The sequence below is a fragment of the Salmonella sp. A7 genome (assembly GCF_020181675.1).
Taxonomy (GTDB): Bacteria; Pseudomonadota; Gammaproteobacteria; order Enterobacterales; family Enterobacteriaceae; genus Salmonella; species Salmonella enterica.
This window is the reverse complement of the sequence record NZ_CP084001.1, coordinates 4418938-4475627: the sequence shown is the minus strand read 5'-3', so window position 1 is coordinate 4475627 and position 56690 is coordinate 4418938. Positions and strand designations below refer to the sequence as shown.

Here is a 56690-nt window from a genome sequence, read left to right as displayed (position 1 = left end):
GCAAACTTCCGTACCGCCCTGAATGCCTAGCGTGACGCCGTTGTAAACCCAGTCCGGCAGCTCCGGCTGGCGGCCTAACAGCGCAGTCAGTTTTTCCAGCAGGGCGATGTAGGTGTCGGCACACTCAAAACGTAGCGTAGTTTTATCTTCCCACAGCGCCAGTTCGTGATACTCCGGCGCGCTGAAGTCGAAATTCATATAACAGCTATTTTCAACGTGGCAGTAGTATTTTTGCGTGCTGACAAAGGTTGGTTGCGGGAAGAAGGTCCAGTAATAGTCGCCGCCGGCATTCTCTTTACAGTCTGCCTGCCAGGTGACATAGCTGGTTTTATTACGGCCAACGCCCTGTTCGCTGGTCCACAGCGGGAACGGCTTGCCGCGCAAATCGAAATAAGAGAACTGTTCGCCGCAGCCGTAGATATGGTCGTCTGGATTAGCTGCGAGGCGTAACCAGATACGGTTATGGTTCAGGTCGTCGTTTTGCAGATCCAACGTCAGGCGTCCCGCCTCATCGGCGGAGATGCGAAGGGTGGCGCTAATTGTTGCGCCACGGCTGAATTGTACCAGCCAGCCGTCGGGTAGCTCGCTGACCGTGGCCTCCGTTAATGCAATCTTCTCGTTAAGTTTGTCTTTGATGCTGAAGTTGCCGCGAAACATATCAATGTCGGCAACGCCCGCGCCAATCCACAGACAGGGGTTTTCGGCGCTGTGGCGTAAAATCAGGCGCTGCTGCCAGCTAAGCGCAAAACCATCCTGTGATGTTGTCAGTTCAAAATCGGTTGACCGTTGTGGTAGAGAATTCATTGTAATCTCCGTGAATGTAGGGTAATTCGGTAATCCATTTGGGCTAGTCGCAGCCGATGGAAAAATGCAGTTGATGGATCGCTTTTGGGGCAAGATGAATCAGTGCGATCCCGGAATTAAATGCATCGGGCGGGCAGCTCATAGGCTCTACCGCGAGACCTTTTCGGCTGAGTTTTTCGCCGGTATAGATCTGTAGCCAGGGTTGGTTGCTGCGTAAAAATGTAGACATGTTCTGCGTTGGGCTGGTAAGTCTGACCTCCCACTCAGCCGGGGTAGTCGCGGTCTTAACCGCATGATCAAGGCGCGTTTCGCCGAGCAGGCATGATGCGGAAAAATCCCTGCCTGCGGGCAATTCTTCGCTTGCAGGCAGTGTTAATACACAGCTATCGATGCTTTGTAGATTACAAGTCAAATAAGGATGTGCGCCCGCGCCATAAGGGGCTGATTCATCGCCAATGTTTTGCGTACGAATCAATACGCGCAGCCCACTGGCGGCATCTAACCGATAAATTACTTCCGATATCAACGCAAAGGGATAGCCGTAAGAGGGCGGCAGAAAAATCGTTAGCGACGCTTCCGTCGCCGACTGATAATTAATCTGCCAGTCTCGCCAGGCTAACAGACCGTGAATGGCGGTCTGCGAAACCGGGTCGTTAACGGCAAGCTGGAAAACCTTGCCGTTATAGGAGTAGCAGCCATTTGTCACGCGATTGGGCCAGGGAATCAATACTTTCCCCAGATGCGCCATGGGTATTTCTTCCGGTTTATGCGGGATGACCACATGGCGTCCATGATGGGTCAGTTCCGCCAGACCTGCGCCAACCGTGACGATTTTCGCCTGGTAATGGCCCGCATTAAGCTGAATAGTTTTTCCACCGCTGTGCATGGCTGCCATCCTCATGACCTATTTCGCGTTGATATCCAGGAGACCCGCCGCGACCGCTGGAGCCAGGCCTGGCGCCAGTGGCAGACGAGGAATGACCAGGCAGTGCAGCAGATGGTAAATATCTTGCTTGCCGTCCCACACTTTGGTGGTCACTTTGTTATCGGCGTCCAGCTCTTGCCACCAGGAACCATTTTCATAGTCCATCAGGTACTTAATGCAGTAGTCCCACCATTTCTGATACCACTCTTCATACTGGCTATCGCCCGTCAGGGTGTAGAGGGCGTAGGCCGTACCCATCGCTTCCACAATCGGCCAGCGCACGCGTTCACGTACGATAGGTTTACCGTCCCAGTCGACTGAGTAGACAAAGCCGTCTGCGCCATCTGGCGCCCAGGCGTCGCGGATAGTGGCATGGAACAGACCTTTCGCGTCTTCCAGCAGCCAGGCGGGTGGCGTTTCGAAGCGGGCCTCCAGCGCAGCATGGAGATGGAGCATCAGACGGCCCCACTCAATCCAGTGACCTGGCGTACCGCCGTAGGCGCGGAAACGGTGGGCAGGATTATCTTTGTTGTAGTCGCGGATAGGGTTCCACTGTGAATCGAAGTGTTCATTGACGCGGTAATCACCGTTGCGCGCCACATCATGAATAATTACCGACGCGATACGCAGCGCGCGATCCAGCCATTTTTTGTCATGGGTAACGTCATAAACAATCAGGAACGCTTCGACGGCGTGCATATTGGCGTTGCCGCCACGGTAGTCTTCGGTTTTGCTAAAGGCTTCGTCCCAGGACTCCAGGCACATCTGCTCTTCTTCACTCCAGAAGTATTTCTCAATCACTTCTATGGTGTAATCCAGCAATTCTCTGGCTTCAGGATGCCCGGTAGTGACGGCGCTGGCCGCGCCCAGCAGGGCGAAGAAGTGTTGATAACCCTGCTTAGAGGCATCCACCACGCCCTGATCGTTAACGCAGGCATACCAGCCGCCGTATTTTTTATCGCGCAGCGCGCCGTTCATGGCTTTGATACCGTGATCGACCAGATCATAAGCGCCCGGTCGGCCCATCGACGCCGCCACGGAATAAACGTGCAACATACGCGCCGTGATCCAAAGATGGGTGCCCATCTCTTCTTTGATTTGCCCTTTATTTCCCAGCCAGCCGAAGCCTGTCGGCACCACGGCGTTTTTACCGAAATTAAAGATGCGGTCGGTTTCCTGCTCCAGCCAGCGGTTGTGGCTCAACGTGTTAAACCATTTCATTCTTTCATCCTCGTATTAACGACGTTTTGCCATCATTTCATCGACGATCTCGCCCAGACGTTGCAATTTAGGCGCGGAAACATCACGTAGCATCAGCTCGGTATCCGGTAAACCAATCACTGATGACCAGACCGCGCGTCCCGCCAGGAACCCGGATGCGCCAGCTTCCATGGCGACCCTGACCGCGCGAGGGAACAGTTTTTCGTCCACACCGGAAGAGAGGATGACCCACGGCATATTGATATGCCCATTCAGGCGTTGTGAGGCGGTAAGAAGATCGGAACGCGCGCCTTTGCCGTAGAGCGGCATTTCAACTTTGTAAAGATCGGCGCCGCTGTCGCCCAGCTCTTTGGCCGCATCGATAATCGCCTGCTCGCGATCGAACTTGTCGCCGCAGCGCGGCGGGCGTACAACCGGTTCGATAATGCTCAGCAAACCATTGGAGTGACATAATTCATTGAATTCTTTGACCATATCCAGACGCTGCTGCGCGTCTTCGTCGCTGCGCCACAGCACCAACAGTTTTAAGGCTTTCGCGCCATCCCGTTTTACCGCCTGCGCATTAATTTTTTTATCAATGACAACGTTATCAACGGGAATACCGTTGCCCGGGATGAAATCATCCGCCGCGACGATCATGGCGCAGCTTTTAGCGACCGCGTTTTGTTCTACGGCCTGGCGATAACAGAACTGCTGATCCAGCAGAACGGCAGAGGCATACGGGGAAAGAATTTTCGCCGCATTCACTTTGAAATCCGTCAGCACGCTATCGGCAACGGGTGTTTTCGCACCAGCAGCAGCAAACATTAAACGCATCGCCTCGCGCTGATCGACAGCCAGCATGGCAAACCCGCCGGACGCTCGCGTAATGTCTTTGATGGTGTAGTTGTTCATTCAATTTTCCTTTATACAGTCGTTACTTTTTTACGTTGGCGGTCAGCCCGGCGCTGATGCGCACCTGTTCCAGGATGGCGCTCCAGTCTTCCCGACCGCGGCCTGCGGCCCGCGCCAGGTTATAAACTTCCCGGGAGGCGGCACCGAGCGGCATCGGTACGTGCAGTTGATTGGCGACATCCAACGCGATGCCAAGATCTTTGTGCGCCAGATCGATCATGAAGGCGGGAGACAGATCCCCTTTCATCACTTTATTCGGCCAGGTGGTGGTGAAATGCCCTTTGCCTGCGGCAGTGCCGCTCATCACTTTTAAAGCCACGTCGAAGGAAAGCCCCAGCGCTTCACACAGCACGGCGGCTTCGGCGGAGAGCGCATTTAGCGCAATACTCATGTAGTTGTTGATCAGTTTTACGCGAATACCCATTCCCGGGCCGCCGGTGTTGACCAGCTCATTACCCATCGCCATCAGAACAGGGGTAGCGCGCTCTACTTGCTCCGCCGTACCGCCTGCCAGCAGCAACAATGTGCCGGTAATCGCGTTGTCGGATGTCCGGCCTACCGGCACATCCATCATGCTGAACCCTTTGCTCTGCATGTCGGCAATCAGCTTATCGGTTTGCAACGGATGAATAGTGGACATATCAATGACCAGCGCTTCACGGGAAAGGGTTTCACAAACGCCTTGCTCGCCAAACAAAACGGAACGAACCAGATCGCCGTTCGGGAGCATGGTGATAACAAATTCAGCGCCGATGGTTGCCTGAGCCGGGCTGCTTGCAGGTTGCGCGCCTTTGTCTACCAGACGCTGTACGGCGTCGGGATTAACATCGAAGACGCTGAGTTGATGGCCCTGCTTTAGCAGATTGCTCGCCATAGGAGAGCCCATCTGTCCCAACCCGATAAATGCTATAACTGCCATATCGTTCTCCTGAACACGGTGGTGTCATTTTTTGTCATTAATGAGCCTTTTTCTGTCTGTTTGTGATCGTATTTGTAATTTATAGTCAAAAAATTGACAGCCGTCACTTTTTAAACATTTCGTGAAATTAAAATGAGCACATCGAAAATGCTTGAGGAATGACCATGGTTCGTATTGCTTGTGTAGGTATTACCGTGATGGATCGCATCTATTACGTGGAAGGATTACCGACAGAAGGGGGTAAATATGTGGCGAAGCGCTATACGGAAGTGGGCGGCGGGCCTGCGGCGACCGCTGCCGTGGCTGCGGCGAAATTGGGCGCGCAGGTGGACTTTATTGGCCGTGTGGGCGATGACGACACCGGAAACAGCCTGCTGGCGGAACTGGAATCCCTGGGGGTAAATACCCGCTATACCCGCCGCTACACGCAGGCCATGTCGTCGCAGTCAGCGATTATGGTGGATGCCAAAGGAGAGCGGATTATCGTTAATTATCCCAGCCCGGATTTATTGCCTGACGCCGGCTGGCTTAACGACATCGATTTTTCGCAGTGGGATGTGGTGTTGGCGGATGTGCGCTGGCATGACGGCGCAAAACAGGCGTTTACGCTGGCGCGTCAGGCTGGCGTCATGACTGTTCTTGATGGCGATATTACGCCGCAGGATATTAGTGAGCTGGTGGCGTTAAGCGACCACGCCGCCTTCTCCGAGCCAGGGCTGGCACGCCTGACGGGGATGAGCGAAGCCATTGATGCGCTAAAAAAAGCACAAATGCTCACAAATGGACATGTCTATGTCACGCGAGGCAGTGAAGGCTGCAACTGGTTGGAAAAAGCGGCGGTACGCCACCAACCGGGTTTTACCGTGGAGGTGGTGGATACTACCGGCGCGGGCGATGTTTTTCATGGCGCACTGGCATTTGGCCTGGCAAGCGGATACGCCATCGAAGAGGCTGTCAGATTCGCCAGCGGCGTTGCCGCGCTGAAGTGTACGCGCCCAAGTGGCCGGGCGGGTATCCCTGATTGTGAGCAAACCCGATCTTTCTTGTCACTTTTTGTATAATATGAGCAGTAGGAAGCTTTTAGAGGAATGCTCATGAGTCTTACCGAACTGACCGGTAATCCGCGACACGATCGGCTGTTAATGCTTATTGATGAGCGCGGCTATATGAATATCGATGAGTTAGCCAGTTTGTTGGAGGTCTCTACCCAGACGGTTCGCCGCGATATTCGTAAATTAAGCGAGCAGGGGCTGATTACGCGTCATCACGGCGGCGCCGGCAGAGCGTCCAGTGTGGTCAATACCGCCTTTGAGCAGCGAGAGGTCTCCTGGACGCAAGAGAAAAAAGCCATTGCGGAAGCCGTGGCTGACTATATTCCGGATGGCTCCACGATATTTATCACGATTGGAACGACGGTTGAGCAGGTGGCGCGCGCGCTGCTCAACCATAATCATCTGCGCATTATCACCAATAGCCTGCGCGTCGCGCACATTCTTTATAATAACCCTCGTTTTGAAGTGATGGTGCCTGGCGGCACGCTGCGTCCGCATAATAGCGGCATTATCGGGCCATCCGCGGCGGCGTTTGTGGCGGGGTTCCGGGCGGACTATCTCGTCACCAGCGTAGGCGCGATAGAGAGCGATGGCGCGTTACTGGAGTTTGATGTCAACGAAGCCAGCGTAGTGAAAACCATGATGGCCCACTCGCGACATATTCTACTGGCCGCCGATCATACGAAATACCATGCTTCTGCGGCGGTTGAGATCGGCAATGTGTCACAGATTACCGCTCTGTTTACGGACGAGTATCCCGGTCCGGCATTACAGAATTTACTTCAATCCCAGCAAATCGAAGTGGTTCAGGTGAGTCCTTCGCTGGACGACGCCGTTTCAGCGTGACAAGCGCCCTTGCGCCGGATGGTCGCGTCAGCGCTTTATCCGGCCAATAAAACGGCGCTGTGATGCAGGCGATATTGAACATCGTCTACGTTTCTATTGTCTTTTTGTTAATTGATTTATAAAGGGATACATAGTCAAACTTCTCCTTTCCCGCTACAGTTATTCATCCCCGGTTAGCAAGGAGAATGACATGCTCTACATCTTTGATTTAGGTAATGTGATTGTCGACATCGACTTTAACCGCGTATTAGGTGTGTGGAGCGATCTGAGTCGAGTACCGCTGGCTTCGCTGAAGCAAAAATTTACGATGGGCGAGACTTTTCACCAACATGAACGCGGTGAGATAACGGACGAAGCGTTTGCTGAAGCTTTCTGTCATGAAATGGCGTTATCGCTCAGTTATGAACAATTTGCGCACGGCTGGCAGGCGGTATTTGTCGGATTACGGCCCGAAGTGATTGCTATCATGCATAAACTGCGCGAGCAGGGGCATCGCGTGGTGGTGCTATCCAATACTAACCGACTGCATACCCACTTCTGGCCGGAGGAATACCCGGAGGTGCGCGCTGCCGCCGACCATATCTATTTATCGCAGGATTTGGGAATGCGTAAGCCGGAAGCGCGTATTTATCAGCACGTCCTGCAGAAAGAAGGTTTTTCCGCTGCCGATGCGGTCTTTTTCGACGACAATGCCGATAATATAGAAGGGGCCAACCAGTTGGGGATCACCAGCATTCTGGTGAAGGATAAAGCCACCATCCCTGACTACTTCGCGAAGCTGTTATGCTAAAAACCGTTCACCAAAAAGCTGGACGCCATACGCGCCCTGTTCGGGCCTGGCTCAAGCTATTATGGCAGCGTATCGATGAGGATAATATGACGACTCTGGCGGGAAATCTCGCCTATGTCTCATTACTCTCCTTAGTACCGCTTATTGCCGTCGTTTTTGCCCTTTTCGCTGCTTTTCCGATGTTTTCTGATGTCAGCATTCAGTTACGCCATTTTATTTTTGCTAACTTTATGCCAGCCACCGGAGACGTGATTCAGCGCTATATTGAGCAGTTTGTCGCTAACTCCAACAAAATGACGGCGGTGGGCGCCTGTGGACTGATTGTGACGGCATTGCTGTTGATGTACGCCATTGATAGCGCCTTAAACACTATCTGGCGCAGCAAACGCACACGGCCAAAAGTGTACTCTTTTGCGGTGTACTGGATGATCCTCACGCTCGGCCCGCTTCTCGCTGGCGCCAGCCTGGCGATCAGCTCCTACCTGCTTTCTTTACGCTGGGCCAGCGATCTGAATACGGTCATCGACAATGTATTGCGCATCCTTCCGCTGCTGCTCTCGTGGATCTCATTCTGGTTACTTTACAGTATTGTCCCAACAACTCGCGTACCGAACCGTGACGCCCTTGTCGGCGCGTTTGTCGCAGCGTTGCTGTTCGAGGCCGGAAAGAAAGGTTTCGCGCTTTATATCACCATGTTCCCGTCATATCAGCTCATTTATGGCGTACTGGCAGTGATCCCTATCCTGTTTGTCTGGGTATACTGGACCTGGTGTATAGTCTTGCTTGGCGCAGAAATAACTGTCACTCTCGGGGAATACCGAAAACTCAAACAAGCCGCAGAACAAGAAGAAGCTGACCAACCATGATTGCATTAATTCAACGCGTAACCCGTGCCAGCGTCACCGTGGAGGACGAGGTGACGGGTAAAATCGGCCCAGGACTTTTGGTGTTATTGGGTGTCGAAAAAGAAGATGACGAACAAAAAGCGAATCGTCTGTGCGAGCGCGTGCTGGGATACCGTATCTTCAGCGATGCTGACGGCAAGATGAATCTGAATGTACAACAGGCTGGCGGCAGCGTGCTGGTGGTGTCGCAGTTTACGCTGGCGGCAGATACCGAACGCGGTATGCGGCCAAGCTTTTCCGGCGGGGCTGCGCCGGATCGCGCGCAGGCGCTTTATGAATATTTTGTCGAACGCTGCCGCCAGCAGGCGATAAACACGCAAACCGGACGCTTCGCTGCCGATATGCAGGTTGAGCTGGTTAATGACGGTCCCGTGACATTCTGGCTCCAGGTATGAGTCAGCTTCCGGCGTGGCCGCGGATAACAAGAGAGAGTACGGCTATGTATCACCTTCGAGTTCCGCAAACAGAAGAAGAATTAGAACGTTACTACCAGTTTCGCTGGGAGATGCTGCGTAAACCGCTGCACCAGCCGAAAGGGTCGGAACGGGATGGCTGGGATGCGTTGGCGCACCATCAAATGGTGGTGGACGAAGAAGGAAATTTAGTTGCAGTGGGCCGCCTGTATATCAATGCAGATAACGAGGCGTCTATCCGTTTTATGGCTGTACATCCCTCGGTACAGGATAAAGGGCTGGGGACATTAATGGCGATGACTCTGGAGTCTGTCGCCCGCCAGGAAGGCGTTAAGCGCGTCACCTGCAGCGCGCGCGAAGATGCGGTTGAGTTCTTTGCCAAACTCGGATTTGTCAATCAGGGGGAGATTACTACGCCCACAACCACGCCAATCCGCCATTTTCTGATGATTAAACCGGTAGCATCGCTGGATGATATCCTGCATCGCGGTGACTGGTGCGGGCAGCTTCAGCAGGCCTGGTATGAGCACATTCCATTGAGCGAAAAGATGGGGGTGCGCATTCAGCAGTACACCGGGCAAAAATTTATTACCACGATGCCGGAAACCGGTAATCAAAATCCGCATCACACGGTGTTTGCCGGCAGCCTGTTCTCCCTGGCGACGTTGACCGGATGGGGACTTATCTGGCTGATGCTCCGTGAACGTCACCTGGGCGGGACGATTATTCTTGCTGACGCTCATATTCGCTACAGTAAACCCATTAGCGGAAAGCCAAACGCCGTGGCTGATTTGGGGTCGCTAAGCGGTGATTTGGACAGGCTGGCGCGGGGTAAAAAAGCGCGTGTCCAGCTGCAGGTTGAACTGTTGGGCGGCGAGACCGCTGGGGCAATTTTCGAAGGCATTTATATCGTACTACCTGCGAAACCGTTCGGCCCGTATGAAGAGGGCGGCAACGAGGAGGAGTAGCTGGACATATCCAACTACTCGATGAAGGCATCCGCTGGTAGTTTAAAGCGTTGTGTAAGCGCTTTAATATGATTAACCGTTAGTGCTCTGCGGCCATTTAAGATGTTGCTGACGTTCGATTTAGAACCAAGTTCGTTGGCAAGATCTGCTGCTTTGAGACCGTATTGATCCATGAGCGTTCGCAATACTGAAACGCCAGGGGGCGTTTTCTCCAGGTGTTGGTTGAGTGCTTTGAATTCCGGCGCATGTTTTTCGTATTCACTGATTCGGGCACAGAGCAATTCAAATAGTGGGTTTTCAAGATCGTCGTGGTCGACCAGAAACTCCACTAGCGCTAGTGCCCTGCGATACTCATTGTCATTTCGGTCTTCCCCCATCAGTGGGACGCTTTTTACCGCATCGCTGAAGGTATCAACGATCTTTTTTGCGCTGGTTGCATCCATCTGACGATGAGTTCTCATTCTTTATTACCCCGATAATATGCGGTCAGTTTGTCATATTCGGCATGGGAAACGATATGTTTCACAAATATCTTATGTAACCTGAAATCTATGTAGGAAATGAGTCTCAGGCTGTTACCAGAAACATCAATCACCCACCATTTATCTCTGTACTTAAAATTATCCAGTGAAGGAATATACCGCTTCATCTCTTCAGGCTGAGTGAATGTTTTTTTCTCCAGAACATTCAGCAACTCAGTGAGGGCAAGCTCATGGTTTGGATACATGAGCATCGCTTCATTGAACGGTTTTCGGCTGATAACATGCACAATGTAGTTCCATTACAAAGTTTTCAACCTGAAAATAATTTAGCGCAACGTTATCCAGTTTTCAAGTTGAAAACAAAATTGAATTTTAGGTCATTTTGCCTGTTGATGGACTTACAACACGCCAGGCCACATCTCGCATGGCGCTTCGTGCCGCCTGGCTCACGCCTCCGAGCTGGAAAAATCCGTGGATAACGCCGAGATAACGCTGGCAAGTACACGCCACGCCCTGGTCGTTCAGGCGGTGATATAGCGCTTCGCCTTCATCACGCAGTGGGTCGAACTCTGCGGTGAGGATATGCACCGGCGGTAAACCGGCAAAATCTTCACGCCATATCGGACTGGCTTCCGGGTGGCGGAGGTCGGTACCCTGGAGATACATTTCGAAACCCGATAACAGTGTGTCGCGGGTGATGATGTAGTCTTGCCCGTTGCTGGCATAGCTGGGGAAACTGGCAGTAGCGTCAAGCATCGGGTAGATCAACAGCAGCTTCGCCGGAGACCAGTGGGCGGTGGATTTCAGGCGTAGCGCGCTGACCAATGCCAGGTGCCCGCCTGCGCTGTCGCCAGCAAGCGTGATACGTTCACGATCGATGCCTAACTGCTCCGCGTATTGATGGACGATATTGGCCCCGCGTTCAGCGTCGTCATGAGCCGCAGGGAAGGTGTGCTCTGGCGCAAGGCGATACTGAATGGCAATCACCTTACAGCCGCTTTTCCAGGCCAGTTGCCGTAGCTGGGGGTCATGAGTCAGAAAGCCGCCGCTAACAAAACAGCCGCCGTGATAGTAGAGGATACAGGGTAGAGAACCGGATGCGTTTGGCGGCGAAACGACGCGAAATGTCATCCCTTCCAGCACGATATCTTCCGAACTCACCCGAATTTCTTTCTCACCCGCCAGCGTCGTGCTGGCAATATAGCCCGCTCTTCGGTCATCAATATTCTGCTCTCGTGAAGAGGGGCGACCCGCGGCGATAAACCCGGCGACCAGTTCGGCAATTCCTTTTTCCAGTGGCATATAACGCTCTCTTGACTGTATGTATATACAGTTTATAACCTGGTTCGTTGGGGATGGAAAGTGGTGAAACGAGGGGATAATGATTCTGGATAGAGGTTCGCAAAAAATGGAATGCGGTTGGCGCTGGGTTTTTAATTTTTGTACTGTGAAATGATGATGCTATACGCCATTGACGTATAGATTATTTTCACTACTATAAGCCAATGGCGTATGGAATATGCAATTCATAGAAACGGAACTCTTTACTGAAGATGTTAAAAAACTGCTCGATGATGATGAATACCATAAGCTTCAGGTTTTTATGGCTCAGCATCCAGATTGTGGTGATGTCATTCAGGAAACGGGCGGCCTGAGAAAAATGCGCTGGGGAGCGCGAGGCAAAGGAAAGCGCAGTGGCGTACGAATTATCTATTTTCATCGTAGTCAACGGTATGAGGTTCGCTTGCTTCTGATTTATCAAAAAGGCATTAAAGATGATCTCACGCCGCAGGAAAAAGCGGTGCTTCGTATGCTGAATGAGAGGTGGTAGATGGATAAAGTGTTATTTGAGCGATTAACTCAAAGTATGTCTCAAATGAATGAAATCATTGAAGGGACCCGTGAGCCTTCTCGTACCTTTCATATTGATGCAATGAAGATTAAAGAAATACGGCAGGCATCTGGGTTGTCGCAATCTAAGTTTGCAGAACTGATTTCGGTCAACGTGGATACGCTGCGCAACTGGGAGCAAGGAAGACGTTCACCGACAGGGCCAGCCAAAGCGTTACTTCGCGCCATTGCCAACGACCCGAGAAACGTTATACAAGCATTGCGTTATTGAGCAATGATCCGGCTAACGTAGATTGCTAGCCGGTATACCAGAGAACTTATTCCCCTTCGCCAGGGAACAGGAACGGGTTGATGGAACTGCGGGCGAAGCCCTCCTGTTCCATGCGCGCGTCCAGCACCAGCGAGGCGAGGTCGTCGGCCACTGCTTCTACTTTCGGGTCTTTTTCCTGATAGAGAATCTTCAGGTAAGTCCCGCAATCGCCGCAGCTTTCGGCTTTCACCGCAGCCTGCTCATTTTCCAGCGACCAGTAGTGTAAGTCGCGGCTCTGTTCGCAGTTACTGCATTTTACGCGCACGACGTGCCATTCGGTTTCGCACAGGTTACAGTGCAGATAACGCAGCCCCTGCGTGGTGCCGATCTGCACCATGCTGGAGACCGGCATCGAACCGCACACCGGGCAATACTGGCGCGCTTCACCGTATTCCGCGCGGGCTTTGCCTGGAATCAAGCTGGCCATTTGCGCCCAGTAAAGGGAGAGCGCGGCCCAGATAAACGGGGCTTTATCGCTGCTGACGGAGGCAAAATCCGAGGCAAACAGCGCGCTGGCCATCTGCTCCAGCTCCTGCTCTGAGGCTTTCTCCAGGTTCTCAATCACCGCCAGCGCGGGGCCGCTCATCTCGGGTTTTAGCTCGGCAATTAACGAATGCAGCAGTTTTTGCCAGTGCTTATCACGCGGCAGCACGTGGATATCCAGCGGCGGCTTGCCCTGGTCGTTCGCTTCTTTAATACGTGCGGTCAGATCCATCTCCAGCGGATGGTCGTACAGCACCACTTCCTGTGCGTGCGCGATAAGCGCGGCAAAGCGCAGGTAATCGCCCAGCGGGTTATTTTCAGCCAGCTCGCGCAGACGTTCGGCGCGGCGGTTGTAGACGTTTTTGAGTCGGGGGAACAATAACGGCGGAATCATATCCGCCGTACGTTTCTCGCTCGACCCCAGCTCATCTTGCGGGATTATGCGAATACTCATTCAGTTTCTTTTTCCGTTGTCTTGCGGACTTCTCGGTACCAGCGCGGGTGATGTTTCTTCGCCCACGACCGGGTTACCCAGCCTTCCACCATCGCGGTAATGGTGCCTTTCACCCAAAGGGCGGCGTAGATATGCACCATGATAACCACAATTAACGCTACTGCGGCAAAAGAATGCAACATTAACGCGAATCGGATCACCGGGATTGAGAAAGCAGGCGCAAAGTACGGACGCCAGATAATTACCCCGCTCACCAGCAGCAGCACCAGGAAGATAATCGCCGCCCAGAATACGCATTTCTGACCGAAGTTATAACGCCCGGTGTCACCCACTTCCTCGTTGACGACGATCTTACGAATATTCTTCGCCCAAAAGATATCATCCCGATTGATTAGATTGTGGTGCCAATAACGGAAAAACATGATGATGAACGAGGCAAACATAACCACGCCCACAAACGGGTGCAGAATTCGCGCCAGTTGTGGGGTGCCCAGGATATGCATCAACCAGTTGAAGGATGGGAATAAAAAGCCCAGCCCGCTCACCGCCGCCAGCACGAAGCAGAAGGCGACGATCCAGTGGTTGATGCGTTCCGGCGCCGTATAGCGCACGATGGTGTCACGTCGTTTCATTTGCGCACCTCGTCTTTCTCTTCATGCAGGTTGTCATCTTCCTCTTCCGCGCGGTTCGGACCGACGCCGACATAGTGGAAGACGCTGGCGGCAAAGGTCGCGGCAAAACCGAACGCGGCGAGCGGTTTCCAGACGCCTTTCCAGAACTTAACGGTTTCGCTGATTTCCGGGTTTTCCGGCAGGCCGTGATACAGATTCGGCTTGTCGGCATGATGCAGCACGTACATGACATGCGTACCGCCTACGCCCGCCGGATCGTACAGACCCGCGTTGTCATAACCACGGGTTTTGAGTTCCGCCACCCGCTCGCCCGCCAGCGTTTTCATATCCTCTTTCGAGCCAAAATGAATGGCGCCGGTTGGACAGGTCTTCACGCAGGCCGGTTCTTGCCCCACGGTCACGCGGTCGACGCACAGCGTACATTTATAGACGCGGTTGTCTTCCGGGTTAAGGCGCGGCACGTTGAACGGGCAGCCAGCGATACAGTAGCCGCAGCCGATACACTGCTCGGACTGGAAGTCGACAATACCGTTAGCATACTGAATGATCGCCCCTTCCGCCGGACAGGCCTTCAGGCAGCCGGGATCGGCGCAGTGCATACAGCCATCCTTACGGATCAGCCACTCCAGTTTGTCGTTCTGTTCCACTTCCGAGAAGCGCATCACCGTCCAGGATTTCGCGGTTAAGTCCGCCGGGTTGTCATACACCCCGACGTTATTGCCCACTTCATCACGGATGTCGTTCCACTCGGAGCACGCCACCTGACACGCTTTACAGCCGATACAGGTGGTGACGTCGATGAGTTTCGCCACCTCTTCCTGGTGGTCCCGCGCCTGGGGCGCGGGGGTGAAACCGTTAGTGGCGGAACGACGAATGATGTCTTGCGATTGATAAGCCATAGGTCGTCTCCGTTACACCTTTTCCACGTTCACAAGGAAGGATTTAAACTCCGGCGTTTGCGTGTTCGCATCGCCGACGAAAGGCGTTAACGTATTGGCGATAAAACCTTTTTTCGCCACGCCTTCATAGCCCCAGTGAATAGGAATACCGATGGTATCGATATCCTTGCCGTCCGCTTTCAGCGTGCGAATACGCTTGGTCACCACCGCTTTGGCTTTGATATAGCCGCGGTTTGAGGAGACCTTCACGGTATCGCCATGCGCGATGCCGAGCTTATTCGCCAGCTTCTCGCCAATTTCCACAAACTGTTCCGGCTGGGCGATAGCGTTAAGCAACGCGTGCTTGGTCCAGTAGTGGAAGTGCTCGGTCAGACGGTAAGTGGTTCCGACATACGGGAACTTATCCGCTTTACCCAGCGCGTCGGCATCGTCTTTAAAGATACGGGCGGCAGGGTTAGAGATAACGTTCGGGTGCAGCGGGTTAGTGCCCAGCGGCGTTTCAAACGGTTCGTAGTGTTCCGGGAACGGCCCTTCCGCCATCTTATCGATGGCAAACAGGCGACCCATCCCTTCCGGCTGCATGATAAACGGTCCGACGTCGCTGCCGGGCGCGGCGGCGCTGTAGTCCGGAATATCCCATCCGGCCCATTTTCCTCCTTCCCATTTCAGTAGCTGACGTTTCGGGTCCCAGGGGTTACCCTGCGGATCGGCGGAGGCGCGGTTATACAGAATACGGCGGTTAAGCGGCCATGCCCATGCCCAGCCCAGCGTGTTGCCGAGACCAGACGGGTCGGCGTTATCACGACGCGCCATCATGTTGCCTTCCGGCGTCCAGCTACCGGCGAAAATCCAGCAGCCGCTGGACGTCGTACCGTCATCGCGCAGTTGCGCGAACGAACTGAGCTGTTGACCTTTTTTCACCACCACCGCGCCGGTTGCCGGGTCGATAAGATCGGCCAGCGCTTTACCATTACTTTCCATCGCCACTTCTTCAGAGGCGGGTTCGTATGGTTTGGTGTAGTTCCAGGTCATATTCAGCACCTGTTCCGGGTTGGCGCCGCCCTGTTCAGAGTACATCTTACGCAGGCGTAAAAAGATACCGGCGAGGATTTCGCCGTCGGTCATGGCAATTCCCGGGGCGTCCGCGCCCTTCCAGTGCCACTGTAACCAGCGACCGGAGTTAACGATGGAACCATTTTCCTCGGCAAAACAGGTGGAAGGCAGACGGAACACTTCGGTCTGGATTTTCGCGGGATCAACGTCGTTCGACTCACCGTGGTTTTGCCAGAAGGTGGACGTTTCGGTGTTGAGCGGATCGATAGTCACCAGGTACTTCAGTTTGGAAAGCGACGCGACCACTTTGTTTTTGTTCGGGAATGAGGCCACCGGGTTAAAGCCCTGGCAGATATAGCCGTTGACCTTACCCTGTTTCATCATCTCGAAGTACTGCAACACGTCGTAGCCTTTATCCCACTTCGGTAGCCAGTCGAAGCCCCAGCTATTTTCCGCTGTCGCTTTATCACCAAAGAAGGCCTTCATCATTGAGACGAAGAATTTCGGATAGTTGCCCCAGTAGTTGACCTGATCCTTCAACAATGGCTTCGGCGTATTGGCAGCCAGATAGGTTTGCAGGTCGGTCTGTTTTTCGCTCGGCAGCGTCAGGTAGCCCGGCAGACTTTGCGACAGCAGTCCTAAGTCGGTCAGTCCCTGAATATTGGAGTGACCGCGCAGGGCGTTAACGCCGCCGCCCGCCATCCCCATGTTACCGAGCAGAAGCTGGATCATCGCCATAGTACGGATGTTCTGCGCGCCGATGGAATGCTGCGTCCAGCCCAGCGCGTACAGGAACGACGCGGTTTTATCTTTTGCGCTGGTTTCTGCAATGTACTCGCACACTTTCAGGAAGTCCGCTTTCGGCGTACCGCAGATATTTTCTACCACGTCCGGCGTGTAGCGTGAGACATGCTGTTTCAACAGATTCCAGACACAGCGCGGGTGTTGCAGTGTCGTATCGCGTTTGGCAAAACCGTTTTCGTCCAGCTCATAGTGCCAACTGGTTTTATCGTACTGCCGCTTGTCTGCGTCGTAGCCGGTGAACAGACCATCATCGAAGCCAAAATCTTCACGCACGATCAGGCTGGCATTGGTATAGGCCTCGGTGTATTCACGGTTGTATTTTTCGTTGGTCAGCAGATACAGCATCACGCCTGACAAGAAGGCAATGTCAGTACCAGAGCGTATTGGCGCATAGAAATCGGCCACCGACGCGGTACGCGTAAAGCGCGGATCGATCACAATCAGCTTCGCGCCGTTGTGAATTTTGGCTTCCATCGCCCAGCGGAACCCGACCGGGTGAGCTTCTGCGGCGTTACCGCCCATCACCACGACGAGGTTGGCGTTCTTGATGTCGACCCAGTGGTTGGTCATCGCACCGCGACCAAATGTTGGAGCAAGACTTGCTACCGTTGGTCCGTGTCAGACACGCGCCTGGTTGTCGACCGCGAGCATACCCAGCGCGCGGGAGAATTTTTGCGTTAAATAACCCGTCTCGTTACTGGATGCGGAAGCGCACAGCATCCCGGTGGTGAGCCAGCGGTTAACGGTAACGCCTTCGGCGTTCTGCGCCTGATAGTTGGCGTCGCGATCTTCCTTCATCAGTTTAGCGATGCGGTCAAACGCTTCTTCCCAACTGATCTGTTGCCACTTATCTGAACCCGGCGCGCGGTATTGCGGGAATTTCAGGCGGCTTTCAGAGTGGATAAAGTCCACCAGACCGGCCCCTTTCGGGCACAGCGCGCCACGGCTTACCGGATGATCCGGGTCCCCTTCGATATGAAAAATAGATGCTTTGGCGTTTTTCGCACCGTCGCCGAGGCTGTACATCAACAGCCCGCAGCCAACGGAACAGTAGGTGCAGGTGTTACGGGTTTCGCGGGTGCGCAGCAGTTTATATTGCCGTGTTTCCGCTAGCGCTACGCCGGGCGCGAAGCCCAGTGCCGCCGCCGTGGTGCCTGCCATACCGCCAGCGCAGATCTTAAAGAACTGCCTTCTGCTGACCTGCATGGTTTGCTCCTTGTTTCGACATTGTCACTTCTCTTTCACATTTCTCTATCCGAAACGCTCAGGGAGTGGTTGTTATTTTTCTTTGCGGACGGGCCCGCAAAGGTTCAGAATTGGATAAATTTTCCTCCATCCGGGAGGAGTTGTAACAGAATACCATAATGTTGGTGTGTGTGTTCTTATATGGTTAAAAGAAAGTGAACAATATACTGTCTGAAGAAGTCCTAAATGTGACTGATTTCACAACCTCACGCCAGTTGGCTCTCTGGAAACGCGAGGATTTGCAGTCCCCCCAACTTGATGATGTTGCCGAGGAAGTGCCTGTGGCACTGGTGTATAACGGTATTTCGCATGTCGTTATGATGGCCTCTCCAAAAGATCTGACGCATTTTGCAATGGGGTTTTCTCTATCGGAAGGGATCATTGACAGCCCGCGTGAAATCTATGGCATGGACGTTGTGCCGTCCTGTAACGGACTTGAAGTGCAGATTGATCTTTCCAGCCGTCGATTTATGGGGCTGAAAGCGCGTCGTCGCGCGCTGGCCGGACGCACCGGTTGCGGCGTATGTGGCGTGGAACAGCTCAATGACATCGGTAAGCCGGTGCAACCGCTGCCGTTTAGCCAAACGTTTAATCTCGGTAACCTTGATCGCGCGTTAAAACATCTGAATGATTTTCAACCGACGGGTAAGCTGACGGGTTGTACGCACGCTGCGGCGTGGGTCATGCCGTCGGGTGAACTGGCGGGGGGCCATGAAGATGTCGGACGCCACGTTGCGCTGGATAAACTGCTCGGTCGCCGCGCCACAGAGGGTGAGGAATGGCGGCAAGGCGCGGCGCTGGTTTCCAGTCGCGCGAGTTACGAAATGGTGCAGAAGTCGGCGATGTGCGGTGTAGAAATTTTGTTTGCGGTTTCTGCTGCCACCACGCTCGCGGTTGACGTCGCTGAACGGTGTAATCTTACGCTGGTGGGGTTCTGTAAGCCGGGTCGGGCGACGATTTATACCCATCCGCAGCGGTTAATCGCAGACTAAAATAGTACCCTCTACATTTGCGTAAAATATATATTATTAATTTAATATATATTTTATGTAGAATGATGGTGTATGAAATATATATTTTCTGGATTTTACAGCCTCTCTTAATAACGGAATGACGTATAGTGGCGAGGCCATATTTTCGTTAAAATAAGAGAACCCCAATGTAAATATACAAAAGGCAATTAAATGAAAAGGAATTTATTATCCTCAGCAATAATCATTGCGCTAATGACCCTGGGCGCAACAGGATGTGATGACAATAATGTTAAAACCGAGGCGACTCCGGCCGCCAGCGGTCAGCCTGCGACGCCAGCGCCTTCTCAGGCGCCGGAAACGCAATCTGGCGAAAGTCCAGCGCAGCCCCCAGCAGCGAAGCCAGAAACGGCAACTCAGACCCCGGCGGCGAAGCCAGAAACGCCAGCTCAGCCGGAGGTTGACGCTGAAGAAGTTTATAGTGAAAAAATGGATGTCTATATCGATTGTTTTAATAAACTTCAATTGCCCGTTCAGCACAGTCTGGCGCGTTACGCGGATTGGGTGAAAGACTTTAAAAAAGGTCCGACAGGGAAAGAGAGCCTGGTTTATGGCATTGCCGTTAGCTATATTGATAGCGCCGCCGCGCTGGGTAATACCATTAACGAAATGGAAAAATATTATACCCAGGAAAACTATAAAGATGATGCCTTTGCTAAAGGTAAGGCGCTGCATCAGACATTACTGAAGAATATCGAGGATTTTAAACCCGTCTCGGAAAAATATCATGAGGCTATTCAGGAAATAAATGACAAGCGGCAATTGACACAGTTGAAGAAAATAGAAGAATCGGAAGGTAAAACATTTAACTATTATTCTCTGGCTGTCATGATTTCGGCAAAGCAGATCAACAAGGTTATTTCTGCCGATACCTTTGATGCCGAAGCGATGATGAAAAAAGTCGCGGAACTGGAAACAATGATTGCGCAATTGAAACAGTCGGATACTGATGGACGGAATTTTCCTTTCGTTAATTCTGCGGCGGATTATCAGCTAAAAGCTAAAAAATATATTCGTCGCATCAGGGACAATGTTCCGTATTCTGATTTTGAAAAGAAACGGGTGCAGGACCCTGCAACAGGATGGATGGTTGCGGATTCTTATCCGGCGTCGTTGAGAAGTTATAACGAGATGGTGGATGATTATAATCGCCTGCGTTGAGTGACGGCACATTAACTGCGTGCAGGCTGGCGCAAGCGCCTATAAAATTACGCTATAACGCCAATAAAAAGCGCCGATCAGGCGCTTTTTTCGTTCATGTGTTCTTCGTCAGGCAATATCCGTAAAAATAGCCGACGTAAACATTAACTAAAGAGAGTTATTAGAAAAACCAGTAATCTGAAGCTATCACAAGATGTTGACGTCACGTTGGAAGACACTGGTAGTGTAATTGAGGATCGGCATTTATATGGAAAGCATTTATCCCGCCTGATGCGAAAATTCTGAGCCACTTCAGCATAGGGCGGCCCAGCCTTCATCACTTATAGGGTGTCACGTCCAACTGTTCTGTAAGACGTTAATTAATACCCGCCATTCGTAATAACGCGGTCACTACCGCAGCGGCGATAATCACCACAATAAGCGGCATTTTACGCCAGGCTAAAAATACGGCGAAGCCAACCCCAAGAACGCGCGCCATTCCGGCAAAATGTTCGCCTTCGTAAAAGGTGGTCGCCAGCGCGACGGAGAATAGCAGCACCGTTGCCGCATCCGAGAGCAGCGCCTGTGAACGCTCAGACAGCGCCAGACGGCTGCCAAGTTTCGCGCCGCCGAGGCGCATCAAATAGGTTCCCGCAGACAAAAGAGCAATACCGATAATAAATAGCGTCATATTGCCCATTATTTTTTCCTCGCCAGTAGGCCAAGCAGCGAAAGCAACACCGGCAATCCGGCAGCCACAAAGGGAACGGCGGCAAGCGACAGCGCGGCGCCGCTGCAACCACGAATCAATGTGGTGCGGTTTTTAAACGCCGGGATCACCAGCGCCAGTAAGATTGCCGGAAATACGGCATCCAGACCGATGGTTTCTGGGGCAGGGAGCAGTTTGCCGACACCTGCGCCAATCAGTGTGCCAATCGGCCAGAATAGGGCGACGCCCAGACCGCATAGCCAGTAGGCGGCTTTACGTTGTTCGGGTGTTTTTTGCGACAGGCCGAACACCACGCTCTCATCATTCATAATATGGCAGCCGAAAAAGCTGGCGGCGCGGGTGCCAACCAAATCGCGCACCGTTACGCCAAACGGCACGTGGCGCGCATTCACCAGCAGTCCTGCCGCCGCCGCCGCTAACGGATTGCCGCCGCTGGCAACAATGCCGATAAACATAAATTCGGACGCGCCCGCCAGCACAAAAATAGAGAGGACAAACGGCACCCACAGAGGGAAACCGTAGGCCATCGCCAGTGAGCCATAGGACATGCCGACGACGCCCACGGCCAGGCACACTAAAAATATCGCTTTTATCGTGTCTCCCTTGAGACAGGAAAAATAGTGTTTCATCTTCTTTAGTCATATCGAACGAATTTTCATTATAATGAACGGAACAGATTTGCTTTACAAGACGAACATTTCGTTCGTTATAGTGAACGTTGGATGCTTTATGACACAACCTATTAGCGTCATTGCCAGAAGTCTGGTACGCGAACGCCAGCGAACCGGACTGTCGCTGGCGGAGATTGCGCGGCGCGCAGGCATCGCTAAATCTACGCTTTCACAACTGGAAGCAGGGAACGGCAACCCCAGTCTGGAGACGTTATGGTCGCTATGCGTCGCGCTCGACATTCCCTTTGCCAGACTGCTGGAGCCGCAGGTACAAAAAACGCAGGTGATTCGCCGCGGAGAGGGCACCAAAGTCGTGGCGGAGCAGGCGCATTATCAGGCGATATTACTGGCGGCGTGTCCGCCCGGCGCGCGGCGTGATATCTATCTGCTGTTGACGCAGCCGGGGGCCGACCGGATCTCTCACCCGCATCCGCCGGGGTCGGTGGAACATATTATTGTTACGCAGGGAAAAGCCCTCGTCGGCTTAACCGAGGCGCCGGAAGAGCTGGCGGAGGGCGATTACATTTGTTATCCCGGCGACCAGGCGCATATCTTTAAAGCGCTGGAACCGGATACACAGGCTATCCTGGTAGCGGAGCAGAATTGAAATTGCCGGATGGCGGCGTAACCGCCTTATCCGGCCGACAAAAAATAAAACTGTAGGCCCGGTAAGCTTGCGCCACCGGGCACACGACTTACTGCAGATAGAACACCTCTTTTAGCTCTGCGCTGACCGGGCTGTTATCCGGATTCGCGGGCATAACGTCACGCATATGTTTCCACCAACGCTGGCAAACGTCGGTGCTGGCAACGGCGTTCCAGCGTTCCTCGGATTCAATCTCAACGGTGGCGAACAGCAGATTGCGCTCCTGATCGAGATAAATCGCGTAGTGATGCGCGCCGTGAGATTTTAATACGGCTTCCAGCTCCGGCCAGATTGGGTTATGACGACGCTGATACTCCTCGTGCGCGTCGGCATTTACCTGCATCACAAAGGCTTTGCGGATCATAGCGCCTCCAGGTACAGCTCGCGAACTTCATCGCGGCTGGCGGTGCGCGGGTTACACGGCGCGCACGGGTCGGCGAGGGCTTTATCCAGCCAGCCTTCGATATCTTCTTTTGTGACGCCCAGCTTGCTGAAACCTTCTGGAATGCCAACGCGTTTGCTCAGCGTACGGATAGCGTTAATCGCTTCCTGACTTGCGGCCTCGTCAGACATACCGCGCGTCTCCACGCCCATCGCCTGTGCGATGCGGGCAAAACGCGCGACGGCGTTCGGACGGTTAAAGTTCTCGACAATTGGCAGCAGGATAGCGTTGCAGACGCCGTGCGGCAGATTGTGGGTTGCGCCCGGCTGGTGCGCCAGCGCGTGAACCAGCCCCAAACCGGCGCTGTTGAACGCCATACCCGCCAGGTACTGGCCGAATGCCATTTGCTCACGGGCTTCGAGATTATGGCCATCGTCAACCGCTTTCGGTAGCCACACATTGATTAAGCGAATCGCTTCCAGCGCGTTAGCGTCGGTGAGCGGATGCGCGCCAACGGAGACATAGGCTTCCACCGCATGGGTCAGGGCATCCATGCCGGTTGCGGCGGTCACAGACGCCGGGATTTCCAGCATGACGCTGGCGTCATCCACGGCAATATCCGGGATGATATTCGGGTCGATGATCACCTCTTTGACCTTACGGGCAGAGTCGATAATCACCGCGTTGCTGGTCATCTCGGCCGCGGTACCTGCCGTAGTATTAATTGCTACCAGCGGTACGCCGGCGTTTTTCACTTTGCCGACGCCGGAGTAGGCGGTAGATGGACCTGGGTTGGCGGTCAGAATTTTCACCGCTTTAGCGGTATCGATCGGGCTGCCGCCGCCGAAGGCGATAATGTAGTCACATTCTGCGCTCTGATACGCCGCAAAACCTTTCTGCACCAGCTCTTCTGTCGGGTTTGGGAACACCTCATCAAACAGGTGGTAAGACATTTGATGTTCATCCAGTGCGCTAAACAGGCTATCCAGCAGGCCCAGCTTTACCAGTTGACCATCGGTAACGATCAGCGCTTTGCCCCATTGCTTATTCGCCACGAGGTTCACCATATCGGCAATCGCTCCAGCGCCATGCAGGCTAATTTTTGGCAGTGCCAACATAAAGCTCATCACTATTCTCCTTAAAAAGATTCCCTGTTGCCCGATGGCGCTACGCTTATCGGGCCTACGGTAAAATGCGCACCGACCTGTAGGCCGGATAAGGCAAGCTGCATCCGGCGTTGAGTTGGGAGGTATCAGTACAGCGCTACGGCGCTGGCCAGCGGTGTCACGCCAAAACGTTTGCCGAGGGCGACCAGTTCTTCGCGCGTGATGGTCTGCTTCATACCGCCCATCGAATAGATTTTGACTAATACCTCAGCGGATTTCTCTGCGGTATCTATCAAACCGAAGGTTTCATCCAGCGTAGGTCCGCTTCCGAACACGCCGTGGAACGGCCACAGCACCAGCGAATGTTTCTGCATTTCTTGCGCGGTGGCCTGGCCGATTTCATCGGTGCCTGGCACCATCCACGGCAGAATGCCGACACCGTCCGGGAATACCACCAGGCATTCGGTGCTGCCTTCCCACAGTTTGCGGGTGATCAGCGCAGTGTTGTTTTCCAGTACGTAGGTGAGGGCGATCAGGTTAGTCGCATGGCAATGCATAATGACGCGGTCTTTGCCGTGGGTGGCTTTGATGCGTTCGCAGTGGGAGAGGAAATGCGCCGGGAGTTCAGAGGTGGGTACCGCGTCATGGGTTAAGCCCCACAGAATGTGGTAGCCTGCGCCGTCGCTGTCGATTTTGACCACGCCTAAATTGGCTGCCGGATCGAGCTGCACGTTGCGGAAGAATTTGCCGGAACCGGTAACGATAAACGGCGTATTCGCCAGCAGCGGCATGGGTTGACTTAGCGCGATATAGCGCGGTTTTTCGTGGAAATTAGCCGCAAAAGGCGCGATATCGGTTTCATCCAGACGCAGCGTCAGGTTACCGCCATTACGTTCGTCCCACCCTTTCAGCCACGCATCAGACGTGGCTTTAATCATGCCCTGGACAAACCAGGAATCGGTAATATTTTGCATGTTCGTGTTCCCATTCATTGCCCGAAGGTTATTCGGGTCTTACGTAGGCCGGATAAGCGCAGTGCCATCCGGCAATCGTGTTTCATTTATTGCCGGATGGTGACGCGGGCGTCTTATCCGGCCTACAGATCAGGTGTCGCTGTCAGCTACGTTTGCTCAGGATCTCTTTTTCGTAGGCGCGAACGCTGTCCAGCCACTGGCTGCCAGCCGGCGTGCCGTGACGCTGGCAATACATTTCCCAGACGGCCTGCCATGGCAGAGATTTTTGCTCTTCCAGCAGCGCCAGACGCGCGGTGTAATCGCCGCTGGCCTCAAGCTGACGCAGTTGATCTGTGGGTTCCAGCAGAGCGCGCAGTAACGCTTTTTTCATGTTGCGGGTACCGATAACCCACGCGGCGACACGGTTGATAGAGGCGTCGAAGAAATCCAGACCGATATGCACACGGTCGAACAGGTTATGACGGACGATCTCGCTGGCAATTGCCTGGGTTTCATCGTCCAGGAGCACCACGTGGTCGCTATCCCAGCGTACCGGGCGGCTGACGTGCAGCAGCAGCCGTGGCACGTAGAGCATGGCGGCGGAAATTTTGTCGGAAATCACTTCAGTGGGATGGAAGTGGCCCGCATCCAGGCACAGCGCGGTCTGACGGCTGGTGGCGTAGCCCATGTAGAACTCATTGGAGCCGACGGTGTAGCTTTCCGCGCCGATGCCAAACAGTTTGCTTTCGACGGCGTCGATGTGGTGCGCCGGGTCGAATTTCTCGCTAATGACCTCATCCAGCGCTTCCAGCAGGCGCTGGCGCGGGGCTAAACGGTCGACGGTAATGTCTTTCATGCCGTCCGGGATCCAGATGTTCATCACCGACGGCGTACCGAGCTGCTCACCAAAGTATGCCGAGACGCGGCGGCTGGCTTTGCAGTGATCGATCCAGAACTGGCGAATTTTCGCGTCTGGATGAGAGAGGGTAAAACCGTCAGCGCTCAGTGGATGAGAAAAACAGGTGGGGTTGAAATCCAGCCCCAGCCGGTTCGCTTTCGCCCACTCCACCCAGTTTTTAAAATGCTCCGGTTTGATCTGGTCGCGGGCAACCGGCGTATCCGACTCAAGATAAATGGCGTGCAGGTTCAGCCGTTTTGGTCCTGGGATCAGACGCAGCGCCTGTTCCAGATCGGCGCGCAGTTCGGTGGCGTTACGCGCTTTGCCCGGATAGTTGCCGGTTGACTGAATTCCGCCCGTCAACGAACCTTCCGGGTTCTCGAATCCGGCAACATCGTCGCCCTGCCAGCAGTGCATGGAAACCGGCAGGCGATCGAGCTGGCGCAGCGCCTCCTCGACATCAATACCTACTGCGGCGAAACGTTGTTTTGCCAGTTCCCAGGCTTGTTCCAGTTGAGTGGTCATGCGCAAAGCTCCTTTGTCTGTCGTTTGGGTTGAAACTGCGCAACGTGGCGGGCAATTTCACTATCAGGATTAGGGATATAGGTTGTCAGGTCGTAGTTAGCGCTGACGACCTGACGGAAGTCATCGACGTTGTTTAATTCGTCGAGGGTCATAAGCTGAATACCAATATTGCCAAGGGTGGAGGCTTCAACCGGCCCGGCCATCACGCGAATACCACATGCATCGGCGCACAACTGGTTGAGTAGCGCGTTTTGGCATCCGCCGCCGACAATATGCAGTTGGGTAAATTTTTCGCCGCGCAGATTTGCCAGTTCGTGCAGAATGTCGGCATACAACAGCGCCAGACTGTCGAAAATGCAGCGCGCCAGTTCGGCATCGCTGACGGGAACGGGCTGGTCGGTCTCGCGACAGGCGGCCTGGATTTCGGCGCGCATATCGTCAGGATTGATAAAGCGATCGTCATTCGGGTTAATCAGGAAACGGCAGGCCGGCAGCGCTTCTGTTTGGGCGATAAGCGCAGGCAGATCGGTAATGCGCCGTTCTTTCAGCACACGCTGGAGCAGCCACAAACCCATAATGTTTTTCAGTACCCGATAACGCCCTTCCGCGCCGCCTTCGTTGGTGATATTGGCAGCCAGCGCGTTGTCGGTGGTGTAGGGCATTTTGCTTTCAAAACCCATCAACGACCAGGTGCCTGAAGACAGGTAAGCGCTATGTTTATTTGCCAGCGGAGAGGCAATAACGGCGCTGGCGGTATCGTGGCTGGCGACGGCTACCACCGGAATACGGTTGCCCTGCGGGCAAATCCAGTCGCCGATAACATTGCCAGGGTGCGAGGGGCGACCGAACCAGCTCTTTTTCGCGCCAGTCCACGCCAGCAGGGTATCGTCCCAGTCATCGGTATTGATATTGACCAATTGGGTGGTCGTGGCGTTGGTGTATTCCCAGTTCATTTCACCGGTCAGGCGGTAGCTGAAATAATCGGGCATCAGCAGCGCATGAGCGACCTGCGCCGTTAACTCAGGCTGTTGTTTCGTCAGCGCGCGTAGCTGATAGATGGTGTTAAACGGCAGAAACTGAATCCCGCTGCGGCGATAGATTTCGCTTTTGCCGATCTGGACCAGCGCTTGCGGCATGATGCCCGTGGTACGGTTATCGCGGTAGGAGACCGGCAGGCCGACACGCTGACCTTGTTTATCCAGCAGGACATAATCGACGCCCCAGGTGTCGATGCCGATGCTGTCGATAAGAATGCCTTCATTGCAGACTTTCTTCAGACCAAGACGGATATCCTTTTCCAGACTGTCGATGTCCCAGGTGTCAAACCCGTCTGTTTTTTGTAGGCAGTTCACAAAACGGTGAATTTCACGTAGCGTCAGGGTACGGTGTTTGCTGTCGTAACGCGCCAGCATCACGCGCCCGCTGGATGCGCCGAGATCAACCGCGACACAATGGCGAAAAGTCATAATCAGGTCCTTCTTAGAGTCATTGTGCACAGTCTAAAAAAGCCCTCAAAGACCTACCTTCTCGTTACTGACAGGAAAATGAGCCGCTGGCAACAAGGCAAAGATGAACGTGATAGCGTTCACAGTTTCTACTAATAGGCCGATGTGATGTCGTCCGCATTTCCCGCTTTTTCCCGCCTTTTCTTGAAAAAAAGACCATGTTTGCGCGCTTTAGCGTCAAAAATTTAAGGTGAGGCCGATAACCCTTAATTACTATTCGGACATGTTGAATTCAGGAGGAAGCAACCATGACCGTACTGCATAGCGTGGATTTTTTTCCATCAGGTAAAGCGCCCGTGGCGATTGAACCCCGTCTGCCGCAAGCCGCTTTCCCTGAACATCATCATGATTTTCATGAAATCGTGATTGTGGAACACGGTACGGGCATTCATGTATTCAACGGGCAGCCGTATACCATCAGCGGCGGTACCGTGTGTTTTGTTCGCGATCACGACCGGCATTTATATGAACATACCGACAACCTATGCCTGACGAATGTACTGTGGCGTTCGCCGGACGCTTTCCAATTCCTGGCGGGGCTGGATCAATTGCTGCCGCAGGAGCAGGATGGTTACTATCCTTCGCACTGGCGGGTGAATCAGAGTGTGTTGCAGCAGGTGCGCCAGTTGGTCGGTCTGATGGAGCGCGCCGGAGACGGCATGGATGCGCCTGCCGTGGCGAATCGCGAAATTTTGTTTATGCAACTACTGGTGTTGTTACGCCGCAGTAGCCTGATGGAAGGCGCGACCAATAACGACGCCAAACTCAACCAACTGATGGCATGGCTGGAAGACCATTTTGCGGAGGAGGTCTGCTGGGAGGCGGTAGCTGAACAGTTTTCGCTGTCGCTACGCACGCTGCATCGTCAGCTTAAACAGCATACCGGGCTGACGCCGCAACGTTACCTTAATCGCCTGCGTTTGATCAAAGCCCGGCATTTATTACGCCATAGCGATCATAGCGTGACAGAAATCGCGTACCGCTGCGGTTTTGGCGACAGTAACCACTTTTCGACTCTGTTTCGCCGAGAATTTAACTGGTCGCCGCGGGATATCCGTCAGGGACGCGATGCGATAATCCAGTAACGCGAACGCTATCAACGTTTTCGTCGCCAATATGCTGATAATTATACCCTTTAATACCGGATGGCGTCTGCGCCTTACCTGGCCTACGGCGGCGAGCGGTAGACAGAATAAGCGTAGCGCCATCCGGCAAGCATTCAACATGAGGTGCTGCGGTGGCAAATCAGTTAATCCTTTTGAAAAAAGATTTTTTTACTGATGAGCAGCAGGCCGTTACGGTTGCCGATCGCTATCCACAGGATGTTTTTGCGGAACATACGCATGAGTTTTGTGAACTGGTGATGGTCTGGCGGGGCAATGGCCTACACGTTCTTAATGAGCGCCCATACAGAATTACCCGCGGCGATCTGTTTTACATTCGTGCTGAAGACAAACACTCCTATACCTCCGTTAACGATCTGGTGCTGCAAAATATCATTTACTGCCCGGAGCGTTTGAAACTCAATGTAAACTGGCAGGCGATGATTCCCGGCTTTCAGGGAGCGCAGTGGCATCCTCACTGGCGGCTGGGCAGTATGGGAATGAATCAGGCGCGGCAGGTCATTAACCAGCTTGAACATGAGAGTAATGGGCGCGATCCGCTGGCGAATGAGATGGCGGAATTGCTGTTTGGTCAACTGGTGATGACGTTAAAACGGCATCGCTACGCGACCGACGATCTTCCGGCAACCTCCAGAGAAACCCTGTTGGATAAATTAATTACCGCTTTGGCTAATAGCCTTGAGCGTCCCTTTGCGCTGGATGCGTTTTGCCAGCAGGAACAATGCAGCGAACGGGTGCTGCGGCAGCAGTTTCGCGCCCAAACCGGGATGACGATTAATCAATATTTACGCCAGGTCCGTATTTGCCACGCGCAGTATCTGCTTCAGCATAGCCCGCTGATGATTAGCGAGATTTCGATGCAGTGCGGCTTTGAAGATAGTAATTATTTTTCAGTGGTGTTCACGCGGGAAACCGGGATGACGCCGAGCCAATGGCGCCATCTCAGTAATCAAAGCGATTAACTGGCCATGCCTAAACCGACAATATTCGCCGCGATAATAATTACCACGCAGCCGAGGCTTAATACGGCAACGGGACGGCGGCCAGCATTTTTCCACTCTTTTAGCACCAGACCGACAAGCCCCCCGCACAGCACATAGAAGCTCATGTGCAGCATCCAGCTCATGTAGTCATATTGCGCGGGAATGCGCGCGTGACCCCAGGCATAGAAAAAGAACTGTAAATACCACATCAGACCGCCAAGCGCGGACAGCAGAATATTGCTGATAATCAACGGTCTTGCCAGCGAGAAGTCGGCTTTTATCGACAGATTTTGTACTTTTGCCAGGCGGATAAAACAGAAACCGAGGTTAACCAGCGCGCCGCCGCCCATAATCACCACGTAACTCGGCAGCGCGACATAGAGCGGGTCAACGCCAAGCGCGGCAGCAGCTTCATGCATCGGTTTCGCGGCGTTCATGGCAAAAGACATCCCCGCCGAGAAAATACCGCACATCACTGCCAGCAGAAGCCCTTTCTTCAGATTGAACTCCTCCGCTTTAATGCCCATTTTGCGTTCTTTTAACTGTCCGGCGCGCGTCACAATCCCGACGCCGATCAGCGCGACAAAAACGCCAAGTAGCGTCATGCGTCCCCCTTCGGTATGGATTAACACATCGAAGTTACCGTTGATGATAGGCGTCATCAGCGTGCCGACGATAAGCGTAATGCCGATAGCGATGCCGATACCCATCGACATCCCGAGATAACGCATGGTCAGACCGTAATTAATATTGCCGATGCCCCACATGGCGCCGAACAGAAAAACCGGTAAAAGGGTGGAGAGGTTAAACTGCCCATAATAGGCCCAGAAATCAGGCAGTAACAGAGCGCTAATTGTCCACGGCAGAATAAGCCAGGAGACGATGCCGCCCACTGACCACATGGTTTCCCATGACCACTGTTTCACTTGCTTGAACGGAGCATAGAAGCAGGCTGCACTGGCCGCCCCTATCAAATGCCAGAAAATACCCATCGTAATCGCGTTACTCATGACATGTTCCTCATTATTTTTTATGGACGGGATACCCCTTCCGTTTGCATGAGTTTAAAAATTACGCAGCCTGGTAACCTTATAACGATTGCCGCCGTTGGGTGTATTCTGGCAATCAGCACGTTAATGAAGTGATTAACTTCACGTTTTAAAAAAGTCGGAGCGCATCGTGACCGTCTGGATGATTATTTAAATCAGTGGGTAATATTGGTTTTCTAAAATACCTTCATCATAACGACACGAAACGACTTAGCTGGCAGCAATGCAAAGAAAACGCTGCGTGAGCTCACATAATGGGAATAGTCTGACTTACCGTTTGATAAAAGGGTAGTTATACAGTAATTATTTAGTTGTTTTATTTGTATTTACAATTTAAATATATTGAAATTAACGTTAGGAATCAATGAAATATAAATATAGGGGAATCCCTATATTGGCTTTGTTGATGGTGTTTTGATTTTTATGTTATATGGCGAATATAAATTTCATTTATTTTATTTTGCTTTTTGAACATTATCCCAATTTTAAATTAAAGATCTTTGCCTATATTGTCGCCATTCACATTGCGTATTATGGTTGTAACGGCCTGACATAAAACAACGTTTTAATTTTAAATTAAATGGATTCTGTTATGAGAAAATCTCTTTTCTTACTATTACCTCTTGTTGTAACAAATGCGCATGCAGTATATGTTGATGTTCGTCATGAATATCTTGATGATAGTAAAGCTAACTATGACCGTGCGTATATTTCTCATCGGTTTGCGAATGGTGTTGGTTTTGCGATAGAAGCTATCTCAAAATCAGGCGGGGATGACACCAATAAAGCGTTTAATGACCTGGAAACACAGGGCAACGAATATACGATAAGCTACCAATTTAAAACCGGTGATGTCGCCTGGCAACCGGGTTTTGTGCTGGAAACCGGCAACGGTTACTCTACCTATAAGCCTTACTTCCGCGCGACGTGGACATTAAATGAAAGCTGGTGGGTTGGCGCGCGCTATCGTTTTGAATATGTACGCCGTTCTTCTGATATCCGTGATGATGATACCATCAATCGTATGGATGTCTGGGCGGGTTATAAATGGAACAACTTTGACTGGACAATTGAAGGGATTTATAAGAAAGCCGATAAATATGATCTTTACGATGGCGGCAAAGATAATTATGAATATAACTTCAGAACTGCCTATATTATTGACCAATGGTCGCCATTCGTTGAGGTAGGTAATGTTTCCGTCAATAGCAACAGCGATGAAAGACAAACCCGTTTCCGCGTGGGTATAGGCTACACATTCTAATCATTATCCCTGTTTATTATTTATTCCCTTTTCCGGCTACTTTATAGGTAGCCGGTTTTTTTTACCTGGTGATGACCTGCGGATAATTATTATCGTGCGTTGGCCGGATAAGACGCGAATCGCCATCCGGCAACGAGATGTGCAGGAAACTATGCGCTTACATGATGCCCAGTAGACGGGGTAAGAACAGTGTGATTTCCGGAATGTAGGTAATTAATAACAGAACACCGATAATCGCGCCGTAAAAAGGCAGCAACGGTTTAATCACTTCCTCAACTTTGACCTTACCGACGCTCGCCCCGACATATAAACCACTGCCAACTGGCGGCGTAATAGTGCCAATCGCCAGGTTATAGATCATGATAATGCCGAAATGCACCGGATCGACGCCCAGTTTAGCCATGATCGGCAGCAGAATCGGGGTAAAAATCAGAATGGCCGGACCGATATCCATAAATGCGCCGATAATCAACAAAAAGACGGTAATGACTAACAGGATAACCAGTTTATTGGCGGAAATACCGAGGATCATATCGCTCAGCGCCGCAGGAATATTGGTGATCGACATCGAGAAGGACATCGCCGAAGAGGTTGCCAGCAGGAACATGATGACCCCGGTCATTACCACTGTCTGGAGCAAAATCGAAGGCAAATCCTTAATTTTCAGCGTGCGGTAAAACACCATCGTCAGCAATAACGTATACACCACGGCAATCGCGGAGGCTTCAATGGCGGTGAAAATCCCCTGCACAATGCCGCCGACAATAATCACGATCAGCAGCAGGCTGGGAATGGCCTCAACGGCAACTTTTAGCGCCATGCCTTTTTGGACGGTGAAGAAAACCCGATAATTTCGACGCTTAGCGACCACCAGCGTGACCAGCATACAGCCAACGCCCCACAGCACTCCCGCGACCAGACCGCCAGCGAACAGAGCGGCAATCGATGTTCCCCCGCTTGCCAGCGCATAAAGGATAAAAGCCGTGGTGGGTGGAATTAACATTCCCGTCGGCGCGGAGGCGATATTCACCGCGGCCGCAAAGCCGCGATCGTAACCTTCGCGCGCGCTCATCGGCACCATCACGCCGCCGATAGAGGTTGAGGCGGCAATTGCCGATCCGGAAATTGCACCGAACATCATATTGCCGACGATGTTGGTGTAAGAGAGCGAGCCGGGCAGTTTGCCAGTAAACAGTTTGGCAAAATTGACCAGTCGGGCGGCAATTCCCCCGCTATTCATGATCACCCCGGACAAAACGAAGAACGGCACGGCCAGCAAGGCAAAACTGTCCAGGCTGGAGAACATTTTTTGCGCGGTGGCGAACATCGAAATATCGAAAGGCAGTACCAGCATCATGGTGCTGAAAGAGGCGATGACGATGCAGATCCCGATAGGCGCGCCCATGGCCAGTAAAACAACAAAGACGGCAATTAGCGTACAGGACGCAAAAATAGGGTCAATCATGTGATTTCTCCAGAGTGTGCTCAGTGGTATCCGTGGCGGAATGGATAGCTTTCAGGGCGTCAACGATATTCAGCAGCCCATAGAGGATGATCAGTACGCCCGCGCAGGGGAGCGCGTAATAAATTTTCCCCATCGGAATGCCCAGCGCAGGGGAGATTTGCAGCATAGAAATCGCAGAAATCTTTAAGCCGCCGATAATCAATACCCAAATGGAAAACGCGATAAAAATGACCTGCAGAATAATATCCCACCAGCCGCGAATCGTCGGCGACACCTTATCCAGTAAGAGAGTCAGGCTGATATGCTGTTTCTGACCGGCGACAAAAGCCATGCCCAGCATTGATACCCACACCAGGAGAAATCGCAGCATCTCTTCGGTAAGGGTGCTGGGAACGCCCAGAATGTAGCGGCTCACCACCTGCCAGCAGGCGATGCCAACCATTATCGCCAGCACCAGGCAACAGATAGCGCCCAGCAATAAATCAAGTCCTTTTCTGAATGTGTTCATCTTAATTTCCTGATTAGATTAATTTTTTGCTGTCTGGATACGTTGATACAGCCCGTAAAGCCGCGGTTTGTTTTTCAGACCGTCGTAAATAGGCTGTACTGCCTTCTGGAAGGGTTTTTTGTCGATCTCGTAGAATTCAACGTTGAAATCTTTTACCGCCGCCAGCCTGGTTTTCTCTATTTCCTTGTCCCATGCGGCTTTCTCAAATTCGATCGACGCCTTGATGGCGGCTTCGACGATGCGCTGCTGTTCCGGCGTCAGCTTTTCCAGCGTGAGGGTACTCATTAACAGGATATCGGGAATGCGGGTGTGCATATCGTAGGTGTAATAACGGGCGACTTCACCGTGGCGGGCGATGGTGAGAGCGAACTCATTGTTTTCCGCGCCGTCGAGTATGCCTTGTTGTAACGAGGTATAGACCTCCGCCTGGCTCATGGCGATAGGCGAAGCGCCCAGCAGTTTGAGAGTTTGGATCGCCGTCTCACTCTGCATGACGCGGATCTTCTTCCCGCGTAAATCCTCAATGCGTTTAACCGGCGCTTTGCTCATATAAAAATTACGCGCGCCGGAATCATACCAGCCTACGCCGACAAACCCCTGCGCGGCGGTGGACTGATAGACAGGCTCCATCACCTGTGGGTTATCCATTACGCGGTAGTATTCCTCGACGTTGGCAAACAGGTAGGGAAGTGAGAACACGCCGTACTCAGGCGAAAAACTCTCCATCAGCCCGGACGACACTTTAGTGATGTCGACGACGCCGACCTGCGTCAACTCCACCAGTTCGCGTTCGCCGCCAAGCTGTCCGTCCGGGAAGTACTGTACTTTGATATCGCCGCCCGTTTTCTCTTCAACTTGCTGCCCCAGGAAGTGCAACGCATCTTTTACCGGCTGGCTATTTTCAGCGTAGGCCAGGCGCAAAATGATTTCGCCGTGGGAGAAGAAAGAGAGTGTGGAGAGTAAGGCCAACGTAGCCAGACGTATAAAACCAGGTTGCTTCATAATTCCCTCGCAATTGTAATAATTTACCGGGAATGTAATTGCATGGTGAAATTATAACCTTCTTGATTTTGCCACCGATGACAAAATTTGGCACCAAAAGAAAGATTTTGAAACCCTGTTTCACATTTCATGATTTCCAGGAATTCATCAACAGACGGTTTCGGTTGGAGGCGTAAAAAACGGTTTTTTTCAGCGGATGCCGTAACGTTTATAACCATGGAAAAAGTACGGCATTGATAATCATTTTCAATATCATTTAATTAACTATAATGAACCAACTGCTTACGCGGCGTTAACACTGTGCCGCTCGACAATAATGGAGATGATTATGAGTTATACACTGCCATCCCTGCCGTACGCTTATGATGCACTGGAACCGCACTTCGATAAGCAGACGATGGAGATTCACCACACCAAACACCATCAAACCTATGTCAACAACGCTAACGCGGCGCTGGAAAACCTGCCTGAGTTTGCTGACCTGCCGGTTGAAGAACTGATTACTAAACTGGACCAGGTGCCAGCGGACAAAAAAACCGTGCTGCGTAACAACGCCGGCGGCCACGCTAACCACAGCCTGTTCTGGAAAGGGCTGAAAAAAGGCACCACTCTGCAGGGCGACCTGAAAGCGGCTATCGAGCGTGACTTCGGTTCCGTTGACAACTTCAAAGCTGAATTCGAAAAAGCAGCAGCAACCCGTTTCGGCTCCGGCTGGGCGTGGCTGGTGCTGAAAGGCGACAAACTGGCTGTGGTTTCTACCGCAAACCAGGATTCCCCGCTGATGGGTGAAGCCATTTCCGGCGCTTCCGGCTTCCCGATCCTGGGTCTGGACGTGTGGGAACACGCTTACTACCTGAAATTCCAGAACCGCCGCCCGGACTACATCAAAGAGTTCTGGAACGTGGTGAACTGGGACGAAGCAGCAGCGCGTTTCGCCGCTAAAAAATAATTTGCATTGCACGTCTGTAGAAGCGAGTCTGATGACTCGCTTTTTTTGTATCCGCGTAAGGAGCAGCAGATGCATTATCCGGTTGACGTGTTTATTGGCAAAATTCGTGACTATGACGGCAGCCGCCCGAGCGCTATCGCCAAGGTGCAAATCGACGGCGAACTTATGCTGACCGAGCTGGGTCTGGCAGGCGATCAGCAGGCCGAAAAGAAAATCCATGGCGGCCCCGACCGCGCGCTATGCCATTACCCCCGCGAACACTATGCTGATTGGATTCGCCAGTTCCCCGAGCAGGCGACGCTGTTTTGCGCCCCGGCGTTTGGCGAGAATCTGTCGACGGACGGAATGACCGAATACAACGTGTTTATTGGCGACATCTACCGCTGGGGCGAGGCGTTGATCCAGGTCACTCAGCCGCGCTCTCCATGCTTTAAACTTAATTTCCACTTTGCCATCAGCGACATGGCCCTCCTTATGCAGAACAGCGGAAAAACCGGCTGGCTGTATCGGGTCATTGCGCCAGGTAAAGTCTCCAGCGATGCGCCGCTGGAACTGGCGTCGCGTCTGAGCGATGTCTCGGTTCATGAAGCGGGTGTTATCGCCTGGTCTATGCCGTTTGATGACGAACAATATCATCGGCTGCTGAGCGCCGCCGGGCTGTCGGCGAGCTGGAGCCGCACCATGCAGAAGCGTCGTTTGAGCGGCAAAATTGAAGATAGCGCCAGACGGCTGTGGGGTGATAAAACTCCGCCAAAATGAAAGGAAGGGTTATGACTGAAGCTGAAAATGCGGTGGCGATCGTAAAAGAATTTTTGGTGGCCTCGATGATTCCTGATGCTGAACGCGCCGCAACGTATATGCACCCGGAGGTGAAAATTACCTTCACCGGAGGCCGGGCGATGGCGGGCGCGGCAGATATCGCGCAGTTTAACGGCGCTCGCTACAAGTGGGTGAAGAAGGCGCTGGGCGAGTTTGATGCGGTGCAGCATGATGATTACGTTGTGATTTATTCCAACGGTACGTTGTATGGCGAATGGCCCGACGGTCGCCCGTTTGCCGATAACCGCTTTATCGACCGCTTCGAAGTGCGCGATGGCAAAATTACCCGGATGGACGTGTGGAATGACAGCGCCGAGTGGATTTTAGCGCCAGACATTTCCCGGTAAATCTCGACGGCGAGATAAAAAATCGGCCTGCATTCGCAGGCCGATGGTTTTTAGGTTCGCTTGTACAGCGGTAGCCACAGCGTGAGCCGCAACCCACCCAGCGGGCTATCGTCAGCCTTAACCCAGCCGCGGTGCTGCTGCATGGCGCTTTCGACAATCGCCAGACCCAGGCCAGTACCACCGGATTCACGGTCGCGCGCCTCATCAGTGCGATAGAACGGACGGAAGATCTGCTCGCGGTCTTCAGGGCTGACGCCCGGCCCGTCGTCATCGACCGTGATCGTAATACCGTCTTTATCCACCGAGAAGCCGACTTCAATCTTCGTATGTGAATAGCGCAGCGCATTACGAACAATATTTTCCAGCGCGCTTTCCAGCGCGTTTGGGTTGCCATAGAGCGGCCACGGCCCCGGCGGATAATTTACCGTTAACGACTTGCCCATCTGTTCGGCTTCAAAGGCGGCGTTATCCAGCACTTCGCCCCATAGCTGATTGGCTTTCATCGTTTCGCTGACCAGCGCGTTTTTCTGTTGGTTACGCGACATCACCAGCAGGTCATTGATCATGCTGTCCAGACGCTGCGCTTCGGTTTCAATACGCTCCAGCTCTTTGCTTTCGCCGCCACGACGACGCAGCAGCGCGGTACCCAGTTGCAGGCGCGTAAGGGGCGTTCGCAGCTCATGGGAGATGTCTGACAGCAAACGCTGCTGCGAGGTCATCATCCGTTCCAGCGCCGTCACCATCTGGTTAAAACTGGCGCCAGCGGCGAGGAACTCCTGCGGACCCGCCTCCAGTTCCGGATGCTGACGCAGGTTGCCTTGCGCCACTTCATCAGCCGCGTTTTTCAACTTACGCGCCGGTTTCGCCAGACTCCATGCCAGCCATAGCAAGAGCGGCGAACTGACCAGCATCGTGACAATGAGCAACAGAAGCGGGCGGTCAAACAGCAGATTAATAAAATCGGATTGCGAACTGCTGGCCGGTCGAATCAGGTAAAGCTGGTAATTATCCTCTCCGTCGCGAACGGAGAACGGCCCCACCATCTCTACGCGGCCATATTTTTTCTTCTGCGGATGATCGGCGTTATCCGCCTGACCAATGAAGTTACGAATGATCTGCATTTCGCTGCGTTCAGCGCCGATCACGCGTCCTTCAGAGGTCACCAGTAATAACCGCTGTCCAGGCGGCGCCCACTTATCGATCGCGCGGAACAGGCGACGCCACCACATCAGGTCGTTGGGTGGATCGTTCGCAAGTTCAGCTTCTACATGTTGCTCTATCATCAATCCCTGGCGCTGCTCGCTGTCCAGCAGCTCGGTCATCTGGCGTGAATCGAGCTTGGGCAACATCAGTACCAGCATTAGCACCAGCGCCAGCGTCAACCAGAAGATGGCGAAGATGCGCGCGGTTAAACTTCCTATCATGAAGCGGAAACCATCAGATAGCCGCGACCACGCAATGTTTTAAACCACGGGTGACCGTCTTTGCGTTCCGGCAGTTTGCGGCGCAGGTTAGAAATATGCATATCAATAGCGCGATCGAACGGCGTCAGGCGCTTGCCCAGCACTTCCTGACTTAAATGTTCACGGGAAACCACCTGGCCGAGGTGTTGCGCCAGCAAATAGAGCAGGGTGAACTCCGTACCGGTCAGCTCCAGCGTTTGGCCATCGAAACTGGCTTCCTGGCGGCCCGGATTAAGGCTTAGCGCATCGACTTCCAGCGTCGGCGAGCCGTTGTCGCTGCTCTGCTGCTGTTCGCTCCAGTGGGAACGGCGCAAAATAGCCCTGATGCGCGCTACCAGCTCGCGGTCGTTAAACGGTTTGGGCAAATAGTCGTCCGCGCCCAGCTCAAGGCCGAGAACGCGATCCAGCTCGCTGCCGCGCGCGGTCAGCATAATGACAGGCGTCTGGTGTGTCTGGCGAAGCGCTTTCAACGTATCGATACCGTTTTTCTTCGGCATCATGACGTCAAGCAAAAGTAAATCGATGCTGTCATCCAAAAGCTCAAGCGCCTGCTCGCCGTCGTGGGCCACCAGGACATTAAAACCTTCCATTTCGAGGAGCTCTTTTAACAGGGAAGTCAGCTCTCGGTCATCATCAACTAACAGGATTTTATTCATTGTTTACGTACCTCCGAGGCAGAAATTACGTCATCAGGCGTCGCTAATCCATGACTTTACGTTGTTTTACACCCCCTGACGCATGTTTGCAGCCCGAATCGTAAACTGTCTCTCGTTGAATCGCGACAGAAAAGATTTTGGGAGCAAGCGATGCGCAAAGTTACCGCTGCTGTTATGGCCTCAACGCTGGCATTCAGTTTTTTAAGCCACGCAGCTGAAGTTGTTACAAGCGATAACTGGCACCCCGGTGACGGGGCCACGCAGCGTAGCGCGCAAAATCATATGTTTGACGGCATAAGTTTAACCGAACATCAGCGTCAGCAGATGCGAGATCTTATGCAACAGGCAAGGCACGAACAGCCTCCTGTTAATGTTAGCGAAATGGAGACAATGCATCGGCTTGTCACCGCAGAAAAATTTGATGAAAGCGCTGTGCGCGCTCAGGCAGAAAAAATGGCGCAAGAGCAGGTCGCCCGCCAGGTCGAAATGGCCCGCGTGCGTAACCAAATGTATCGCCTGTTAACGCCGGAGCAGCAAGCGGTTTTGAATGAAAAGCATCAGCAACGAATGGAGCAACTGCGCGACGTGGCGCAATGGCAAAAAAGTTCATCGTTGAAATTATTGAGTAGTAGCAACTCACGTTCCCAGTAACAACCCTGTTTTCCTTGCCATAGACACCATCCCTGTCTTCCCCCACATGATGTGGGGGTTTTTTTTATCTCCAGTTTGTCATTCTGTTATTAGCTTACTGTTTTAAACCATCCGTTATACTACCGGCAGAAGATAGCGGGAGTATTTATGAATCAAACCTATGGACGGCTGGTTAGCCGGGCGGCTATCGCGGCAACAGCGATGGCATCAGCGTTACTTTTGATCAAAATTTTTGCGTGGTGGTATACGGGATCGGTGAGTATTCTGGCGGCGTTGGTGGACTCGCTGGTGGATATTGCCGCGTCATTGACGAATTTGTTGGTCGTGCGTTATTCGCTGCAACCCGCAGATGATGAACATACGTTTGGTCACGGTAAAGCGGAGTCGCTGGCGGCACTGGCGCAAAGTATGTTTATTTCCGGTTCGGCGTTGTTTCTGTTTTTGACCAGTATCCAGAATCTGATTAAGCCGACGCCAATGAACGACCCCGGCGTGGGGATTGGCGTTACCGTCATCGCTCTGATATGCACTATTATACTGGTCACGTTTCAGCGCTGGGTGGTACGCAAGACCCAAAGTCAGGCGGTACGGGCGGATATGCTTCATTATCAGTCTGATGTTATGATGAACGGAGCGATTCTTATCGCGCTTGGATTATCCTGGTACGGTTGGCATCGTGCGGATGCTCTGTTTGCGTTAGGTATCGGCATCTATATTTTGTATAGCGCGTTGCGTATGGGGTATGAGGCGGTGCAGTCATTATTGGATCGCGCGCTGCCCGATGCGGAACGACAGGAAATTATTGATATCGTGACGTCATGGCCGGGAGTCAGCGGCGCGCACGATCTCCGCACGCGGCAGTCAGGGCCGACCCGCTTTATTCAGATTCATTTGGAAATGGAAGATAATCTGCCGCTCGTTCAGGCGCATTTTGTGGCTGACCAGGTAGAGCAGGCGATTTTGCGGCGTTTTCCGGGTTCAGATGTCATTATTCATCAGGATCCCTGTTCAGTCGTCCCCAGGGAAGGCAGGAAGTTCGAGCTTGTATAATTGATTGTTAAAAAGTGAGCCAGGCCAGCATTTTGTGTATAAATTACCGCCATTTGGCCTGACCTGAATCAATTCAGCAGGAAGGGATTGTTATACTATCTGTATATTCGTTGGATCGTTTCGAAGTGCGAAATCGGCTTCCGGCAATAGATTTCATTTTGCATTCCAAAGTTCAGAGGTAGTCATGATTAAGAAAATCGGTGTGTTGACAAGCGGCGGTGATGCGCCGGGCATGAACGCGGCAATCCGCGGTGTTGTGCGCGCAGCGTTGACGGAAGGGCTGGAAGTCATGGGCATTTATGACGGCTATCTGGGCCTGTATGAAGATCGTATGGTTCAGCTTGACCGTTACAGCGTATCTGACATGATCAACCGTGGCGGTACTTTCCTCGGTTCCGCCCGTTTCCCGGAATTCCGTGACGAAAATATTCGCGCTGTCGCGATCGAAAACCTGAAAAAACGCGGTATCGATGCGCTGGTAGTTATTGGCGGCGACGGTTCTTATATGGGTGCAAAACGTCTGACTGAAATGGGCTTCCCGTGCATCGGTCTGCCAGGCACTATCGATAACGACATCAAAGGCACCGACTACACTATCGGCTACTTCACTGCTCTCGGCACTGTAGTGGAAGCGATTGACCGTCTGCGTGACACCTCCTCTTCTCACCAGCGTATCTCTATCGTTGAGGTGATGGGCCGTTATTGCGGCGACCTGACGTTGGCGGCGGCTATTGCTGGCGGCTGTGAGTTTATCGTGGTGCCGGAAGTTGAATTTAATCGCGAAGATCTGGTGGCGGAAATCAAAGCCGGGATCGCGAAAGGGAAAAAACACGCTATCGTCGCTATTACTGAGCATATGTGCGATGTTGACGAACTGGCGCACTTTATTGAAAAAGAAACGGGCCGTGAAACGCGTGCGACGGTGCTCGGCCACATTCAGCGCGGTGGTTCCCCGGTACCTTACGATCGCATTCTGGCTTCCCGTATGGGCGCGTATGCTATTGACCTGCTGCTGGAAGGCCATGGCGGTCGTTGTGTTGGTATCCAGAACGAGCAGCTTGTTCATCATGACATCATCGATGCGATTGAAAACATGAAGCGTCCGTTCAAAAGCGACTGGATGGAGTGCGCGAAAAAACTGTACTGATTGTTTTTGCGCGCCTGATGGCGCTACGCTTATCAGGCCTACAGGTTGCAGAAACGTGTAGGCCGGATTAGGCGCTAGCCGCCATTCGGCAATCCCTCAGATTTATTCCTCGAAGTTATAGCCAATCTTTTTTTATTCTTTAATGTTTGGATCTCTTTCTGGCACGCTTTGCTCATCACAACACAACATAAGCGAGTCGGGCGATGAAAAAGTGGGGCGTGGGGTTCACATTATTGCTGGCGTCAACCAGCATTCTGGCAAAGGATATTCAGTTACTTAACGTATCGTACGATCCAACGCGTGAGCTGTACGAGCAGTACAACAAAGCGTTTAGCGCGCACTGGAAGCAGGAAACCGGCGACAACGTCGTGATCCGCCAATCGCACGGCGGTTCGGGTAAACAGGCGACTTCCGTTATTAACGGCATTGAAGCCGATGTCGTGACGCTGGCGCTGGCTTACGATGTGGACGCTATTGCGGAACGTGGTCGTATCGATAAAGACTGGATCAAGCGTTTGCCGGATAACTCAGCACCTTACACCTCCACCATCGTTTTCCTGGTCCGTAAAGGCAATCCAAAACAAATTCATGACTGGAACGATCTGATTAAACCCGGTGTGTCGGTGATTACGCCAAACCCGAAAAGCTCCGGCGGCGCACGCTGGAACTATCTGGCAGCATGGGGCTACGCCCTGCACCACAACAATAACGATCAGGCCAAAGCGCAGGACTTTGTCAAAGCCCTGTTTAAAAACGTTGAAGTGCTGGACTCCGGTGCGCGTGGCTCAACCAATACTTTCGTTGAACGCGGTATCGGTGATGTGCTGATCGCCTGGGAAAACGAAGCGCTACTGGCGACGAATGAACTGGGTAAAGATAAATTCGAGATAGTGACCCCGAGTGAATCTATTCTCGCAGAGCCGACCGTTTCCGTGGTCGACAAAGTGGTGGAAAAGAAAGACACCAAAGCGGTAGCGGAAGCGTATCTCAAGTATCTCTACTCGCCGGAAGGGCAGGAGATAGCAGCGAAAAACTTCTACCGTCCGCGCGATGCTGACGTGGTGAAAAAATACGACGATGCGTTTCCGAAGCTGAAGCTTTTCACCATTGACGAGGTGTTTGGCGGCTGGGCGAAGGCGCAAAAAGATCACTTCGCTAATGGTGGTACGTTCGACCAAATCAGCAAACGCTAAACCGTTTATAAACCCGGTAACGTATTATGTTACCGGGTTTTTTCTTTGCCACAATTTTGCGTTACTCTTCCCCGTCTATGGGTCACAGGGAACGCATAACATGAAAAAAACAGGTTACTTTTTACTGGCGGTGATAGTGATTGTTGCCGCGGCGGGCGTCGGTTACTGGAAATTTTCCGGCAATCCTGATGCATTACGGGAAATCGTGCTTGAACAATGCCTGCCCGATCAGTTACAGCATCAAAATCCAGCGCCTTGCGCGGAAGTCAAACCTCGCGCCGGCTATGTCGTCTTTAAAGATCGTCACGGTCCGTTGCAATATTTATTGATGCCCACCTACCGTATCAACGGTACAGAAAGCCCGCTATTGCTGGAACCCGCTACGCCCAACTTTTTCTGGCTGGCCTGGCAGGCTCGCGGCTATATGAGTAAAAAATACGGGCATGATATTCCGGATAGCGCAGTCTCGCTGGCGATTAATTCGCGGCTTGGTCGTTCACAGGACCATTTGCATATCCATATTTCTTGCATCCGTCCTGACGTTCGGGAACAACTGGATAACGATCTCACGCGCATCAGCACTCGCTGGCTTCCGCTACCGGGCGACCTGATGGGGCATGAATACCTGGCGCGCCGGGTAACCGAGAGCGAACTGGCGCAGCGTAGTCCGTTTATGATGCTGGCGGAAGAGGTGCCGGAAGCGCGCGATCATATGGGACGCTATGGGCTGGCGGTGGTACGCCAAAGCGATGGCTCTTTTGTCCTGCTGGCGACCGAGCGTAATTTACTGACCTTCAACCGCGCATCGGCGGAAGAGATTCAGGACCATAGTTGCGCCATTTTGTCTTCCCGCTGATTTTCGTTCCACCCCCTGCTCATTATCTTATTGATTCTTATCCCGGTTTAAAACTGGGGTAAGATCGTGTCTATAAAAATATGTGAAACCGATCAAAAGATATAAAGGTATACCTTTATATCTTTTTGTGGTTAGTTACACTCTCTTCATAGCCTCCATAGATTGTCTGGTGGATGGCTTATATAAAAACGTTTTTATTTCATGTAGTGACATCATTAATTGTTCACCAGATTTGCGCTGTTAAGCGTAAAGGAATATCAACATGAAACTTTCTATCGTGGAAAAAATCGGCTTCGGCGCGGGAGATATGGCGATAAACGTTGTGATTATCGCCATGCAGCTGCTCCTCGCCTATTTCTATACCGATATCTACGGCCTGAGCGCTGCAGATGTTGGCGTACTGTTTGTGGTTGTGCGGATGATTGATGCCATTATCGATCCGGCCATGGGGGTCCTGACCGATAAACTGAATACGCGCTGGGGACGTTATCGCCCGTGGCTGCTGTGGTTTGCCATTCCTTTTGGCTTCGCCGTTTATTTGATGTTTATCACACCTGATATGGCTTATATGGCCAAGCTGGCGTGGGCCTATGGCACCTATATTCTTATGACTCTGGTCTATACCGCGATCACCATTCCCTATATTTCGATGATTGGCGTGATTACCAGCGACCCCGTCGAACGGTTAAGCGCCAACGGTTATCGTTTTGTGATGACTAAGATTGCCGCTTTCCTGGTGACTATCGTCGTACCGATGCTTGCCGTCTGGCTGGGGCAGGGCAACAAGGCGCTGGGTTACCAGTTTTCGATGGGGCTGATGGGGGCGATGGGCGCCTTGCTGTTTATCTTCTGTTTTCTTACCACGCGTGAACGCAGCGAGCCGGAAATTACCTCGCTATCGGTGGGGAAACAGTTTAAATATCTGTTACGTAACGATCAGTGGATTATTCTCGGCGTTGTTATTCTGCTGCTGATGTGCGGTTATGTTATTCGCGGTTCCGTTGCCGCTTATTACGCTAAGTATTATCTGAACGGCGGAGATAGCCTGATTTCACCCTTCCTGACTACCGGCGTCATCGCTTCAATTTTAGCGATGATCGCCACCACCTGGATAACCAAGTTCTGGGACAAAATTAAGATGTTCCGCTACACCCAGATTATTACCTTTATCCTGAGCGCGCTGATGTATTTCTCCGTCGGGCGTGAAAATCTTATCCTGGCGTTTGCGTTTTATTTTCTTATTAATTTCTTCTGCGATATGCAAATGCCGGTGTTCTGGTCCTCTATCGCCGAAGCGGTGGATTACGGCGAAAAGAAAACCGGTCTGCGCGTTTCCGGGTTGGCGTTTGGCGGCATCCTCTTCTTCCAGAAGTTTGGGATGGGGATCGCGGGCGGGATACTTGGATTCCTGCTGAGCCACTTTGGCTATCAGGCCGATGTTGAACAGAGCGCACGTTCGCTCACCGGTATTGCGCTGATGATGACGCTCATTCCGGCTCTGTTCCACCTTGCGGTTGGACTGCTGATGAAAAAGTATCTGATTAACAACGAATATTATCGTGATATTCAGCTCGCCCTGGCGCAGAAACAGGCATAAGGAGGCGCAAATGAAGGCCATGAATAAGGTTTGGGTTATCGGCGATGCCTCCGTTGACCTGGTACCGGAAAAGCAGAACAGCTATCTGAAATGTCCCGGCGGAGCGTCGGCGAACGTGGGGGTATGCGTTGCCAGGCTGGGCGGAGAGTGCGGTTTTATTGGCTGTCTTGGCGACGATGACGCCGGTCGCTTCCTGCGCCAGGTTTTCCAGGATAACGGCGTGGATGTCTCTTCGCTGCGGCTGGATGCTGACCTGACCAGCGCGGTGCTGATCGTCAACCTGACGGCTGATGGGGAGCGCAGCTTTACCTATCTGGTGCATCCGGGGGCTGATACCTACGTTTCGCCGCAGGACCTGCCGCCGTTCAGGCAGTACGAATGGTTTTACTTCAGTTCAATTGGCCTCACCGACAGTCCCGCTCGCGAAGCATGTCTGGAAGGGGCGAGACGCATGCGAGAAGCCGGTGGCTACGTGTTATTCGACGTCAACTTACGCAGCAAGATGTGGCGCAATACCGATGAAATCCCTGAACTGATCGCCCGGTCCGCCGCACTGGCTTCTATCTGCAAAGTCTCGGCAGATGAGCTGTGCCAGCTCAGCGGGGCCAGCCACTGGCAGGATGCGCGTTATTACCTGCGCGATCTTGGCTGTGACACCACGATCATTTCGCTGGGGGCTGATGGCGCGCTGTTGATTACCGCCGAGGGGGAGTTCCATTTTCCCGCACTACGCGTCGATGTCGTCGATACCACCGGGGCAGGCGATGCCTTTGTCGGCGGCCTGCTGTTCACCCTTTCCCGCGCAAATTGCTGGGATCATGCCCTGCTGGCGGAAGCCATCAGCAATGCCAATGCCTGCGGCGCTATGGCGGTGACGGCAAAAGGCGCAATGACCGCTCTGCCGTTTCCTGAGCAGCTCAACACTTTTCTGTCCAGCCATTCGCTGGCACAAGCCATGACCGTGAAATAAGGAGTCATCATGCACGTTGATCAAAACAAAATACTGGGATGCCTGGTGGGTGCCGCCGCCGCGGACGCGATGGGAGCCGCGACGGAAGTACGCACCCAGCAGCAAATAAAAGACTATTTTGGCGGCTGGGTGACGACCTTTCAAAAACCGCCTGCGGACACGTTTGGCCGCTGCAACGAAGCGGGGATGTGCACGGATGATTTTATTCAGGCGAAGTACATTATGGACGCGCTGCTGCGCCATCAACGCCAGGTCAGCGACGAGGCGATGCGCGAGGCTTTTCAGCAGTGGCTGGATTACCCGTACTACGCCAACTTTACCGGCCCGACGACGCGTGCGGCAATGAAGGCAATATTCAATGATAACCGTGCCTCTTTACAGGGTGAGCTGGAAGGCGAGAAACAGTCGGTACAGATTATTAATAAGGGTAACGCGGAGGCAACGAACGGCGCCGCCATGAAGATTTGGCCAGCGGCGGTGCTGCATCCGGGTGATATTGACGCGGCGATTGACTGCGCGCTGCAGATTTGCCGCTTTACCCATAATAACGTGCTGGCGATGTCCGGCGCAGCGGCGATGGCGGCGGCAACCAGCGAGGCGTTAAGAGCGCAGACCAACGCAGACAGCATTATTGCCGCCGGTATTTACGGTGCGCAAAGAGGCTATCTGCTGGCGCAGGAGCAAGGTGCGATGATGGTGGCAGGTCCTTCCGTTGCCCGACGCATTGAGCTGGCCGTAGATATCGGTAAACGTCATCGCCATTGGGAAACGGCGGTGGTGGAACTTGCTGATATTATTGGCTCCGGGCTGCACGTGAGTGAAGCGGTGCCGGCGGCCTTTGGCCTGTTCGCGTGTTGTCCGAATTCTGCCGTAGATGCTATTATCTCCGGCGTTAATATCGGCAATGATACTGATACTGTCGCCACCATGGTCGGGGCGATTTCCGGCGCATTCCATGGCGTGGAGGCTTTTCCCGCCGATTATTTAACGACTTTGGATCGTATGAATCATTTCGATTTGGCAGAACTGGCCAGGCAAATCGCAGGGTAGCGAATTCACCCTGCCGGGGACGGTAAAACGTCCCCTGCTGGCGAAGACGTGAGGTGCGCAGCTTGCAGGTTGATAAAACGAGCTTTACTCCGCTTTATAAGCAACTATTTTTTATCATCTGTCAGCAGATCCAAAATGGATCCCTGCCTTTAGGTAGTCAACTGCCGACGCAAAAAGAGATCGCCAGAGCCTACAACGTCTCGCTGATTGTGGTTAAACAGGCCTGGAGCGAATTAATCAATGCGGGCATTATTTCGTCGCAGCGCGGGAGTGGTTCGGTGGTGTGCTCGGTGCCGGAAGGCGTGAGCTACGGGCACACGTTTCGCGGTATTACCCGCGATCTCCAGGACGCCAGCGTGGCGATTGAGAACCGTATTCTGGAAATCGCGCCGCGCCGCGCGCGCGACGCTCAGGCAGACGGCTTGAGCCTGCCCGCACAGCATCACTATCTCTATATTTCGCGTATTCGTTGCCTGAATAACCGTCCGTTTAACCATGAAAAGATCTATCTCGATCTTAGCTTCTTTCCCGATCTGCAACTCACACCGCAGGCGCTGGAGCATACGTCGCTTTATTCGTTATTAAACGTCACAAGCGACTCGGCGATAGAAAAAGTTGAGGCGATTTTACCTTCCGCTGACCTGTGCGAAAAATTGCAAATCGCCGCCAATAAACCGCTGTTATCCGTCGCCAGACAGACGTTTCAGGCCGGGAAGGACAGCCCTTTTGAGTATTGCCGCTATTACGTGCTGTCTGAATACTTTGGTGAAATTCATTATCACTGATCTGTCCGCTTAATCCTGCGATAACCCCACTATATCTGGCGTTTACCTGCCTGACTGTCCGTCGTATTCTTGCTGAAAAAATCGTCAGGAGACAGGTATGTCGCTCTGGTTGTCCCATCCTCTTTTCCTCCCTTCCATCATCGTTGGCGTTACTATCCTTCTGTGGGCGACTTCGCTACTGCCGGAGTTTATGACCGCACTGCTATTTTTTGCTGTGGCGATGATCGCCAAAATCGCGCCGCCGGAGGTTATCTTCGGCGGCTTTGCTTCATCGGCCTTCTGGCTGGTGTTCAGCGGCTTTGTGCTGGGGATCGCGATTCGCAAAACCGGGCTGGCGGACAGGGCGGCGCGGGTGCTTTCGTCGCGGCTCACCGACTCATGGCCGCTGATGGTTGGTAGCGTGGTGCTGCTCAGCTATGCCCTGGCCTTTGTTATGCCTTCAAATATGGGGCGCATTGCGCTGCTGATGCCGATTGTGGCGGCCATGGCGAAACGCGCGGGGATTGAGGATGGCACACGCGGTTGGTATGGGCTGGCGCTGGCGGTGGGATTCGGTACTTTCCAGCTGTCGGCCACCATTTTGCCTGCTAACGTCCCGAATCTGGTGATGAGCGGCGCGGCGGAAGGTTCATACGGCATCCATCTGAATTATGTACCTTATTTACTTCTGCATACGCCGGTGCTCGGTTGGCTAAAAGGGGCGGTACTGATTGCGCTGATATGCTGGCTGTTTCCCGGTAAACCGCATCCGCCGCGCGACATGACGCCGCTGCCGCCGATGAGCCATGATGAGAAGCGCCTGGCATGGCTGCTGGCGGTGGTGTTGACGCTCTGGGTGACTGAAAGCTGGCACGGCGTGGGGCCAGCCTGGACGGGGCTGGCGGCGGCGGTGATAACGCTTCTGCCGCGCGTTGGTTTTATCAACGGCGACGAGTTTTCCAGCGGCGTGAATATCCGTACCTGTATTTACGTCGCCGGGATTCTGGGGCTGGCGATCACCGTCACTCACACGGGTATTGGCAGCGTCGTGGGAAATGCGCTGCTGCATATTATGCCGCTGGATAAAGAGAGTCCGTTTACCAGCTTCCTCGCGCTGACCGGAATTACCAGCGCGCTGAACTTTATTATGACCGCTAATGGCGTACCGGCGCTGTATACCACCTTCGCGCAGAGCTTTTCCGACGCTACCGGTTTTCCACTATTGAGCGCGATCATGATTCAAGTACTGGGGTATTCCACGCCGCTGCTGCCGTATCAGGCGTCACCGATTGTGGTGGCGATGGGACTAGGGAAAGTTCCTGCGCGGGCGGGAATGCTGTTATGTATCGCGCTAGCGGTGGTGAGCTATTTGATTCTGCTGCCGCTGGACTACCTGTGGTATCAGGCGTTGGGGAAACTGTAGCCTGTTCCGCTTGGGGATTTTCCCGGAGGCGGTGCTACGCTCCTGTCCGGGCTACCAAGCGATAACCCCGGTTGCGAAGCGCGACCGGGGAAAGACCCGCTAAAGCGAATTACGCTTTTTTAGCAGCTTCTGCTGCTTTCACGATCACCGCGAAGGCGTCAGCTTTCAGAGAAGCGCCGCCTACCAGCGCGCCGTCGATGTCCGGCTGCGCGAACAGTTCGGCTGCGTTGGACGCATTAACAGAACCGCCGTACTGGATAATAACCTGTTCAGCGATTTTCGCGTCAGCTTTGGCAATGTGGTCACGGATGAATTTGTGCACTGCCTGCGCCTGCGCAGGAGTTGCAGATTTGCCGGTACCGATCGCCCATACGGGTTCATAAGCGATAACCGTGCCTTCAAAGGCTGCCGCGCCCTGCGTTTTCAGTACCGCGTCGATCTGGCGTGCGCACACTTCTTCTGTTTTGCCCGCTTCGTTTTCCGCTTCGGTTTCACCGATGCACAGTACCGGCGTCAGACCTTGTTCTTTCAGTACGGCGAATTTTTTGGCGATCAGCTCGTCAGATTCTTTGTGATAAGTACGACGCTCGGAGTGGCCGATAATAATGTACTGCGCGCCGATATCTTTCAGCATTTCAGCCGAAGTTTCACCAGTGAATGCGCCAGACAGGTTCAGATCAACGTTCTGCGCGCCCAGCATGATGTGGCTGCCGGCAGCAGCGCGTTTCGCCAGATCGATATACATTTCCGGCGGAGCGATTGCCACGTCGCAGCCTGCTACGCCCGCCAGTTCTTTACGCAGGTTAGCCACCAGTTCGTTTACCATGTGGCGGCTGCCGTTCAGTTTCCAGTTACCCATCACTAAAGGATGTCGCATTTCATTTCTCCACGCTTAGTCAGCGAATTAAGGAAGATGGCCGCTCGTCAGAGCAGCATGGTCTGTGAAACAGTATAGAGATTCATCCCCGGAAAGGCTTTGCTTTTTGTCATCAATTCGCCCCTTCCAGATTTTCAGATAACGCCAGCTTAATCGGTTCAACCGCGAAGGTCAGCCCCTTTTCGCCGTTATCTGCGACAACATAACGTACCGCGCCTTCTGTCTCGGCGTAATAGTGTTTACCTTTACCGGCGATAAGCATCTTTTGCAGTTTTTTCTGGCTTTGCTCTTTTGTCAGCAACGGGGCGACAGTACGAATAATGGCGGCCATATATTCCAGCGCTTTCGCTTTCGCCGCTTTCTGTTCCGGCCCCTGAATGGGCAGCCAGGTAATCTGCATACTTTTCACTTTGAGCGTACCGCGCTCCAGCGCCGTGGAGGCATACAGATTTTCGTTAATCTTACTGGCGGCGCGGGTCAGATTCGCCTTATCGCGGCTATTCTCAATGGCGCGAAATTCATTGAGCGGCAGATCGGGATTCTGACGGTTAAAGTTCTCACGAAACTGGCTAATAGAAAGATCAAAGGTTGGCGAGCCCGCCAGCAAATAGGGCGCTGTCGTGGTCGATGAAGAGAGCTGCGCGTGCGCCGTTATGCTGGCGGTGAGAGCAGAAAACAACAGTAAAAACAGAGTACATCCTGGCTTCATCAATCTTACCTTTCGTTAGGACTGCTCACGATTAAAACGATAACTGTCGGGCTTGTCAAAAGGGTAAACTGTAGCGGAAGGCAAAATATAAGGAACTTACATGACCATACAGCAATGGTTATTCTCATTTAAAGGGCGTATCGGACGCCGTGATTTCTGGATTTGGATCGGCCTCTGGTTTGCCGGGATGCTGGCGCTATTTTCGCTGGCGGGGAAAAACCTGCTTGATATCCAAACGGCGGCATTTTGCCTGGTGTGCCTGCTGTGGCCGACCGCCGCCGTCATGGTCAAACGTCTGCATGACCGGGGACGCTCCGGCGCGTGGGCGTTGCTAATGATTCTGGCGTGGATGCTGCTGGCCGGAAACTGGGTGATGCTGCCGGGGATGTGGCAGTGGGTCGTCGGGCGATTTATTCCGACGCTGATCCTGGTGATGATGCTTATCGATCTGGGCGCGTTTGTCGGTGTTCAGGGGGAAAATAAGTTTGGGAAAGCGACACAGGACGTGAAGTTTAAAGCAGAACCGTAAACGGGCGGTAAACCGTAATTTGCCCGGTGGCGCTGACGCTTACCGGGCCTACAGATTGGTGATGATTTGCAGGCCGGATAAGCCCTAGCCGCCATTCGGTAAAACATCACCAGTAATGTTCAGCCGTCATATGCCCCGGTCGGCGGCGCAGATGTTTAGTCATCTGTCGGGTCTCTTTCAGCAGTTGCTGCGTATCGCGCACCATCTGCGGGTTCCCGCACAGCATAACGTGGCTGGTCTCTTTATCCATCGGCAATCCAACGGCTTTTTCCAGCTCGCCGTTTTCAATGAGCGCTGGCACGCGTCCGGTAAGCGAGCCTGGCACGCTCTCCCGGCTGACCACCGTTTGGATGCGCAGCTTGCCTTCATAACGCTGTTGCAGTTCCAGCATTAGCGGCAGATAGCTTAAATCGGCGGCGAAGCGTGCGGCGTGGACTAAGACCAGATTTTTAAAGCGCGCGACATCCTGGCCATATTGCAGAATAGACAAATACGGGCCAATAGCGGTTCCGGTCGCCAGCATCCATAGCGTCTCGCAGTCAGGCACTTCATCCAGTACAAAGAAACCCGACGCGTCGCTGACCACTTGCACCTCATCGCCAGGTTTTAGCGCCGCCAGCCGCGGGCTGAGCTTTCCTTGCGGCACCGTCACCAGATAAAACTCTAAATTCGGATTGTCAGGCGCATTGACATAGGAATACGCGCGCTGAACGCGCTCGCCATCGATCTCCAGTCCGAGTTTGGTAAATTGGCCTGCAGTAAAAGGATTAATGGGGGCGTGAACGGTCAGGCTGAACAGTGCGTCAGTCCAGTTTTGCACCTTAGTGACTTTACCTGTTACCCAATCGGCCATGGTTTTCTCCTGTTCTGAATCGCTAACCTTATCTTCGTTCGTCAGGAGAAAGATTTCCAGCCCCGCGAGGCTGGAAGGCTCTAACTAACAAATGCGCTAGAGGATATGCGCCTGCACATCCGGATCTTTACGATCAAGATAGTGGATCGACTGAATGCGGCGGATGGTGCGTGATTTGCCGCGGATCAGCAGTGTTTCCGTCGTGGCAATATGGCCTTTTCGGCTAATTCCTTCCAGCAGATCGCCTTTCGTGATGCCGGTCGCGGAGAAAATAACGTTATCGCTACGCGCCATATCGCCCAGGCATAACGCCTTGCCCGCTTCAATGCCCATTGCTTTGCAGCGCGCCAGTTCCTGTTCGCCAATGCGGCGGTTTTCTTCGCTGTCGCCTTTCACGTCATGGCGCGCCAGCAGACGCCCCTGCATATCGCCGTCCAGCGCGCGGATCACCGCTGCGGATACCACGCCTTCTGGTGCGCCGCCAATCCCGTACAGCACGTCGACTTCGCTATCCGGCATACAGGTCAGAATTGAGGCCGCGACGTCGCCGTCAGGAATGGCAAACACGCGTACGCCCAGTTTAGCCATCTCTGCGATAACCTCGTCATGACGCGGTTTTGCCAGAATGGTCACGGTCAGATCGCCAAGCGGTTTACCCAGCGCATCCGCGATGTTGTGCAAATTATCCGCCAGCGGCAGATTGAGATCGATCGCCCCTTTGGCGCCCGGACCGACAATCAGTTTTTCCATATACATATCGGGCGCATTCAGGAAACAGCCTTTATCGCCGACCGCCAGCACCGCCAGCGCGTTCGCCTGACCCATCGCCGTCATGCGCGTGCCCTCAATCGGATCGACGGCGATATCTACCGCATCGCCGTGGCCGGTACCGACTTTTTCGCCGATATAGAGCATCGGGGCTTCGTCGATTTCGCCTTCGCCAATCACGATGGTGCCGTCAATGTTGACCTGGTTGAGCATGATACGCATGGCGTTGACCGCCGCGCCGTCCGCGGTATTTTTATCGCCGCGTCCCAGCCATTTGTAGCCAGCCAGCGCCGCCGCTTCGGTCACACGGGAAAATTCGATGGCAAGTTCTCGTCTCATAACAAACTCGTAGCAAAAAGGAGTGGCGCGCAGTGTAGCACAGGGGAAGGAGGGAATAATTGATGTGTGTGCGGAGTTGCCCCCGCACAAAGATTTTGCCGGATGGCGACCTTACTTGTCGTGTTCTTCCCACGCCATTGCGCGTTTAACCGCTTTCTTCCAGCCGCTGTAACGGTAGTTACGCTCGGTGGTTTCAATGCCGGGGCGGAATTCTCGCTCAATGACGGCTTTTTCCTGCAGCTCGTCCAGGTTCTGCCAGTAACCGACGGCCAGACCAGCCAGATAGGCGGCGCCCAGCGCGGTCACTTCGCGCACTTCCGGGCGTTCCACCCGCGTGCCGAGAATATCTGACTGGAACTGCATCAGGAAGTTGTTGGCCACTGCGCCGCCGTCCACACGCAAAGCATGCAGGCGGATACCGGAGTCGGCCTGCATCGCTTCCAGTACGTCGCGGGTCTGGTAAGCGATAGATTCGAGCGTCGCGCGGATAATGTGATTAGAGTTCACGCCGCGGGTCAGGCCAAAAATGGCGCCGCGGGCATACGGGTCCCAGTACGGCGCGCCCAGACCGGTGAAGGCCGGAACCACGTAGACGCCGTTGGTATCTTTCACTTTCGTGGCGAAATATTCGGAGTCGAACGCGTCGCTGATGAGCTTCATTTCATCACGCAGCCATTGAATGGACGCTCCCGCCATAAACACCGCGCCTTCCAGCGCATAGTTGACTTCGCCGCTTGGGCCGCAGGCGATGGTGGTCAGCAGGCCGTTTTCCGATTTTACCGCTTTCTCGCCGGTGTTCATCAGCATAAAGCAGCCGGTGCCGTAGGTGTTCTTTGCCATTCCTTCCTTTACGCACAGTTGGCCGAATAGCGCGGCCTGCTGATCCCCGGCAATCCCGGCGATAGGAATACGTGTACCGCCTTTACCGCCAATATTGGTCTGGCCGTAGACTTCGGAGGACTTACGTACCTGGGGCAGCATCGCGCGTGGGATATCCAGCACGTCCAGCATCTTATCGTCCCAGTCCAAATCATGGATGTTGAACAGCATGGTTCGTGAGGCGTTGGTGTAATCCGTAACGTGGACGCGGCCCTGCGTCATCTTCCAGATAAGCCAGGTATCCACCGTACCGAACAGCAGCTCGCCACGCTTCGCGCGTTCGCGCGAACCTTCCACATGGTCAAGGATCCATTTCACTTTAGTGCCAGAGAAGTACGGGTCGACGACCAGACCGGTATTGTCGCGGATGTAATCTTCCATGCCGTCGCGTTTAAGCTGTTCGCAAATATCGGCGGTACGACGGCACTGCCAGACAATAGCGTTGTATATCGGTTTGCCGGTTTCACGTTCCCAGACGATCGCGGTTTCACGTTGGTTGGTGATACCGATAGCGGCAATCTGATCGGAACTGATATCGGCCTTGGCCAGCACTTCTACCAGCGTTGAGCTTTGGGACGCCCAAATTTCCATCGGGTCGTGTTCTACCCAGCCTGGCTTAGGATAAATTTGCTCAAATTCGCGCTGTGATACGCTGACGATATTCGCGTCATGATCCATAACGACCGCGCGGGAGCTGGTGGTGCCCTGGTCGAGCGCAACGATATATTTTTTTTCAGTCATAATTTTGTCCCGTAATCAGATTACAGCGAAGCATTTTGTTGTGTGGTCGCGGTGGAGTCCTTCTCTTCCACGACGCAGGTATCGCACGGCAAATGACGGCCAATAAATTTGCGATAAGCAAACGCGCCCAGAATGGCGCCGACGATGGGGCCAAACAGCGGCACCAGGAAGTAAGGAATGTCTCTACCGCCGGTAAACGCAATTTCACCCCAGCCGGCAAGCCCGGCGAACATTTTGGGGCCAAAGTCACGCGCCGGATTCATCGCAAACCCGGTCAACGGCCCCATAGAGGCACCGATAACGGCGATCAGTAAACCAATGAGCAGTGGCGCAAGCGGACCGCGAGGTACGCCGTTGCCGTCGTCGGTCAGCGCCAGAATCAGCCCCATCAGAATAGCGGTAATCACCATTTCAACCGCGAAGGCCTGCACAAAATTGATATGAGGATTCGGGTAAGTTGAGAAAATGCCTGCGAGATCGAGACTTTCAACGCTGCCACGGACGATATGGTGGGTTTGTTCGAAGTCCACAAAAAGATTGTAATAAAGCCCGTAAACTAACGCCGCTGCGCAAAAGGCGCCGGCAACTTGAGAAATAATAAAAGGAACAACTTTACGTTTGTCGAAACAGGCAAATAGCCAGAGTGCGATGGTCACTGCCGGGTTCAGGTGTGCGCCAGAAACACCTGCCGTCAGGTAGATAGCCATCGCCACCCCCAGACCCCAGATGACGCTGATTTCCCACTGTCCAAAAGTAGCTCCGGCAACTTTAAGCGCAGCGACACAACCCACACCGAAAAAAATCAACAACCCGGTACCGAGGAATTCAGCAATGCACTGGCCTTTTAAGGTTGATGTTTGACTCATAATCGGATCCTGAAGAGTATGTAATGATTATTGGTATGCGAGGAGGTCATGGACATCCACGATGCCCTGTAGGCACACTGTTAATTTATCGTTAACGAGCAAAAACGAGAAATATCGAAATCAAAATGTGTGTACTGCGTCAATAAAATGAGCGTTATCGCGCCATGAGGCGCATTTTGAGACAGCAGAAGAGAGTGAATTGAATCATTTCATTAACCAATATGTTAACACTTTTAAGTTATTGAATGAATGTTACCAGGAG

At 53.1% G+C, this 56690-nt stretch carries 59 protein-coding genes (1 of these 59 running past the window's edge); 28 read left to right on the top strand and 31 right to left on the bottom strand.

What is annotated here, in order from left to right; genetic code table 11:
• The 5 genes in view from LCS67_RS21670 to yihU are tightly spaced (at most 43 nt apart) and all read right to left on the bottom strand, a layout consistent with a single transcriptional unit that may run on beyond the window.
• Positions 1 to 804, bottom strand: the 5' portion of a protein-coding gene (locus LCS67_RS21670; protein ID WP_001087031.1) for an alpha-glucosidase. The gene continues 1233 nt to the left of window position 1, outside the view; the window shows 804 of its 2037 coding nt (coding positions 1–804); its start codon is at positions 802 to 804; the stop codon falls past the left edge of the window.
• Positions 805 to 847: 43 nt separating this feature from the next.
• A complete protein-coding gene (locus LCS67_RS21665; protein WP_015406200.1) occupies positions 848 to 1705 on the bottom strand; it encodes an aldose-1-epimerase in 858 nt (285 codons plus the stop codon).
• Between the two features lie 3 nt (positions 1706 to 1708).
• Positions 1709 to 2950, bottom strand: coding sequence for a sulfoquinovose isomerase (gene yihS / locus LCS67_RS21660; RefSeq protein ID WP_001528924.1), 1242 nt, complete (start codon positions 2948 to 2950; stop codon positions 1709 to 1711).
• Between the two features lie 15 nt (positions 2951 to 2965).
• Positions 2966 to 3844, bottom strand: coding sequence for a sulfofructosephosphate aldolase (gene yihT / locus LCS67_RS21655; protein WP_001067413.1), 879 nt, complete (start codon positions 3842 to 3844; stop codon positions 2966 to 2968).
• Positions 3845 to 3866: 22 nt separating this feature from the next.
• Positions 3867 to 4763: a sulfolactaldehyde 3-reductase gene (yihU, locus tag LCS67_RS21650; protein ID WP_000268248.1), complete on the bottom strand. Its 897-nt coding sequence runs from the start codon at positions 4761 to 4763 to the stop codon at positions 3867 to 3869.
• 164 nt (positions 4764 to 4927) lie between these two features.
• Here yihU and LCS67_RS21645 point away from each other — a divergent pair, with 164 nt between their 5' ends.
• From LCS67_RS21645 to fabY, 6 genes are all read left to right on the top strand, one after another.
• Positions 4928 to 5824 carry a sugar kinase gene (locus LCS67_RS21645; RefSeq protein ID WP_001614836.1) on the top strand — a complete coding sequence of 299 codons (897 nt, stop codon included), beginning with the start codon at positions 4928 to 4930 and terminating at the stop codon, positions 5822 to 5824.
• Positions 5825 to 5857: 33 nt separating this feature from the next.
• A complete protein-coding gene (locus LCS67_RS21640) occupies positions 5858 to 6661 on the top strand; it encodes a DeoR/GlpR family DNA-binding transcription regulator (protein ID WP_000059693.1) in 804 nt (267 codons plus the stop codon).
• A 190-nt stretch (positions 6662 to 6851) separates the two neighbouring features.
• Positions 6852 to 7451, top strand: a complete 600-nt coding sequence (gene yihX, locus LCS67_RS21635) for a glucose-1-phosphatase (RefSeq protein ID WP_000965695.1) — start codon at positions 6852 to 6854, stop codon at positions 7449 to 7451.
• Positions 7445 to 8317 carry a virulence factor BrkB family protein gene (locus LCS67_RS21630; protein WP_000921423.1) on the top strand — a complete coding sequence of 291 codons (873 nt, stop codon included), beginning with the start codon at positions 7445 to 7447 and terminating at the stop codon, positions 8315 to 8317. The genes yihX and LCS67_RS21630 overlap by 7 nt, the downstream gene beginning before the upstream one ends.
• Positions 8314 to 8751 carry a D-aminoacyl-tRNA deacylase gene (dtd, locus tag LCS67_RS21625; RefSeq protein ID WP_000560974.1) on the top strand — a complete coding sequence of 146 codons (438 nt, stop codon included), beginning with the start codon at positions 8314 to 8316 and terminating at the stop codon, positions 8749 to 8751. Before LCS67_RS21630 ends, dtd begins: the two co-directional genes overlap by 4 nt.
• 44 nt (positions 8752 to 8795) lie before the next feature.
• Positions 8796 to 9737, top strand: a complete 942-nt coding sequence (gene fabY, locus LCS67_RS21620) for a fatty acid biosynthesis protein FabY (RefSeq protein WP_001518251.1) — start codon at positions 8796 to 8798, stop codon at positions 9735 to 9737.
• A gap of 14 nt (positions 9738 to 9751) precedes the next feature.
• On the opposite strand, the gene LCS67_RS21615 is transcribed toward fabY, so the two are convergent.
• The 3 genes from LCS67_RS21615 to LCS67_RS21605 all read right to left on the bottom strand — a co-directional run bounded on the left by LCS67_RS21615 (position 9752) and on the right by LCS67_RS21605 (position 11521).
• Positions 9752 to 10198 carry a helix-turn-helix domain-containing protein gene (locus LCS67_RS21615; RefSeq protein ID WP_001259009.1) on the bottom strand — a complete coding sequence of 149 codons (447 nt, stop codon included), beginning with the start codon at positions 10196 to 10198 and terminating at the stop codon, positions 9752 to 9754.
• Entirely contained in the window at positions 10195 to 10506 is a 312-nt protein-coding gene (locus tag LCS67_RS21610; protein ID WP_000558166.1) for a type II toxin-antitoxin system HigB family toxin, read from the bottom strand. Before LCS67_RS21610 ends, LCS67_RS21615 begins: the two co-directional genes overlap by 4 nt.
• An 85-nt stretch (positions 10507 to 10591) precedes the next feature.
• The gene (locus tag LCS67_RS21605; protein WP_001127698.1) at positions 10592 to 11521 is read right to left on the bottom strand and encodes an alpha/beta hydrolase; all 930 of its coding nucleotides are present in this window, start codon (positions 11519 to 11521) and stop codon (positions 10592 to 10594) included.
• A 217-nt stretch (positions 11522 to 11738) separates the two neighbouring features.
• On the opposite strand from LCS67_RS21605, the gene LCS67_RS21600 reads away from it, so the two are divergent.
• Complete coding sequence (locus tag LCS67_RS21600) at positions 11739 to 12050, top strand: cytotoxic translational repressor of toxin-antitoxin stability system (RefSeq protein ID WP_001159631.1); 312 nt, start codon at positions 11739 to 11741, stop codon at positions 12048 to 12050.
• Positions 12051 to 12341 (top strand): helix-turn-helix domain-containing protein, encoded by a 291-nt coding sequence (locus LCS67_RS21595; protein WP_000362050.1) that lies wholly within the window; start codon positions 12051 to 12053, stop codon positions 12339 to 12341.
• A 46-nt stretch (positions 12342 to 12387) separates the two neighbouring features.
• On the opposite strand, the gene fdhE is transcribed toward LCS67_RS21595, so the two are convergent.
• Genes fdhE through fdnG form a run of 4 tightly spaced genes read right to left on the bottom strand, consistent with a single transcriptional unit; the run spans position 12388 to position 17911 of the window.
• Complete coding sequence (gene fdhE / locus LCS67_RS21590) at positions 12388 to 13317, bottom strand: formate dehydrogenase accessory protein FdhE (RefSeq protein ID WP_000027730.1); 930 nt, start codon at positions 13315 to 13317, stop codon at positions 12388 to 12390.
• Complete coding sequence (gene fdoI, locus LCS67_RS21585) at positions 13314 to 13949, bottom strand: formate dehydrogenase cytochrome b556 subunit (protein WP_000829025.1); 636 nt, start codon at positions 13947 to 13949, stop codon at positions 13314 to 13316. Before fdoI ends, fdhE begins: the two co-directional genes overlap by 4 nt.
• On the bottom strand, positions 13946 to 14848 hold the full coding sequence (fdxH, locus tag LCS67_RS21580) for a formate dehydrogenase subunit beta (RefSeq protein ID WP_000331361.1): 903 nt from the start codon (positions 14846 to 14848) through the stop codon (positions 13946 to 13948). Before fdxH ends, fdoI begins: the two co-directional genes overlap by 4 nt.
• A gap of 12 nt (positions 14849 to 14860) precedes the next feature.
• Positions 14861 to 17911: a formate dehydrogenase-N subunit alpha gene (fdnG, locus tag LCS67_RS21575; protein ID WP_077248424.1), complete on the bottom strand. Its 3051-nt coding sequence runs from the start codon at positions 17909 to 17911 to the stop codon at positions 14861 to 14863.
• A 194-nt stretch (positions 17912 to 18105) separates the two neighbouring features.
• On the opposite strand from fdnG, the gene fdhD reads away from it, so the two are divergent.
• Positions 18106 to 18942, top strand: coding sequence for a formate dehydrogenase accessory sulfurtransferase FdhD (gene fdhD / locus LCS67_RS21570; protein ID WP_001059735.1), 837 nt, complete (start codon positions 18106 to 18108; stop codon positions 18940 to 18942).
• Positions 18943 to 19134: 192 nt separating this feature from the next.
• On the top strand, positions 19135 to 20142 hold the full coding sequence (locus LCS67_RS21565; protein WP_080183694.1) for a YiiG family protein: 1008 nt from the start codon (positions 19135 to 19137) through the stop codon (positions 20140 to 20142).
• Positions 20143 to 20497: 355 nt separating this feature from the next.
• On the opposite strand, the gene LCS67_RS21560 is transcribed toward LCS67_RS21565, so the two are convergent.
• The gene (locus tag LCS67_RS21560) at positions 20498 to 20821 is read right to left on the bottom strand and encodes an AzlD domain-containing protein (RefSeq protein WP_000527677.1); all 324 of its coding nucleotides are present in this window, start codon (positions 20819 to 20821) and stop codon (positions 20498 to 20500) included.
• On the bottom strand, positions 20821 to 21480 hold the full coding sequence (locus LCS67_RS21555; protein ID WP_000683586.1) for an AzlC family ABC transporter permease: 660 nt from the start codon (positions 21478 to 21480) through the stop codon (positions 20821 to 20823). The genes LCS67_RS21560 and LCS67_RS21555 overlap by 1 nt, the downstream gene beginning before the upstream one ends.
• 100 nt (positions 21481 to 21580) lie before the next feature.
• On the opposite strand from LCS67_RS21555, the gene LCS67_RS21550 reads away from it, so the two are divergent.
• Positions 21581 to 22129, top strand: a complete 549-nt coding sequence (locus tag LCS67_RS21550) for a helix-turn-helix domain-containing protein (protein ID WP_001517951.1) — start codon at positions 21581 to 21583, stop codon at positions 22127 to 22129.
• An 88-nt stretch (positions 22130 to 22217) separates the two neighbouring features.
• Here LCS67_RS21550 and rhaM read toward each other — a convergent pair whose 3' ends face one another.
• The 5 genes from rhaM to rhaB form a co-directional block, all read right to left on the bottom strand.
• Positions 22218 to 22532, bottom strand: coding sequence for an L-rhamnose mutarotase (gene rhaM, locus LCS67_RS21545; protein WP_000619478.1), 315 nt, complete (start codon positions 22530 to 22532; stop codon positions 22218 to 22220).
• Positions 22529 to 23677: a lactaldehyde reductase gene (gene fucO / locus LCS67_RS21540; RefSeq protein WP_000009253.1), complete on the bottom strand. Its 1149-nt coding sequence runs from the start codon at positions 23675 to 23677 to the stop codon at positions 22529 to 22531. The genes rhaM and fucO overlap by 4 nt, the downstream gene beginning before the upstream one ends.
• Before the next feature lie 125 nt (positions 23678 to 23802).
• Positions 23803 to 24630 carry a rhamnulose-1-phosphate aldolase gene (rhaD, locus tag LCS67_RS21535; protein ID WP_001179696.1) on the bottom strand — a complete coding sequence of 276 codons (828 nt, stop codon included), beginning with the start codon at positions 24628 to 24630 and terminating at the stop codon, positions 23803 to 23805.
• Positions 24631 to 24772: 142 nt separating this feature from the next.
• A complete protein-coding gene (rhaA, locus tag LCS67_RS21530) occupies positions 24773 to 26032 on the bottom strand; it encodes an L-rhamnose isomerase (protein WP_000211473.1) in 1260 nt (419 codons plus the stop codon).
• Positions 26029 to 27498, bottom strand: coding sequence for a rhamnulokinase (gene rhaB, locus LCS67_RS21525; protein WP_000143972.1), 1470 nt, complete (start codon positions 27496 to 27498; stop codon positions 26029 to 26031). Before rhaB ends, rhaA begins: the two co-directional genes overlap by 4 nt.
• Before the next feature lie 287 nt (positions 27499 to 27785).
• On the opposite strand from rhaB, the gene rhaS reads away from it, so the two are divergent.
• Both rhaS and rhaR read left to right on the top strand, forming a co-directional pair.
• A complete protein-coding gene (gene rhaS / locus LCS67_RS21520; RefSeq protein ID WP_000217112.1) occupies positions 27786 to 28622 on the top strand; it encodes an HTH-type transcriptional activator RhaS in 837 nt (278 codons plus the stop codon).
• A gap of 152 nt (positions 28623 to 28774) precedes the next feature.
• On the top strand, positions 28775 to 29623 hold the full coding sequence (gene rhaR / locus LCS67_RS21515; protein WP_000013292.1) for an HTH-type transcriptional activator RhaR: 849 nt from the start codon (positions 28775 to 28777) through the stop codon (positions 29621 to 29623).
• On the opposite strand, the gene rhaT is transcribed toward rhaR, so the two are convergent.
• A complete protein-coding gene (gene rhaT, locus LCS67_RS21510; protein WP_000063541.1) occupies positions 29620 to 30654 on the bottom strand; it encodes an L-rhamnose/proton symporter RhaT in 1035 nt (344 codons plus the stop codon). The two genes, rhaR and rhaT, sit on opposite strands and share 4 nt — an antisense overlap.
• Before the next feature lie 619 nt (positions 30655 to 31273).
• Between rhaT and LCS67_RS21505 the strand changes: the two genes are divergently transcribed.
• Positions 31274 to 31957, top strand: a complete 684-nt coding sequence (locus LCS67_RS21505; protein WP_000378721.1) for an oligogalacturonate-specific porin KdgM family protein — start codon at positions 31274 to 31276, stop codon at positions 31955 to 31957.
• A 157-nt stretch (positions 31958 to 32114) separates the two neighbouring features.
• Here the strand turns inward: LCS67_RS21505 and LCS67_RS21500 are convergent, their stop codons facing one another.
• The 3 genes from LCS67_RS21500 to LCS67_RS21490 are packed head-to-tail and all read right to left on the bottom strand — an operon-like array spanning position 32115 to position 34932.
• Complete coding sequence (locus LCS67_RS21500) at positions 32115 to 33422, bottom strand: TRAP transporter large permease (RefSeq protein ID WP_000566800.1); 1308 nt, start codon at positions 33420 to 33422, stop codon at positions 32115 to 32117.
• Positions 33415 to 33930 (bottom strand): TRAP transporter small permease, encoded by a 516-nt coding sequence (locus LCS67_RS21495; RefSeq protein ID WP_001091413.1) that lies wholly within the window; start codon positions 33928 to 33930, stop codon positions 33415 to 33417. The genes LCS67_RS21500 and LCS67_RS21495 overlap by 8 nt, the downstream gene beginning before the upstream one ends.
• An 18-nt stretch (positions 33931 to 33948) precedes the next feature.
• Positions 33949 to 34932, bottom strand: a complete 984-nt coding sequence (locus tag LCS67_RS21490; protein WP_031570694.1) for a TRAP transporter substrate-binding protein — start codon at positions 34930 to 34932, stop codon at positions 33949 to 33951.
• A 328-nt stretch (positions 34933 to 35260) separates the two neighbouring features.
• On the opposite strand from LCS67_RS21490, the gene sodA reads away from it, so the two are divergent.
• The 3 genes from sodA (at position 35261) to LCS67_RS21475 (ending at position 37047) form a co-directional block, all read left to right on the top strand.
• Positions 35261 to 35881: a superoxide dismutase [Mn] gene (sodA, locus tag LCS67_RS21485; RefSeq protein WP_000122632.1), complete on the top strand. Its 621-nt coding sequence runs from the start codon at positions 35261 to 35263 to the stop codon at positions 35879 to 35881.
• Positions 35882 to 35950: 69 nt separating this feature from the next.
• Positions 35951 to 36640 (top strand): 6-hydroxyaminopurine reductase, encoded by a 690-nt coding sequence (yiiM, locus tag LCS67_RS21480; RefSeq protein WP_000559227.1) that lies wholly within the window; start codon positions 35951 to 35953, stop codon positions 36638 to 36640.
• Between the two features lie 11 nt (positions 36641 to 36651).
• The gene (locus tag LCS67_RS21475) at positions 36652 to 37047 is read left to right on the top strand and encodes a nuclear transport factor 2 family protein (protein WP_000133441.1); all 396 of its coding nucleotides are present in this window, start codon (positions 36652 to 36654) and stop codon (positions 37045 to 37047) included.
• 50 nt (positions 37048 to 37097) lie between these two features.
• Here the strand turns inward: LCS67_RS21475 and cpxA are convergent, their stop codons facing one another.
• Together cpxA and cpxR are read right to left on the bottom strand one after the other, a co-directional pair.
• The gene (gene cpxA, locus LCS67_RS21470; RefSeq protein ID WP_000580402.1) at positions 37098 to 38471 is read right to left on the bottom strand and encodes an envelope stress sensor histidine kinase CpxA; all 1374 of its coding nucleotides are present in this window, start codon (positions 38469 to 38471) and stop codon (positions 37098 to 37100) included.
• Entirely contained in the window at positions 38468 to 39166 is a 699-nt protein-coding gene (gene cpxR, locus LCS67_RS21465; RefSeq protein ID WP_001033731.1) for an envelope stress response regulator transcription factor CpxR, read from the bottom strand. Before cpxR ends, cpxA begins: the two co-directional genes overlap by 4 nt.
• 150 nt (positions 39167 to 39316) lie before the next feature.
• Here cpxR and cpxP point away from each other — a divergent pair, with 150 nt between their 5' ends.
• The 10 genes from cpxP (at position 39317) to LCS67_RS21415 (ending at position 49867) form a co-directional block, all read left to right on the top strand.
• Positions 39317 to 39817, top strand: coding sequence for a cell-envelope stress modulator CpxP (gene cpxP / locus LCS67_RS21460; protein WP_001233463.1), 501 nt, complete (start codon positions 39317 to 39319; stop codon positions 39815 to 39817).
• Between the two features lie 147 nt (positions 39818 to 39964).
• Positions 39965 to 40867: a CDF family cation-efflux transporter FieF gene (fieF, locus tag LCS67_RS21455; RefSeq protein WP_001077321.1), complete on the top strand. Its 903-nt coding sequence runs from the start codon at positions 39965 to 39967 to the stop codon at positions 40865 to 40867.
• Between the two features lie 184 nt (positions 40868 to 41051).
• A complete protein-coding gene (gene pfkA / locus LCS67_RS21450; protein ID WP_000591793.1) occupies positions 41052 to 42014 on the top strand; it encodes a 6-phosphofructokinase in 963 nt (320 codons plus the stop codon).
• Positions 42015 to 42217: 203 nt separating this feature from the next.
• Positions 42218 to 43207 carry a sulfate ABC transporter substrate-binding protein gene (locus LCS67_RS21445; protein ID WP_000758706.1) on the top strand — a complete coding sequence of 330 codons (990 nt, stop codon included), beginning with the start codon at positions 42218 to 42220 and terminating at the stop codon, positions 43205 to 43207.
• A 100-nt stretch (positions 43208 to 43307) separates the two neighbouring features.
• Entirely contained in the window at positions 43308 to 44063 is a 756-nt protein-coding gene (locus tag LCS67_RS21440) for a CDP-diacylglycerol diphosphatase (protein WP_000750757.1), read from the top strand.
• A gap of 262 nt (positions 44064 to 44325) precedes the next feature.
• Positions 44326 to 45660, top strand: coding sequence for an MFS transporter (locus tag LCS67_RS21435; protein WP_000777308.1), 1335 nt, complete (start codon positions 44326 to 44328; stop codon positions 45658 to 45660).
• A 10-nt stretch (positions 45661 to 45670) separates the two neighbouring features.
• Positions 45671 to 46630, top strand: coding sequence for an aminoimidazole riboside kinase (locus tag LCS67_RS21430; protein ID WP_000646492.1), 960 nt, complete (start codon positions 45671 to 45673; stop codon positions 46628 to 46630).
• Positions 46631 to 46639: 9 nt separating this feature from the next.
• Positions 46640 to 47680: an ADP-ribosylglycohydrolase family protein gene (locus LCS67_RS21425; RefSeq protein WP_000557882.1), complete on the top strand. Its 1041-nt coding sequence runs from the start codon at positions 46640 to 46642 to the stop codon at positions 47678 to 47680.
• A 62-nt stretch (positions 47681 to 47742) separates the two neighbouring features.
• On the top strand, positions 47743 to 48465 hold the full coding sequence (locus tag LCS67_RS21420) for a GntR family transcriptional regulator (protein WP_001535809.1): 723 nt from the start codon (positions 47743 to 47745) through the stop codon (positions 48463 to 48465).
• A 97-nt stretch (positions 48466 to 48562) separates the two neighbouring features.
• Positions 48563 to 49867 carry an SLC13 family permease gene (locus tag LCS67_RS21415; RefSeq protein ID WP_000061007.1) on the top strand — a complete coding sequence of 435 codons (1305 nt, stop codon included), beginning with the start codon at positions 48563 to 48565 and terminating at the stop codon, positions 49865 to 49867.
• Positions 49868 to 49976: 109 nt separating this feature from the next.
• Here the strand turns inward: LCS67_RS21415 and tpiA are convergent, their stop codons facing one another.
• The gene (gene tpiA / locus LCS67_RS21410; protein ID WP_001216336.1) at positions 49977 to 50744 is read right to left on the bottom strand and encodes a triose-phosphate isomerase; all 768 of its coding nucleotides are present in this window, start codon (positions 50742 to 50744) and stop codon (positions 49977 to 49979) included.
• Between the two features lie 112 nt (positions 50745 to 50856).
• Positions 50857 to 51453, bottom strand: coding sequence for a YiiQ family protein (locus LCS67_RS21405; protein ID WP_000802241.1), 597 nt, complete (start codon positions 51451 to 51453; stop codon positions 50857 to 50859).
• Positions 51454 to 51553: 100 nt separating this feature from the next.
• Here LCS67_RS21405 and LCS67_RS21400 point away from each other — a divergent pair, with 100 nt between their 5' ends.
• Entirely contained in the window at positions 51554 to 51982 is a 429-nt protein-coding gene (locus LCS67_RS21400; protein WP_000155237.1) for a DUF805 domain-containing protein, read from the top strand.
• A gap of 106 nt (positions 51983 to 52088) precedes the next feature.
• Here the strand turns inward: LCS67_RS21400 and fpr are convergent, their stop codons facing one another.
• The 4 genes from fpr to LCS67_RS21380 all read right to left on the bottom strand — a co-directional run bounded on the left by fpr (position 52089) and on the right by LCS67_RS21380 (position 56428).
• The gene (gene fpr / locus LCS67_RS21395) at positions 52089 to 52835 is read right to left on the bottom strand and encodes a ferredoxin--NADP(+) reductase (RefSeq protein WP_000796303.1); all 747 of its coding nucleotides are present in this window, start codon (positions 52833 to 52835) and stop codon (positions 52089 to 52091) included.
• Positions 52836 to 52931: 96 nt separating this feature from the next.
• A complete protein-coding gene (glpX, locus tag LCS67_RS21390; RefSeq protein WP_001250617.1) occupies positions 52932 to 53942 on the bottom strand; it encodes a class II fructose-bisphosphatase in 1011 nt (336 codons plus the stop codon).
• A 111-nt stretch (positions 53943 to 54053) separates the two neighbouring features.
• A complete protein-coding gene (glpK, locus tag LCS67_RS21385; RefSeq protein ID WP_001523753.1) occupies positions 54054 to 55562 on the bottom strand; it encodes a glycerol kinase GlpK in 1509 nt (502 codons plus the stop codon).
• Positions 55563 to 55582: 20 nt separating this feature from the next.
• Complete coding sequence (locus LCS67_RS21380; protein WP_000084285.1) at positions 55583 to 56428, bottom strand: MIP/aquaporin family protein; 846 nt, start codon at positions 56426 to 56428, stop codon at positions 55583 to 55585.
• Positions 56429 to 56690: the final 262 nt, after the last annotated feature.

Coding starts and splice junctions, on each gene's coding strand:
- cpxA (WP_000580402.1), bottom strand. CDS start 38,471: ATGATAGGAAGTTTAACCGCGCGCATCTTCGCCATCTTCTGGTTGACG.
- rhaA (WP_000211473.1), bottom strand. CDS start 26,032: ATGACCACTCAACTGGAACAAGCCTGGGAACTGGCAAAACAACGTTTC.
- LCS67_RS21415 (WP_000061007.1), top strand. CDS start 48,563: ATGTCGCTCTGGTTGTCCCATCCTCTTTTCCTCCCTTCCATCATCGTT.
- dtd (WP_000560974.1), top strand. CDS start 8,314: ATGATTGCATTAATTCAACGCGTAACCCGTGCCAGCGTCACCGTGGAG.
- LCS67_RS21615 (WP_001259009.1), bottom strand. CDS start 10,198: ATGAGAACTCATCGTCAGATGGATGCAACCAGCGCAAAAAAGATCGTT.
- fieF (WP_001077321.1), top strand. CDS start 39,965: ATGAATCAAACCTATGGACGGCTGGTTAGCCGGGCGGCTATCGCGGCA.
- LCS67_RS21560 (WP_000527677.1), bottom strand. CDS start 20,821: ATGGGCAATATGACGCTATTTATTATCGGTATTGCTCTTTTGTCTGCG.
- LCS67_RS21665 (WP_015406200.1), bottom strand. CDS start 1,705: ATGAGGATGGCAGCCATGCACAGCGGTGGAAAAACTATTCAGCTTAAT.
- cpxP (WP_001233463.1), top strand. CDS start 39,317: ATGCGCAAAGTTACCGCTGCTGTTATGGCCTCAACGCTGGCATTCAGT.
- rhaT (WP_000063541.1), bottom strand. CDS start 30,654: ATGAGTAACGCGATTACGATGGGTATTTTCTGGCATTTGATAGGGGCG.
- yihU (WP_000268248.1), bottom strand. CDS start 4,763: ATGGCAGTTATAGCATTTATCGGGTTGGGACAGATGGGCTCTCCTATG.
- fdxH (WP_000331361.1), bottom strand. CDS start 14,848: ATGGCTTATCAATCGCAAGACATCATTCGTCGTTCCGCCACTAACGGT.
- rhaB (WP_000143972.1), bottom strand. CDS start 27,498: ATGACTTTTCGCCATTGTGTCGCGGTTGATCTCGGCGCATCCAGCGGG.
- LCS67_RS21400 (WP_000155237.1), top strand. CDS start 51,554: ATGACCATACAGCAATGGTTATTCTCATTTAAAGGGCGTATCGGACGC.
- fdoI (WP_000829025.1), bottom strand. CDS start 13,949: ATGAAACGACGTGACACCATCGTGCGCTATACGGCGCCGGAACGCATC.
- LCS67_RS21475 (WP_000133441.1), top strand. CDS start 36,652: ATGACTGAAGCTGAAAATGCGGTGGCGATCGTAAAAGAATTTTTGGTG.
- LCS67_RS21595 (WP_000362050.1), top strand. CDS start 12,051: ATGGATAAAGTGTTATTTGAGCGATTAACTCAAAGTATGTCTCAAATG.
- yihT (WP_001067413.1), bottom strand. CDS start 3,844: ATGAACAACTACACCATCAAAGACATTACGCGAGCGTCCGGCGGGTTT.
- yihS (WP_001528924.1), bottom strand. CDS start 2,950: ATGAAATGGTTTAACACGTTGAGCCACAACCGCTGGCTGGAGCAGGAA.
- yiiM (WP_000559227.1), top strand. CDS start 35,951: ATGCATTATCCGGTTGACGTGTTTATTGGCAAAATTCGTGACTATGAC.
- rhaD (WP_001179696.1), bottom strand. CDS start 24,630: ATGCAAAATATTACCGATTCCTGGTTTGTCCAGGGCATGATTAAAGCC.
- LCS67_RS21640 (WP_000059693.1), top strand. CDS start 5,858: ATGAGTCTTACCGAACTGACCGGTAATCCGCGACACGATCGGCTGTTA.
- LCS67_RS21605 (WP_001127698.1), bottom strand. CDS start 11,521: ATGCCACTGGAAAAAGGAATTGCCGAACTGGTCGCCGGGTTTATCGCC.
- yihX (WP_000965695.1), top strand. CDS start 6,852: ATGCTCTACATCTTTGATTTAGGTAATGTGATTGTCGACATCGACTTT.
- glpK (WP_001523753.1), bottom strand. CDS start 55,562: ATGACTGAAAAAAAATATATCGTTGCGCTCGACCAGGGCACCACCAGC.
- tpiA (WP_001216336.1), bottom strand. CDS start 50,744: ATGCGACATCCTTTAGTGATGGGTAACTGGAAACTGAACGGCAGCCGC.
- LCS67_RS21600 (WP_001159631.1), top strand. CDS start 11,739: ATGCAATTCATAGAAACGGAACTCTTTACTGAAGATGTTAAAAAACTG.
- glpX (WP_001250617.1), bottom strand. CDS start 53,942: ATGAGACGAGAACTTGCCATCGAATTTTCCCGTGTGACCGAAGCGGCG.
- LCS67_RS21430 (WP_000646492.1), top strand. CDS start 45,671: ATGAAGGCCATGAATAAGGTTTGGGTTATCGGCGATGCCTCCGTTGAC.
- LCS67_RS21495 (WP_001091413.1), bottom strand. CDS start 33,930: ATGAACACATTCAGAAAAGGACTTGATTTATTGCTGGGCGCTATCTGT.
- LCS67_RS21550 (WP_001517951.1), top strand. CDS start 21,581: ATGACACAACCTATTAGCGTCATTGCCAGAAGTCTGGTACGCGAACGC.
- rhaS (WP_000217112.1), top strand. CDS start 27,786: ATGACCGTACTGCATAGCGTGGATTTTTTTCCATCAGGTAAAGCGCCC.
- cpxR (WP_001033731.1), bottom strand. CDS start 39,166: ATGAATAAAATCCTGTTAGTTGATGATGACCGAGAGCTGACTTCCCTG.
- LCS67_RS21630 (WP_000921423.1), top strand. CDS start 7,445: ATGCTAAAAACCGTTCACCAAAAAGCTGGACGCCATACGCGCCCTGTT.
- LCS67_RS21645 (WP_001614836.1), top strand. CDS start 4,928: ATGGTTCGTATTGCTTGTGTAGGTATTACCGTGATGGATCGCATCTAT.
- fdhE (WP_000027730.1), bottom strand. CDS start 13,317: ATGAGTATTCGCATAATCCCGCAAGATGAGCTGGGGTCGAGCGAGAAA.
- LCS67_RS21505 (WP_000378721.1), top strand. CDS start 31,274: ATGGATTCTGTTATGAGAAAATCTCTTTTCTTACTATTACCTCTTGTT.
- LCS67_RS21405 (WP_000802241.1), bottom strand. CDS start 51,453: ATGAAGCCAGGATGTACTCTGTTTTTACTGTTGTTTTCTGCTCTCACC.
- rhaM (WP_000619478.1), bottom strand. CDS start 22,532: ATGATCCGCAAAGCCTTTGTGATGCAGGTAAATGCCGACGCGCACGAG.
- LCS67_RS21500 (WP_000566800.1), bottom strand. CDS start 33,422: ATGATTGACCCTATTTTTGCGTCCTGTACGCTAATTGCCGTCTTTGTT.
- fabY (WP_001518251.1), top strand. CDS start 8,796: ATGTATCACCTTCGAGTTCCGCAAACAGAAGAAGAATTAGAACGTTAC.
- fpr (WP_000796303.1), bottom strand. CDS start 52,835: ATGGCCGATTGGGTAACAGGTAAAGTCACTAAGGTGCAAAACTGGACT.
- LCS67_RS21565 (WP_080183694.1), top strand. CDS start 19,135: ATGAAAAGGAATTTATTATCCTCAGCAATAATCATTGCGCTAATGACC.
- LCS67_RS21445 (WP_000758706.1), top strand. CDS start 42,218: ATGAAAAAGTGGGGCGTGGGGTTCACATTATTGCTGGCGTCAACCAGC.
- LCS67_RS21425 (WP_000557882.1), top strand. CDS start 46,640: ATGCACGTTGATCAAAACAAAATACTGGGATGCCTGGTGGGTGCCGCC.
- LCS67_RS21435 (WP_000777308.1), top strand. CDS start 44,326: ATGAAACTTTCTATCGTGGAAAAAATCGGCTTCGGCGCGGGAGATATG.
- LCS67_RS21440 (WP_000750757.1), top strand. CDS start 43,308: ATGAAAAAAACAGGTTACTTTTTACTGGCGGTGATAGTGATTGTTGCC.
- sodA (WP_000122632.1), top strand. CDS start 35,261: ATGAGTTATACACTGCCATCCCTGCCGTACGCTTATGATGCACTGGAA.
- fucO (WP_000009253.1), bottom strand. CDS start 23,677: ATGAGCTTTATGTTGGCACTGCCAAAAATTAGCCTGCATGGCGCTGGA.
- LCS67_RS21490 (WP_031570694.1), bottom strand. CDS start 34,932: ATGAAGCAACCTGGTTTTATACGTCTGGCTACGTTGGCCTTACTCTCC.
- pfkA (WP_000591793.1), top strand. CDS start 41,052: ATGATTAAGAAAATCGGTGTGTTGACAAGCGGCGGTGATGCGCCGGGC.
- LCS67_RS21555 (WP_000683586.1), bottom strand. CDS start 21,480: ATGAAACACTATTTTTCCTGTCTCAAGGGAGACACGATAAAAGCGATA.
- LCS67_RS21380 (WP_000084285.1), bottom strand. CDS start 56,428: ATGAGTCAAACATCAACCTTAAAAGGCCAGTGCATTGCTGAATTCCTC.